Consider the following 57671-nt stretch of genomic DNA (forward strand, 5'->3'; position numbering starts at 1 on the left):
CAAATCATAACCACCAGTTGAACTGGTGGTTTGTCCTTGCCCTAAAAGGGCCTGTTACTTGCAGGCGTCTTAAGACGCACCGAAATAGACTGCCAACCGCATCTCTATTTTCCGGCTGCGCCTAAGGGCGCTTTTTATTATGCCTTCGTATTCTTGCTACCCGTGAACGGGTCTATGTACTCCTTCAATGTTAATTGATCATTTGCGATATCTTCTTGCAGTTGGTTTCGTATGTATTCTGCGATTGCCTTTTTGTTTCTGCCAACTGTATCGACATAATAGCCACGGCACCAGAAATGCCTGTTCCCATACCGATATTTCATATTCGCATGTCTGTCGAATATCATCAGTGAGCTTTTTCCCTTCAGATATCCCATCACTTGCGATACGCTGTATTTTGGCGGAATTGATATCAGCATGTGTACATGATCAGGGCACAACTCCGCTTCTATTATTTCTATGCCTTTCTGATCACACAACTGCCTAAGTATCTTGCCAATATCCTCTTTTATTTTTCCGTAGATAATTTGTCTCCTGTACTTCGGCGCAAACACTACGTGATACTGACACCGCCACTTCGAATGTGTTAAACTATTGATGTCGGTTTTGGTAATATTACCCATCGATTTATTCCTCCTTTGTTACATGAGTGCGGTTGGAAGCCTCATTCATGATATCACAGGAGGTTTTTTCTTGAAGCTAAAGCTTCTTACTCCACCGGCTTAGCCGGTGGTTTTTTTACACTAAAGATCNCAAATCATAACCACCAGTTGAACTGGTGGTTTGTCCTTGCCCTAAAAGGGCCTGTTACTTGCAGGCGTCTTAAGACGCACCGAAATAGACTGCCAACCGCATCTCTATTTTCCGGCTGCGCCTAAGGGCGCTTTTTATTATGCCTTCGTATTCTTGCTACCCGTGAACGGGTCTATGTACTCCTTCAATGTTAATTGATCATTTGCGATATCTTCTTGCAGTTGGTTTCGTATGTATTCTGCGATTGCCTTTTTGTTTCTGCCAACTGTATCGACATAATAGCCACGGCACCAGAAATGCCTGTTCCCATACCGATATTTCATATTCGCATGTCTGTCGAATATCATCAGTGAGCTTTTTCCCTTCAGATATCCCATCACTTGCGATACGCTGTATTTTGGCGGAATTGATATCAGCATGTGTACATGATCAGGGCACAACTCCGCTTCTATTATTTCTATGCCTTTCTGATCACACAACTGCCTAAGTATCTTGCCAATATCCTCTTTTATTTTTCCGTAGATAATTTGTCTCCTGTACTTCGGCGCAAACACTACGTGATACTGACACCGCCACTTCGAATGTGTTAAACTATTGATGTCGGTTTTGGTAATATTACCCATCGATTTATTCCTCCTTTGTTACATGAGTGCGGTTGGAAGCCTCATTCATGATATCACAGGAGGTTTTTTCTTGAAGCTAAAGCTTCTTACTCCACCGGCTTAGCCGGTGGTTTTTTTACACTAAAGATCACAACAAAAATTCTGCTTATGAGACCATTAAAAAGAACTATGTGAATGCAAACGGATTCATGCTGACGCTGGAAGCATTGCAATGACTGCAGACAATAAAAATAATATAGAGAAAATCAATATACGCAAGCGATGCTATTTGTCAATCAAATTGCATATTGTATTTTTGATTTATATCATGTGACGTGTCAGGGCCGGAAAGGCCTGATAAATAAGTCGTTTTGAACGAAATAGCACATTGGAGGGAATTATGGAAATCAAGGCAAAATCCATCGATCTGTCAAAGGTACAGGCAGAAGCTGAGGAGTCGTATCGCAGAGGATTCTTCTGCTGCGAAGCTGTTATGGAAGTGATCATGGACAACTTCCAGGTAGACATGCCTCATGAGATGATCAGGATGGCTTCCGGAATGGCTATCGGCGTTGGAAAGTCCGGATGCATCTGCGGAGCTCTCAACGGAGGAGTTCTGGCTATCGGAATGTTCTTCGGAAGAGACGAGCACAAGGGACCTAAGGACCCTAACGTTGTGAAGTGCATGAGCATGACAAACGAGCTTCACGACTGGTTCAGGGACAACAACACAAAGCACGCCGCATGCTGCAGAGTCCTCACCAAGGAATTCGATATGAGCGTCGGTGCTCACAAGTCTCAATGTATTTACTATACAGGCATCTGTGCAGCAAAGACAGCAGAGATCCTGGCAAGGGAGCTGGGGATCCCTACAACAGGCGAGATCACGGTGCTGAGCCACGATGATTATCTGAAGACCAGAACGGCTCCTCTGGAGGCGTAATGGATCTCATCTCCCGAGAGAGACCGGCTGAGTTCACTGCATAGAGAAAGGGTATTTTATGAAGCTTATCAAGAAGATTCCAATTCCTGTTTGCGGCGTGATCCTGGGCATGTTCGGTCTTGGCAACCTTCTCCAGTCCTATTCCGAGGGCGTGAGAATGTCATGCGGGGTCGTCGGCACCATACTGGGCGTTCTTTTCCTTATCAGCGTGTTCGCTGATTTCGGAAAGTTCAAGGAGAACATGCAGAACCCGATCATGGCCAGTGTCTTCTGCACATTTCCCATGGCACTGATGCTCTTCAGCACCTATTTCATGCCGTGGTTCGGTCCTGCAGTATCAAAGGTGATCTGGTACATCGCCATCATCCTTCACATTGTCATGATCATATACTTCACGGTGAAGTTCATCTTCAAGTTTGATCTGAAGAAGGTGTTTGCGAGCTACTACATCGTCTACGTCGGAATAGCCATGGCTTCCATGACGGCTCCTGCTTTCAACGCAACGGGTCTGGGAACGGCTGCATTCTGGTTCGGATTCGTGACGCTGATCATCCTTCTGATCATGGTGACCATCAGATACGCGAAGGTACCGGTGCCAGATCCTGCGAAGCCGCTGATCTGCATTTATTCTGCTCCAGTCAGCCTCTGCATCGCCGGATATATCCAGTCCGTGATGCCGAAGTCACTGCCATTCCTCACAGCAATGTGGGTACTGGGAACTGTGCTGTTCGTGTTCGCTTGCGTCAAGTTCGTGCAGTACATCAAGATGCCGTTCTTGCCTAGCTATGCGGCATACACATTCCCTATGGTCATCGCCGCCATCGCATCGAAGCAGCTCATGGTGTGCTCCGCTGCTATGGGAAGCCCTATGACTTTCCTGGCACCAATCGTGACCATCGAGACCATCATCGCTACGATCACAACACTCTATGCCCTGGTGCGTTACCTGGTGTTCCTATTCAGCACACCGAAGGAAGCGCCTCAGAAATAGACAGCAAAACCGCTCCATTCCAGCTCCGGATGATACCGGGACCGGATGGAGCGGTTTTGCTGTATGATAAGTTTAGATAAGTAGAAAGCTTTGTAAATCGCCGGCTCGTTTCTATTTTATGAACGAAGCGATCAGATCGCCGGTTTCTTCAGTAGAGACGCTGTCCCTTCCGGCACCCGCGATGTCCGCGGTGCGATACCCTTTTTCCAGAAAAGCCTTTACGCTGTTCTCGATGGCGTCGGCCTCCGCCGTGAGGTCGAAGGAATACCTGAGCATCATTCCTGCTGACAGGATGGTTGCGATAGGGTTCGCCTTGCCCTGGCCGGCGATGTCTGGAGCGGAACCGTGGACCGGCTCATACATGCCGAAGTTGCCGTCCGCCAGGCTGGCGGATGGGAGCATTCCTATGGAGCCTGTGATCTGGCTGGCCTCGTCAGAAAGAATGTCTCCGAACATGTTGCTGGTCACGAGGACGTCGAAGTGCTTCGGGTCCCTCACCAGCTGCATGGCGGCGTTGTCCACGTACATGTGGTCGAGCTCCACCTCGGGATATTCCGCGGAAAGCTCGGTCATCACCTTTCTCCACAGGCGGGAGCTGTCCAGGACGTTGGCCTTGTCAACGCTGGTGACTCTCTTGTTCCGCTTCATGGCGGACTCGAAGGCCTTGATGCCGATCCTGCGGATCTCGGACTCGCTGTATTCCTCCGTGTCTCTGGCCACCGTCTGGCCGTCCTGATCCACCGTCTCGTGCTTTCCAAAGTAGATGCCGCCGGTGAGCTCCCTGACGATGAGGATGTCAAGGCCTGAGCCGAGGATCTCTTTTTTGAGAGGGGAGGCGTCCGCCAGCTCGGAAAAGATCATGGCAGGGCGCAGGTTCGCGTAGAGCCCGAGGCCCTTCCGAAGGCCGAGAAGCGCTCTTTCAGGTCTCTTATCTCCCGGAACGTCGTCCCACTTAGGGCCGCCCACGGCACCCAGGAGGACAGCGTCAGCGGCCTTGCATCCGTCCAGTGTGGACTGGGGGAGGCATTCGCCGTACTCGTCTATGGCCGCGCCGCCGGCCAGATGTTTTTCGTAGTGGAACTGATGGCCGTAGACTTCGCCGACCCTGTCCAGAACTTTTATGGCCTGACCGACCACCTCAGGGCCTATTCCATCCCCGGGAACTGTTGCGATTCTGTATTCCATTATTCCATGTCCTTTCTGATGCTGTTGAGGAGACCTCCGCAGTCGATTATGTGCTTTATCGAATCGGGGAAGGCTGCAGCCTGCCAGGTCTTTCCCTGAGTTATGTCGCGGATGATCCCATGCGAAAGGTCGATCTCCACCTGGTCTCCGTCCTCTATCTCGCGGCTCGCCTCAGGGCATTCGAGGATCGGAAGTCCTATGTTGATGGAGTTCCTGTAAAAGATCCTGGCGAAGGTCTCTGCTATCACGCAGCTCACTCCCCGGCCTTTTATGGCGATAGGAGCGTGTTCTCGCGAGGAGCCACAGCCGAAGTTCTCCCCGGCAACTATGATGTCTCCCGTGTTTATTTTTTCCTTGAACTCCGGATCGTAGTCCTGCATCAGGTGAGAGGCAAGCTCGTCCGGATCCTGGGTGTTCAGGTATCTGGCGGCTATGATCAGATCTGTGTCGATGTTGTTGCCTACCTTGTGAACCTTTCCTTTTACGTCCATTCTCTGCCTCCCTTAATCATCTGCCCCGTCCGTCACAGAGTACGGAGAGGCGATCTTTCCTGCAATTGCCGATGCTGCTGCGGTCTCCGGGCTGGCCAGATAGACCTCAGACTCCACGTGGCCCATGCGGCCCACGAAGTTCCTGTTTGTGGTGGAGACACATCTCTCTCCGGCTGCCAGGATACCCATGTGCCCGCCGAGGCATGGTCCGCAGGTAGGAGGGGAGATGATGCACCCGGATTCGATGAAGTCCTCCAGGTATCCACGGCGCATGCTCTCCAGGTAGATCGCCTGGGTGGCCGGCATTATTATGGCCCGGACACCAGGAGCGACGTGGTGTCCCTTCATGATGGCGTGTGCCTTCTCCATGTCGGAGATCCTTCCGTTGGTGCAGGAGCCGATGACCACCTGGTCGATAGGGATGTCAGGGATGTCATCGAAGGTCCTGGTATTAGAAGGAAGGTGAGGGAAGGACACAGTAGGCTGGATCTCTCCCAGGTCTATGTCATAGACCGCATCGTATTCCGCATCTTCGTCCGCCTCGTATATCTTGAAGGCCCTGTCGACGCGGCCCTTCTCGTAGTCCAGAGTCACCTGATCCACAGGGAAGATGCCGTTCTTGGCACCTGCCTCGATGGCCATGTTGCATACGGTGAGCCTGTCGTCGATCGTGAGGCTGGCCACTCCCGGGCCGGCGAACTCCATGGACTTGTACAGGGCACCGTCTACTCCGATCATGCCGATGATGTGGAGGATGAGATCCTTTCCGCTGACGTGCTCTCTGAATGATCCCGTGAGGTTGAACTTAAGAGCCGAAGGGACCTTGAACCAGGCCTTTCCGGTCACCATTGCCGCGGTCACGTCGGTCGATCCTACGCCCGTGGAAAAAGCGCCCAACGCCCCGTAGGTACACGTGTGGGAATCGGCGCCGATGATCGCCTCGCCGGGAGCAACGATGCCCTTTTCCGGGAGAAGAGCGTGCTCTATCCCCACGGCTCCCACGTCGTAGTAGTTGTCTATGTCGAACCTCCTTGCGAAGGTGCGGCACTTCTGACATTGCTCAGCGCTCTTTATGTCCTTGTTAGGAGTGAAGTGGTCCATCACCAGGGAGATCCTGGACTTGTCGAATACAGAATCGAATCCGGCTTTGTCGAACTCCTTTATGGATACGGGGCCGGTGATGTCGTTGGCCAGCACCATGTCCAGATCGGCGCTCAGGAGCTCCCCGGCCTTCACCTCTGGAAGGCCGGCATGAGCTGCAAGTATCTTCTGGGTCATCGTCATTCCCATGGGGAAAATCCTCCTTTATAACATGTTTTCCGATATGTGCTGAAGTCGCTACATGAACTTGATCTTCTTGTTCATCCTGTTGATGGCGCTCACCAGGGCGTTTACGGAAGCCAGGATGATATCGGCCTGCGTGCCTACGCCCCAGTACTTGTTGCCGTCAGGGCCCTGGATGCACACATACGCAGCTGCCTTGGAGTTGGAATCGGCGCTGATGGCGTTCTCCTGGTACGTCACGAAGTCGTACTTGAACTTGTAGTCCGTGTCGTTCAGGGCGTTTCTCACCGCGTCCAGACGGCCGTTTCCTTCTCCCGTCAGATTATATACTTTGTCGTGGATGACCACTCTCATCTTCACGCTGTAAACGTTTTCTTCCTTAGTAGAGGAGAAGTGGCTGAACACCGCGTCGGTGATGTCCATCGGGTAAAAGTCGTTGATGTACTCCTTCTCGAATGCATCGTAGACCTCCTGAGGTGACAGCTCCTCGTGGCTCTTGTCGGAGATGTCCTTGATCATGTATCCGAGCTCGGCTCTCATGTCCTTAGGGATCAGGAAGCCGTAGTTCTGCTCCAGGACGTAGGCGACGCCTCCCTTTCCGGACTGGCTGTTGATCCTGATGACGTCTCCGTCATACTTCCTTCCCACGTCGTGCGGATCGATAGGAAGGTAAGGGCAGGTCCACCTGTATTCGCCCTTTTCCTCTCTGTATTTCATGCCCTTGGCGATGGCGTCCTGGTGCGACCCGGAAAAGGCGGCGAAGACGAGTTCGCCTGAGTACGGCTGGCGAGGGCCTACGGTCATGCGGGTGAACTTTTCGTACGCCTCGACGATCGAGCTCATATCCGAGAAGTCCAGCTCAGGGTCCACGCCGTGGGTGAACATGTTCATCGCTATAGTCACGATGTCCGCATTTCCTGTTCTCTCACCGTTTCCGAAGAGAGTTCCCTCGATCCTGTCGGCTCCTGCCAGCATTCCAAGCTCTGCGTCGGCCACGCCGGTCCCCCTGTCGTTGTGAGGGTGCAGTGAGATGAGCACGCTGTCCCTCTTGTGGAGAGCTCTGTCCATGTACTCCACCTGATTTGCGAAGATGTGAGGAAGGGACATCTCGACAGTGGCAGGGAGGTTGATGATGCACGGGTGATCCGGGGTAGGATCCCAGATGTCTATTACGGCGTTGCAGACCTCGGCCGCGTACTCCGGCTCCGTTCCCGTGAAGCTCTCAGGAGAGTACTCGAAGGTGAAGTCGGTCTCAGGATACTTTTCCTTATATTCGTTCATGAGAAGTGCACCGTCTATGGCGATCTGCTTGATCTCGTCCTTAGACTTCCTGAAAACCTGCTCTCTCTGAGCCTTGGATGTGGAGTTGTACAGGTGGACGATGGCCTTCTTTGCGCCTTTGAGTGCTGCAAAAGTCTTATCTATTATATGCTTCCTGGACTGGGTGAGCACCTGTACTCTCACGTCGTCAGGGATCAGATCCTGTTCGATAAGGGTGCGGAGAAATTCGAACTCCGTTTCGGATGCAGCCGGGAAGCCCACCTCGATGTCCTTGAATCCTATATCCACCAGAACCTTGAAGAAGTTCAGCTTTTCCTCAAGAGACATAGGCACCACCAGAGCCTGGTTGCCGTCCCGCAGATCCACGCTGCACCACAGAGGAGCTTTTTCAATATGATCCTTGTGCACCCACTTGTACTCGTTGACTGGCGGGTTGAAATATCCTGGGCTGTACTTTTTGTAGTTTTCCATTTTTTTACCTCCGGCATTCTGTTGCTTTAAAACCTTCTGTTAAAAATATTTGCTGTACATATAATAAGTACACTGTTGCCCGGACTCCGGAAACGGAAGGAATAAAAAAGCCCCTTCACACCTGAGAACAGGCCCTGAAGAGACGAATCTACATTAGATATCTGAATATCCAGTCAACATCCGCGGTACCACTCTTCTTGATCCGTCGTCTTTCTTATACATAAGAGAAGAGAACAGATCCACTCGATGAATGTAAGCTCAGGGGTGAGACACCGAACCGAGTCTGCATCCTTCCAGCGACCGGATGCTCTCTGTAAGACTCTGCGGACGATTTATTCCCGTCACAGCTTTGAGATATTTAGTTTGTTCAACAGAGACGGACACGTCAGATGTCATCTCTTTGAGTTCTTTAATAATTTATACGAAAACAGGTGGTGTGTCAACACGAAAATTGTGCTTATACAAAAACTTAACAAAAGTATTTGTAATAAAACACAAAAAGTCATTGACAATTTTTCGCGTGCTTATATAATTACTGTACCGCGTGAGCAAGTGTTTGCTCACCGAAAACACCTTGCATATCATAAATGGAGGAAACGGTTTATGAAGTTAACAGGATCTCAGATAGTTGCTGAGGTACTGCTGGAACACGGTGTAGATGTTGTATTCGGTTACCCGGGTGGCACAGCTCTGAATATATACGACGAGTTGTACAAGTACAGCGATCGTATCAGACACGTTCGTACGGCAGACGAGCAGGGCGCGTCATACGCGGCCGACGGATATGCCAGAGCCACAGGTAAGACCGGAGTTATGATGTCTACCAGCGGACCCGGAGCCACCAACCTGGTAACGGGCCTGGCGACCGCGTTCATGGACAGCGTACCTGTAGTAGCTATTACTTCCAACGTTCCTGACTCCCTTATAGGAAAGGATTCCTTTCAGGAGATCAGCATCACGAACGTGACGATGTCTATCACCAAGCACAATTTCTTCGTCAACAGGATCGAAGATCTTGCGGACAGCCTCAGGGATGCGTTCCGCATCGCCCAGAGCGGACGCAAGGGACCTGTGCTTGTGGACATTACAAAGGATGTTACCGCTGCTACTATAGAATATGAAAAGAAGGAACCGCTTCCTCTGAAGGCGAAGCCTGATGTGAACGAGGAGCAGGTGAGAGCGGCAGCGCAGCTGATCAACGAGGCGGAGCGTCCGGTGATCTACGCGGGAGGCGGAGTGATCTCCTCCGAGGCGGAGATACTTTTGCAGGAGCTGGCCCACAAGGCCGACATCCCTGTGGTACACACGCTCATGGCCTGCGGTGTTCTGAGCAGTGACGATCCTCTCAATCTCGGGATGATCGGAATGCATGGATCTATTGCAGCTAACAGGGCGGTGGATCACGCCGATCTGGTCATCGCTCTCGGCGCCAGATTCAGTGACAGGGTCGCCTTGAATCCTAAGAAGTTTGCCAGGAGGGCGAAGATCCTCCAGGTGGATGTGGACAGGTCAGAGGTGGACAAGAACGTCATGGTGGACATGGCAGTTATCGCCGACGACAGATCCTTCCTCGAAGCGCTCACACCGTACGTGAGGGAAGCAAAGCACGACGAATGGCATGAAAGAGTCCTGAACTGGGAGACGAAGCACAGATATCCTGAAGAGGGAGATGCGGATATGCACCCTTCCGATATCATGAGAGTCATCAGCGAGAACTGCGATCCGGATGCTTACTTCGTCACGGACGTAGGACAGCACCAGATGTGGGCGGCCCAGTATCTCAACCACAGGAAGGCCAGAAGGTTCATCACCAGCGGCGGCCTTGGTACCATGGGATACGGCTACGGTGCGGCCATAGGGACCAAGATCGGCAGGCCGGACAACCAGGTCATCATGATCACCGGAGACGGATCCTTCAATATGGATCTGAACGAGGTCATCACCGCCTGCAAGGAGAAGCTGCCTATCATCACAGTACTGGTGAACAACAGCGTTCTCGGAATGGTATACCAGTGGCAGACCATCTTCTACGACAAGCGCTATTCTACTACTCTGAACGACAACGGCATCGATTACGTCAAGGTGGCGGAGGGCTTCGGAGCAAAGGGATATAAGTGCACGACTCCGGAGGAGTTCGAGAAGGCGTTCAACGAGGCGCAGAAGGCAGACGGCCCAGTGTGGATCGAATGCATCATCTCCTCGGAGGAGAGAGTGCTCCCGATGATCCCGGGCGGCAAGTCGGTGGATGACATGATCATCAACTAAGGAGGCACGGGATGTACAGACCATTAACAAAGAATATCGTCAGCGTCCTGGTGCAGAACAAGGCCAATGTCCTTGCAAGAGTTGTGAACATGTTCGGCCAGAGGGGATTCAACATCGATTCCCTGACGGTGTCAGCCACGAACGACCCTAAGATATCCAGGATCACCATAGTATTCGACGCTACAGAGACTTCCATGCAGCAGATCATCACCCAGACGGAGAAGCTTGAGGTGGTGGAGAGCGTGACAGTCCTCAACAGGCAGAACGGACTTTACCGCGACATGCTGCTGATGAGAGTAAGCGCCGGGCCTGAAGACAGAGAGGCTATTAAAAATATCGTTGACATTTATAGAGGTAAGATCGTTGATCTTTCAAGGGACAGCCTTATAATCGAGCTGACTGGAACGCCTCAGAAAATAAATGGATTTATTGATGTTATGGAGGATTTCAGCATTGCGGAGGTATGCCGCACTGGGATCACCGCTATCGAAGTTGCCGACAATGTCGGAGAAGGAGACAGAGATGATTAAGAAGTATTACGACCAGGATTGCAATTTGGGACTGTTGGACGGAAAGACGGTCGCCATCATCGGATTCGGAAGCCAGGGCCACGCCCATGCTGAGAACCTCCATGAGAGCGGCGTCAACGTTGTAGTAGGACTGAGACCTGGTTCGAGACACGTAGCCATGGCGGAGAAGGCCGGACTTAAGGTAATGGGCATCGAGGAGGCCGCCGAGGCTGGTGATTTCGTAATGATCCTGACTCCTGACGAGCTTCAGGCACAGATCTACAAGGAGCAGGTCGCTCCGCATCTGCACGCAGGAAACGTTCTGATGTTCGCTCATGGATTCAACATCCACTTTAAGCAGATCATCCCTCCTGCTGATGTAGATGTAGTAATGGTAGCTCCTAAGGGACCTGGCCACATCGTAAGAGACATGTATACACAGGGACAGGGAGTTCCATCACTGATCGCTGTATATCAGGACGCTTCCGGCAAGGCCAAGGATTACGCTCTGGCATATGCATCCGGTATCGGCGCAGGAAGAGCAGGTATCCTGGAAACCACATTCAAGGAAGAGACAGAGACAGACCTGTTCGGCGAGCAGGCTGTTCTGTGCGGAGGTGTGTGCGAGCTGATGAAGGCCGGATTCGACACTCTGACAGAGGCTGGTTACGCTCCTGAGATGGCATACTTCGAGTGCATCCACGAGATGAAGATGATCATAGACCTGATCTACTCCAAGGGATTCGAGATGATGAGATGCTCCATCTCCAACACTGCCGAGTACGGCGACTACATCACCGGCCCTAAGGTGATCACAAAGGAGAGCAGAGAAGGCATGAAGAAGGTGCTGTCCGACATCCAGGACGGAACTTTTGCCAGCAACTTCATCCAGGAGTTCAACGCAGGCGGAAAGGCCAACTTCTATGCAATGAGAGCTAAGCAGGCCGAGCACCCTACAACTGAGGTAGGCAAGGAGCTGAGGTCCATGATGAGCTGGCTCAACGACGAGAAGGAAGTAAACTAATATTAGTTCCTTTAGATCCAATGGTCAGGGCTGTGTTTACGGTCCTGGCCTTTTCTCAGTTTTTAACAGCAATACAGACATCGTGATATCGATCAGGAGAAAGAAATGTCAATGATAAGCGATAACGTAACTAAGGGTGTGGAAAGAGCTCCTAACCGTAGCCTTTTCTACGCCATGGGATATACGAAGGAGGAGCTGGACAGGCCGCTGATCGGTGTGGTCTCAGCTCATTCTGAGATAGTTCCGGGACACATGCATCTGGACAAGATCACTGAGGCCGTCAAGGCCGGCATCAGGATGGCGGGTGGCACCCCGATAATGGTGCCGGCCATCGGAGTCTGCGACGGCATCGCCATGGGACATGTGGGAATGAAGTATTCACTTCCGAGCAGAGAACTCATAGCGGACAGCGTGGAGACAATGGCGAGGGCTCATGCTTTTGACGGCCTGGTGCTCGTACCGAATTGCGATAAGGTCGTGCCTGGCATGCTCATGGGTGCATGCCGCATAAATATTCCGACCGTTCTGTGTTCTGGCGGCCCGATGATGAGCGGACACGTGAACGGGGAAGAGGTCTCTCTTTCAAAAATGTTCGAGGCGGTAGGTGCCAGAAAAGCCGGATTCATCGATGACGATCAGCTCCGCGTCTACGAGGAGAACACCTGTCCTGGATGCGGATCGTGCTCCGGTATGTACACTGCGAACTCCATGAACTGTCTGTCCGAGGCCATCGGCATCGCTCTTCCTGGAAACGGCACCATCCCTGCCGTCCAGGGCAGGAGGATCATGCTGGCAAAGCATGCGGGCATGGCGGTCATGGATATGGTGGAAAAGGACATCAAACCAAGAGACATTATCAACGAGAAGACCGTGAGGAACGCTCTCACCTGCGACATGGCACTGGGCTGTTCCACCAACACGGTCCTTCATCTCCTCGCCATCGCCCACGAGGCGAAGGTCGATGTGGACCTCAAGATGTTCAACGAGGTAAGCGCAAAGACTCCTAACCTGTGCCACCTTGCGCCGGCGGGGGGCACTCACATGCACGACCTGGACAGAGCCGGGGGCATCCCTGCGGTAATGGCAGAGCTGAACAAGCTGGGACTTCTTGACACAACTCAGCTCAACGTCAACTGCCACACCGTTGCCGAGAACATCGCCGGAAAAGAGCCTGTGGACAGGAAGGCCATCAGGAGCGTGGAGGAGCCTTACAGCAAGACAGGTGGGCTGATGATACTCTGGGGCAACATCGCGAAGGACGGCTGCGTGGTGAAGAGGAGCGCGGTAGCTCCCGAGATGCTGGTGCACTCCGGATCTGCCAGGGTCTTCAACAGCGAGGACGAGGCGATCGACGCCATCTACAACGGCAGGATAAACAAAGGCGACGTCGTTGTGATCAGATACGAGGGACCTAAGGGTGGTCCGGGAATGAGAGAGATGCTGAATCCTACCAGCGCGCTGGCCGGGATGAAGCTGGACAAGGACGTTGCTCTGATCACAGACGGACGGTTCAGCGGCGCCAGCAGGGGAGCGGCCATCGGGCACATCTCACCTGAGGCGGCTCTTGGCGGTGCCATCGGCCTGATCAAGGAAGGAGACATCATCGATATCGATATTCCGGGAGCATCCATCAACGTGAGAGTCGATGATGCAGAGCTTGATGAGAGGCGCAAGGGCTGGGAGCCTGAGCCGCCGAAGATCACCGAGGGATGGCTCGCCCGCTACGCAAGACTCGTGGCATCCTCCTCAAAGGGAGCTATACTCGAATAAGAAGCTATGCTCGAATAAAGCTTTTTTCCAGATAAAGAAGATAAGGGAAAGAAAAAATGTTGACATTAGAAGATTTCGAAAAGGCCACCGAGACGGTCCAGAAGGTCACCCGGCCGACGCACCTGGTATACAGCGACTACTTTTCAGAGCAGAGTGGCAACAAGGTCTATCTTAAGCCGGAGAACATGCAGCTCACCGGTGCCTACAAGATAAGAGGTGCCTATTACAAGATAAGCACGCTCAGCGATGAAGAGAGAAACAAGGGGCTGATCACGGCTTCCGCAGGGAACCATGCTCAGGGTGTGGCATATGCGGCAAAGGCCTACGGCGTTCCTGCCACTATCGTGATGCCTACCACGACGCCTCTCATCAAGGTGAACAGGACCGAGAGCTATGGCGCAAAGGTGATCCTGAAGGGTGACGTGTACGACGAGGCTGCTGAATACGCTATGAAGCTCGCCGAGGAAAAGGGGATGACGTTCATCCATCCTTTTGACGACCCTGTGGTAGCCACAGGTCAGGGCACCATCGCCATGGAGATCATCAAGGATCTCCCGCTTGTTGATGCGATACTGGTACCTGTCGGCGGAGGCGGTCTGGCCACCGGTATCTCCGTGCTGGCAAAACAGCTTAAACCGAACATCAAGATCATCGCCGTCGAGCCTGCCGGGGCAAATTCGCTGCAGAGATCCTTTGAGGCCGGCAAGGTGGTGACCATGAAAGACGTGCACACCATAGCTGACGGCACCGCAGTAAAAACTCCGGGGAAAAATGTTTTTCCATATCTCCAGAAGAACATCGACGAGATAATCACCGTAGAGGACGACGAGCTCGTTGTGGCCTTCCTGGACATGGTGGAAAACCACAAGATGGTGGTGGAGAACTCCGGACTTCTGACCGTAGCGGCACTCAAGCACCTGTCTTTCAAGGACAAGAAGGTCGTCTCCATCCTGAGCGGCGGTAACATCGATATCATAACAATGTCAAACGTGGTACAGCACGGCCTGATCATGAGGGACAGGATCTTCACCGTCTCCGTGATGCTGCCAGACAAGCCGGGCGAGCTGGTCAAGGTGGCTCAGAGCGTGGCATCTTCTCAGGGCAACGTTGTGCGTCTGGAGCACAATCAGTTCGTGAGCATCGACAGGAACCACAAGGTGGAGCTGAAGCTTACCATCGAGGCTTTCGGCACAGAGCACAAGAACAAGATCATCGACGATCTGAAGTCCAAGGGCTACGACGCAAACGAAACAGACGTGATGATGTAGGTTTTGCAGTGAGGAGGCGCGTTCATGATCGATACGGTCATCTTTGACATCGGAAGGGTACTTCTGGGATTCGAATGGATGGACTATGTGCACAGGCTTTTCAACGACCCGGAGACGGAGGAAGCCGTGACGAAGGCCACATTCCGGAGCGGCATCTGGAATGAGATGGACCGAGGGATCTGGACCGAGGAAGAGGTCCTGGAAAGGTTTTACGAAAAGGATCCTGGTCACAAGGAGCAGATCTGGAAAGCTTTTGATAGCGTGGGTGACTGTGCCGAGCGTACGGACTACGCGATCCCGTGGATAGAGGAGCTGAAGACAGATGGATACAGGGTGCTGTATCTTTCGAATTACTCTGAGCATGTGAAGCGGAGAACGCTGCACGCTATGGATTTCCTGGGGCATATGGACGGCGGGATATTTTCCTACGAGGTCCATTCCATCAAGCCGGAGAAGGAGATATATGAAAAGCTCATAGAAAAATACGGCCTCGTGCCTGAGAGATGCGTCTTCATCGACGACAATAAGAAGAACATCAGCGCCGCGGAGGATATCGGCTTCAAAGCTATCGGATTTGAAAGTTACGAGCAGGCCCACGGTGAACTTATGAGCCTGCTGGACGTGTGCAGCAGAATACACAACTGACAGAGCGGATAACCGACACAAAACGAGTGGCCGTCGCATTTGAACAAAATGCGACGGCCACTCGTTTTATGAGACCTGTTTTTATGAGCGAATCAAGTCTGCGCGCCGAACGACAGCCTCTGTGAGCGGTACATTTCCAGCTAAATGATCACAGCCCTATCGAGGCGAGTATCACGAACTGTTTCGCCGTCCTCGGCGACCTGCCGTTAGACCTGATCGCAAAGGCTTCTGCTTTTCTGAAGAGCTCTTCCTCGCTGTCGTACTTCAGGCCGCGCTCGTCCGCCAGCTGTTTCACGATCTCAAGGTAGAGGTCTTTTGCAGGCTTCTGGAAGGTGATCGTGAGGCCGAACCTTGCGGAAAGGCTCATGGTCTCCTGGAGCGTGTCGTTCACGTGGAGGTCTGTGCCCGCACGGTCCTCGGCCGATTCCTTTATGAGATGCCGGCGATTGCTCGTGGCATAGATGACTATGTTGTTGCAGCGGCCCGCAACGCTTCCCTCCAGGATCCCCTTGAGTGCGGTGTAATTGTCGTCGTTCTTGTCGAATGTCAGATCGTCGATGAAAAAAATGAATTTAAGAGGGTTGTTCTGGAGCTCTTCCACTATATCGGTGATCATCGTTACACGGTTCTTGTTCATCTCGATCAGCCTGACACCCTTGTCGAAATAGGCCGCGGCGCAGGCCTTGACCGTTGATGATTTTCCAGTACCCGCATCGCCGTAGAGGAGCACGTTGCTGGCATCCCGCCCCTCGGCCAGGGCCTTGGTATTCATAAGTACCTTTGAACGCTCCAGCTCGTAGCCGTAAAGCTGGTCAAGTGTCTGATATTCCGGATCCTTGACCGGGACAAGCTTTCCGTTCTTCTCCTTGAACATGCCGTACTGGGCGAATTTGCCGAAGCCTCTGGTGAAAAGGTTTTCCAGCAGCTGGTTGTAGGTCTCGCGAATGTCCACATCTTCGGTGTCGAAGTCTGGGAGGTAAACGTCGGCGTTGATGCACCTGGCTATGTCCATGTCGGTGATCTCGCTCACATCCTGGAGCGTGTCAAGCTCTCTGTAGAGGGTCTTCACCAGGGCCTTGGAAGGAGTCATCTTCCGCAGGCGGAGCTGGATAAGAGCGTCGTCTCCGTGGAGCACGCTGTCTCTTACGAAAAGGCTGAGATTACCGCCATTGCAGTAAAGAGCCTGACAGAAGGCTCCGTACTTGCTGATCTTTTCCTCCATCGTGTCGCTGGAATCCTCCTGGATCGACTTGAGCAACGTTATGAGACTCTGGTATACAGGATCCTCCAGCAGAGTGCGCATTGCGGAGAAGCCGCAGAGGCGGCGGCAAATCTTCTTGATCTTTTCGCTGTTATACATCGTGTGACTCCTTTTATTGTTTACGCTTAAGACGTAAAACGATGAGAATGTAATTTATGTATTAAATTTAGTATTTTGTCTGAATAATCAGGTATTTTATTCAGACGATTGTATATATTCCATAACAATATAGCACTTTCTTGGTGAAATGTCACAAGAAACAGTTGCCAAATTATGTTCGGAAACAACGACAATCCTTGAAAAATAAAGCTTTTCCCGTTCTCAACGCTGTTGACACAACATAATGTGTATGTTAGAATCATCGGCGCTATAAGGATTTACCTATTGGGCGTTCAGTCCAATATTTTTTTCAGGAGGTTTTCTACATGCATACCGTACTCATGGTAATTCTGCTGTTTGCAAGCATTTTCATGATCGTCAGTATTCTGCTTCAGACCAGCAAGAGCGACGGCCTTTCCGGATCCATCGCAGGAGGCGCCGAGCAGCTTTTCGGAAAGAAGAAGAGCAACACATACGACATGATGCTCTCCAGAGTTACCACTGTAAGCTCTATTGTATATATCGTTCTGGTTTTGGCAATAGTTACAGTATTTAACTAAGTTGGCTGCAGCATTTCTCCTGAAATGCTGATGCTTCGGAAGACTGGGTGGATGTTTGTACTTTTCCCCCCGGGACTTCCTATTTTATTTTATCAATTTTTAGAAAGAACATAACTTAAAGGAGGTTTGTACCAAATGCAAACTTGGATCATCCCGGTAATTGCACTTATCGGACTGCTGGTCGCATTTGCTCTCGCTTCTTACGTGAGCAGGGCAGACGCCGGCAACGAGAGGATGCAGGAGATTTCCGGATTCATCAGAGAGGGAGCTTTCGCTTTTCTCACCAGAGAATACAAGACGATGGCCATCGTTATCGTTGCGCTTTTCCTGATCATCGGATTTGCCATCAACTGGACATCTGGAGTTCTGTATGTGTTCGGAGCGCTGCTCTCCGTACTGGCAGGATTCTTCGGAATGAACGTCGCCACAAAGGGTAACGTGAGGACAGCTAACGCTGCCATGACATCCGGAATGCCTAAGGCGCTGAAGATAGCCTTCCGCAGCGGTGCTGTAATGGGACTGTGCGTAGCAGGCCTCGGTCTCTTCGGACTCGGCGTAGTATTCGTAGTACTCGACATGGCCACCATTCAGGAGTGCGTGACGAGCTTCGGACTTGGAGCTTCCTCCATGGCGCTCTTCGGACGTGTGGGCGGCGGAATTTATACAAAGGCTGCAGACGTAGGAGCTGATCTGGTAGGTAAGGTCGAGGCGGGAATTCCTGAGGATGACCCTAGAAACCCTGCCGTTATCGCCGACAACGTTGGAGACAACGTGGGCGACGTTGCAGGAATGGGTTCCGACCTCTTCGAGTCTTATGTAGGTTCTATCATTTCCGCAGTGACATTGGCAGCGGTAGCCGTTGATGCTTCTGGCATCCAGGGGACATTCTCCGCGAGGACAGCAGCCATCTTCCCTCTGATTATCTCAGCTCTCGGGATCGTTGCTTCCGTTATCGGAGTCCTCTCTGTAAGAGGTTCCGAGAAGGTGAGCCCGGCAAAATCCATGAACGTCGGAACATACGTTGGCGGCATCATCGTGATCGTGGGTTCTCTGTTCTTCAGTAACAGAATGCTGGGATCCTATACATATGCTTATGCTATCATCGCAGGACTGATCGTAGGTATCATCATCGGTCAGCTCACAGAGATCTACACTTCTGATTCTCACAAGCACGTTAAGAGGATCGCTGAGGAGTCTCAGACCGGTTCTGCTACTACTATTATTTCCGGACTGGCTGTAGGAATGGAGTCCACTGTATGGCCTATCCTCTTCATCGGTCTGGGCATCATCATCGCATATAACTTTGCAGGACTTTACGGTATCGCTCTGGCTGCCGTCGGAATGCTTTCCAACACGGGAATGACTGTAGCCGTTGACGCTTACGGACCGGTTTCCGACAACGCCGGTGGTATCGCAGAGATGTCTGAGCTTCCTGAGAACGTAAGAAACATCACTGATACACTCGACTCCGTAGGAAATACCACAGCTGCTATTGGTAAAGGATTTGCCATCGGTTCTGCTGCACTTACAGCACTGGCCCTGTTTGCATCCTTCTCTCAGGCTGCAAAGGTGAGCACCATCAGTCTGCTGGATCCAATGGTGATCGTAGGACTGTTCATCGGAGCAATGCTGCCATTCCTGTTCTCAGCTATGACAATGAGCTCTGTAGGAAAGGCTGCCAACCAGATGATCCAGGAGGTAAGAAGACAGTTCCACGAGGACAAGGGCATCCTGGAGGGAACATCTAAGCCTGATTACAAGAGATGCGTAAGCATTTCCACAGCTGCTGCTCTTAAGGAGATGATCGCCCCTGGTCTTCTCGCTATCATCGCTCCAGTTGCAGTGGGACTGCTCCTGGGCGTAGAGGCACTGGGCGGAATGCTGGCCGGATCTCTTGCATGCGGCGTTCTCTTGGCCATCATGATGGCTAACGCCGGCGGCGCATGGGACAACGCCAAGAAGTTCATCGAGGGCGGTGCCTTCGGTGGAAAGGGCTCTGATACCCATAAGGCAGCTGTTGTAGGAGATACCGTTGGTGACCCATTCAAGGATACATCCGGTCCTTCCATCAACATCCTGATCAAGCTGATGACTATCGTTTCACTGGTATTCGCTCCGCTGTTCGTACAGTTCGGAGGCATCCTGTTCTAGTCATCAGGAGATAATGAAAAAACACGAGGCACCGCTGGATCTATATCCGGCAGTGCCTTTTTCTGATATACTCGAAAAAACAAATGTGAAAGATGAGGAGCGATCCATGAGTAAAGAAACCGAGAAGATATTTAAGGAAGTTCAAAAATATATTGATGAGAATACGGATGGTGAACCTACGGAAGAGGAACTTAATGAGTTGATCAGAAAGTTTGTTGATGACTATAATGGCCAGATCCCGGGCCCGTTAACTCCGGATAATGCGGAGGACGCTGAGGATTATCTGGAGCTGGCTTACAGTTCCGACAATGCGAAAGACGCATTGAAGTATGCAAAGCAGGCCCTGAAGCTCGATCCCTTCAATTACGATGCGGAGGCGTTGGTCATAGAGTTCAAGAGCACAGATGTTACAAAGCTCGTTCGAGATTATGAGAAGGCCGTAAAGAATGCTACAAAGCATATGGATGAAGAAGGGTACTTCGAGGAAGAGAATATCGGTGATTTCTGGGCTATCCTTGAAACAAGGCCATACATGCGGCTTCGCAGGGCATACCTCGATGCACTCGTGAACTGCCGCATGATGAGACGGGCAGAGGAGGAATGCAAGGAACTGCTGAGACTCTGCGAAAATGACAACATGGGAGTTCGGTTCGTTCTGATGCACATTTATGCGTATTTTGAAGACGAGGCTGGAGCTCTTGAACTTAGTGAGAAATACGGCGGATATGATAATACTCAGATCCTGCTGCCGATGTCCGTTATATTCTATAAGAAGGGAAACTACGTAAAGTCACGCCAGTATTTGAAAAGGCTTGTCAGCAGAAACAAGGATTTCGTCAGATTTGCTAAGATGTTAGTGGGCGACAGCTCAGATGAACTGGATGACATTGACGTGAGTTATTCATATACTCCGAATACTATTGAAGAGCTCGTAATCGAAATGCAGGATAATTTATACCTGTTCGTTGACCTGATCCCGTATTTTGACTGGGCGCTCAGGGAGGCAAAGAAGTTTAAATGAATAAAGGGATCGTCATACTGTGCGCCGCGGCTGCCCTGACGAGAAGCAGGAGAGAAAAACAATAAAACCAGACTATAAATTGCAATTCCAACTTGAACACTAGCGTAAAATTAAGCACTTTGAACTTTGACAACTGAATACACTTGATCGAGAAATTCGTCGAAGAGCTCTTCTGGTGTAAAGTATCCAAGACGTTTTCGCGGCAAAGCGTTCATCTCATCGGCAAAACTCAGTATTTGATCTGCAGAATATTTGTCGATGGACACTCCTTTCGGAATGTATCTGCGAAAGAGACGGTTGTGTCGCTCGTTCTGACCTCTTTCCCAGGATGAGTACGGATGAGCAAAGTAGACGCCTACACCCCAATCCTTTAGTTCAGAGAGCCTTTCAAATTCAGGTCCGTTATCTGCGGTGATGGTCTTGAAGATCTCTGAAAAATGTGTGTCACCATATTCTTCTCTAAGGGTCTCCATTGCAGCCATTACCGAGTCAGAGTCTTTGCCGGGAATCTTTATAGCCAGATAGAAATCAGTGACTTTTTCAACCAGAGTGAGAACCACTGATTCCTTGCCAGCTCGTTTGCCCACTACTGTGTCTATTTCCCAATGACCGCACACGATGCGCATGGATGCTTCCTCTGGACGATCATCTATGCTCTTGCCGAGGACCTTCTTGTTCTTGCGAGTATGGGCCTTCTTCGACTTGCGGGAGAGAACTTCAGGCAAGTCGAATGGTGAGAGAGGCAGATTACCGGCCCACAGCTCACGGTATAGCGTCTTTGTGCAGACGATATACTCGCTTGGAAACAGCTTCTTACGTCTGGCGTACCCTACACAGCAATCCAATGACCAGTGCTTTTCTCGCACCTGCTTGACCATCCAATCGATAAAAGGATTTTCTTCTTCTAGTTTGTGCGGCTTGTGACAGCGGGTCCGGTTAGTTTCATAATTTGCCTGCCCCCTTTTAGCTGAATACTCAGGGAACCTCCCACGATTGCCTTTGCGCTTTCCTGTACCGCGGCGCAACTCATTGAGTACAGTGGATGCAGAACAGTTTACAACTTCGGCAGTTTTGCGTAGAGACATCCCCAACTTCTTGCAGGTCTTGATGCTGCATCTGTCTTCGAATCCGAGATGCTGTCCTCTTTCTCTTTCAGGTGTGGTAGAATTGTCACGATCCATGGTGATCTCCTTTGGTGATTTTGTGTGGTGACTTAATTCTACCAAAGATAGGTCCTGTGGATCTTCTTTTATTTAGTTTTAGTGTTCAACTTCATATTACAATTAACCAATAAAACCAGACATGATCGTGTTCAGCGCTTCGGGTGAAGATCCGAGGCGTTTTTTTTGTGATCTTTAGTGTAAAAAAACCACCGGCTAAGCCGGTGGAGTAAGAAGCTTTAGCTTCAAGAAAAAACCTCCTGTGATATCATGAATGAGGCTTCCAACCGCACTCATGTAACAAAGGAGGAATAAATCGATGGGTAATATTACCAAAACCGACATCAATAGTTTAACACATTCGAAGTGGCGGTGTCAGTATCACGTAGTGTTTGCGCCGAAGTACAGGAGACAAATTATCTACGGAAAAATAAAAGAGGATATTGGCAAGATACTTAGGCAGTTGTGTGATCAGAAAGGCATAGAAATAATAGAAGCGGAGTTGTGCCCTGATCATGTACACATGCTGATATCAATTCCGCCAAAATACAGCGTATCGCAAGTGATGGGATATCTGAAGGGAAAAAGCTCACTGATGATATTCGACAGACATGCGAATATGAAATATCGGTATGGGAACAGGCATTTCTGGTGCCGTGGCTATTATGTCGATACAGTTGGCAGAAACAAAAAGGCAATCGCAGAATACATACGAAACCAACTGCAAGAAGATATCGCAAATGATCAATTAACATTGAAGGAGTACATAGACCCGTTCACGGGTAGCAAGAATACGAAGGCATAATAAAAAGCGCCCTTAGGCGCAGCCGGAAAATAGAGATGCGGTTGGCAGTCTATTTCGGTGCGTCTTAAGACGCCTGCAAGTAACAGGCCCTTTTAGGGCAAGGACAAACCACCAGTTCAACTGGTGGTTATGATTTGCGCTTTTCGTGATCTTTAGTGTAAAAAAACCACCGGCTAAGCCGGTGGAGTAAGAAGCTTTAGCTTCAAGAAAAAACCTCCTGTGATATCATGAATGAGGCTTCCAACCGCACTCATGTAACAAAGGAGGAATAAATCGATGGGTAATATTACCAAAACCGACATCAATAGTTTAACACATTCGAAGTGGCGGTGTCAGTATCACGTAGTGTTTGCGCCGAAGTACAGGAGACAAATTATCTACGGAAAAATAAAAGAGGATATTGGCAAGATACTTAGGCAGTTGTGTGATCAGAAAGGCATAGAAATAATAGAAGCGGAGTTGTGCCCTGATCATGTACACATGCTGATATCAATTCCGCCAAAATACAGCGTATCGCAAGTGATGGGATATCTGAAGGGAAAAAGCTCACTGATGATATTCGACAGACATGCGAATATGAAATATCGGTATGGGAACAGGCATTTCTGGTGCCGTGGCTATTATGTCGATACAGTTGGCAGAAACAAAAAGGCAATCGCAGAATACATACGAAACCAACTGCAAGAAGATATCGCAAATGATCAATTAACATTGAAGGAGTACATAGACCCGTTCACGGGTAGCAAGAATACGAAGGCATAATAAAAAGCGCCCTTAGGCGCAGCCGGAAAATAGAGATGCGGTTGGCAGTCTATTTCGGTGCGTCTTAAGACGCCTGCAAGTAACAGGCCCTTTTAGGGCAAGGACAAACCACCAGTTCAACTGGTGGTTATGATTTGCGCTTTTCAAATTTTTGGGGGATGGAATTGCAAGGCGCGATATGCTGAGCGATGGCACGAACTGATGCCAATGTGGAACCTTATGATGTTCTTGTCGGGATGTGAATCTGGTATCCTTTCAACTGTCATGAGGACAGGGGGCCGGAACGGACCGGCTCGAAGAAAATGATAAACAAAGGTTTCAACTGCAAATTACCAACTCAAGCTATTCAACACATTAAACAATGGGAGGAAGGAACGATGAAGAACACAGCACTGATCACAGGGTCCTACGGCGGACTGGGAAAATGCTTTGTGAAGATCCACGGAGAAAAGGGTGGAGACATGATCCTTGTGGGAAGGAGCCAGGACAAGCTGGACGCTCAGGCGAAGGAAGCTTCTGAGAAATACGAAGTGGAGATCCACACCATAGCTGTGGATCTGTCAAAGCCAGAGGCTGCCCAGACCATCTACGATACATGCAAGGCCAGCGGCTGGCTGCCTGACATCATCATCAACAACGCCGGATTCGGAGGCCAGGGAGATTTTGCCAGAGAGAGGAGATCCATGGAGCAGGACATGTCCATGATCGCTGTAAACGTAGAGACACCGACGAGAATACTGAAGCTTTTCCTGAAGGACATGATCGAGAGAGGAAGCGGAAAAGTGTTGAACGTAAGCTCCACTGCAGCGGCTATGCCGGGACCTCTTCAGGCCGTGTATTACGCGACAAAGTCCTATGTTACGAGCTGGTCCAACGCCCTGTGGAGAGAGCTCCAGGGAACGGGTGTAACAGTCACGGCACTGATGCCTGGAGCAATGCAGACTGGATTTGCCAGCACCGGCGGACTCACCGACACGAAGCTCTTCGCAAACGCCGTTGAACCATATCAGGTGGCGCTGGACGGATACAATGCCATGCTCAAGGGCGAGCTCAACTGCATCTCAGGCCTGCCGGGGATCCAGAAGCCATTCATGTCGCTGGCGCCTATGTTCCCTAAGAAGACCATGCTGAATTTCGTTTACAACCAGCAGATAGCAGGGAGCGCAAACAGGTAATTCTTTCATGCTGCCGGTCTCTGGATGGAAACTTCCGGAGGCCGGCTCTACATCAAAAGGAACTGATATGATATTCTATTTTTCAGGCACGGGTAATTCCCTTGCCGCAGCAAAGAGACTGCTCCTTCCCGGCGAACAGCTTGTGAACATGGCGGGCCGCAGGCGGTACGTGAATCCTGTTCTGAAGTGATGATGCGGGGAGCAGAATTTTAAGAGGTATTGAAATGAATCATTTTGTTGTGGATGGAAGGTACGAGGACCTTCTGAAATATTTCGGGCTTGACCCTGAGGCGGTGCTGAAGAAAGCCAGGCTGCCGGAGGATACATTCAGGCGGAAGATCGTCACCATGAAGGAGGAAGAGTACTACCGCTTCATGGAGGCAATCGGGAAACTGAGCACTGACAGCCAGCTCCCAATTAACATGTCTACGGTGAATCAGATAGAGTCATTTTCGCCGCCGATCTTTGCATCCTGGTGCAGCAGGAACGGGGAGATCTGCATAGACAGGCTGACGCGTTATAAGAAGCTCATCGGACCTATGAGGTTTCTTGTCTCCAAGGAGGAAGACCAGGAGACGATCCGGCTTGTGCCGGGAGATGAGACGCTGGAGATACCTTCTTTTCTGGTGCAGTCTGAGTTCGCTTTTCTGATCGGGATGTTCCGCAGGGCTACTCACGAGGACATCAATCCTATGAAGATCAGCATGACGGAACTTCCGAAAGACGACTCATTTGCGGATTTCGCAGGAATCGCCCCGGAACATGGAGAAGAAAACTACATCGTTTTTTCCAGAAAAGACCTGAACGAGCCGTTCATATCCTTCAATGACGCCATGTGGAGCTACTTCGAACCGGAGTTGGCAAAGAGGCTGGCTGAGGTTGAGGTTGATGACTCCGTCAGCGCCAGGGTGCGCAGCGCCCTGACTGAGCTTTTGCCGGGAGGCGCAGGAACCATCGAGGACGTGTCTGAAAAGCTCGGGATGTCACGCCGCACTCTCCAGCGGAAGCTGTCTCAGGAGGATACGACTTTTCAGAAGCAACTGAACAACACCAGGGAGATACTGGCCATACGCTACATCCGTAACACGGATATGACCACAAACGACATGGCCTATCTGCTGGGGTATGCGGAGCTGAATTCGTTCCTCAGGGCCTTTTCTGTTTGGACCGGGAAGACCATTACGGAGTACCGGAAGGAAATGGAAAAGGAAGAAGATAAGTAGCAGAGTCGGTCCGTGGTAGAATACAGGACATATAGGGCTGCCGGAAGTGATCCGGCGGCTTTTTTTTTGGACCGCGGTCACATTCAACTCTGTGGTATAGTGTAAGAAAAACCGGCGCATCGAGGCGTTTCATTCAAGACAGATCATAAGGGTGCTTTGTATGGATCAGGGTTTACAGAAAAAGAAGAAGATCATCGCAGTTGCGGCGGGCAGGGAGCCTGCGGATCTGGTGATGAAGAATGCGACTTTCGTAAATGTGTTTACGGGGAAGCTGCAGGAAGGGGACATTGCTATCACTCAGGGGGTGATCGCAGGCATCGGCAGTTCCGCGGGTGCCGGCACGACCGGAGATGCCGTCAGCTACCACGGAAGGAGAGAGATAGACATGGCAGGAAGGGTGATATGCCCTGGCCTGATAGATGCACACATTCATCTGGAGAGTTCCCTGGTGGCGCCGGTGGAATTCGCGAAAGCGGTGATCCCACACGGTACCACCGCAGTTGTCACGGATCCCCACGAGATAGCCAACGTCATGGGCACCGCCGGGATCGACTACATGATGGAAGCCACGAGGGGCCTGCCTCTTGACGTGTTTTTCATGCTCCCGTCCTGTGTTCCCGCCACGCCTATGGACGAATCGGGAGCACTGCTCAGCAGCAGTGACATCAAAAAATACTACAGAGATCCGAGAGTGCTGGGCCTGGCGGAGATGATGGACTTTTTCGGGGTGGTAAAGGAAGACGAACAGTGCCTTCTCAAGATCGACGACGCGGAGGTGTGTGGCAGGAAGATAGACGGCCATGCGCCGGGGCTTTCGGGAAAAGACCTGAACGCTTACGTCGCTGCCGGTATCTCCACCGACCACGAATGTGCGGATATTGACGAGGCCATTGCGAAGATAGAGCGGGGCCAGATGGTGATGATCCGGGAGGGCACGGCTGCTCACAACCTGGATGCGCTGATCCCGCTGCTCACCTCAGGATATGCTGACAGGTGCATGTTCTGCTCGGATGACAAACACCCGTCGGATCTCCTGCACAAAGGGCATATTGACGAGCTAATCAGGCGGTCGGTGGCCGCAGGAGCAGATCCGGTCCTCGCTATTAAGACGGGCAGCTTCAACGCAGCCAGACATTTCCAGCTAAACGACAGAGGGGCCGTCGCCCCGGGATATCTCGCAGACCTGACGGTGGTGGACGATCTTGAAGATCTCAACATAGTTCAGGTATACAAGAATGGACGGCTGGTGTTCGATGAGGCCGGCAATGATGTGAGTGGATCGATCGGCGCGGGTCAGCTGGTGGATATCGTTCCACCGGCGATCAACAAAAGCCTGGACATTGCCGCTCATGACACATTCCGAAACCACTTTTTCCTGGAAAAAGACTTCCACGACAGCGGGACGAGGGCGGTCATCGGAACGGTGGACGGAGAGATAACGACGACACGCCAGGGCTTCTCCCAGAGTATACAGGTGGATAAGGATATCCTGAAGGTGGCCGTCATCGAGAGGCATCATGGCACCGGTCACGTGGGAATCGGATATCTCAATGGATACGGGCTTCGATCCGGAGCGGTGGCCACGAGCTTTTCCCACGATTCTCACAATATCATCGTGGTGGGTACCAGCGACGGGGACATGGCACTTGCCGTCAACAGGCTCACGGAAAACCGCGGAGGCATCGTTGTGGAAAGCGGCGGAGAGATCCTGGGAGAGGTGAAGCTCGGGATCGCGGGGCTCATGTCGGACGAGTCCCTTGAGACTGTGGATCTGGAGCTTGAGACCGCAAGGACGGCTGCCAGGAGCCTCGGGGTGAACCCTGAGATCGACCCGTTCATGACCTTGAGTTTTCTCAGCCTGCCGGTGATACCGGAGCTGAGGATCACCACGAGGGGCGTTTTCGACGTAACTGAACAGAAATACATTTAACATATCATCTGAAAGAAAGAGGCGAATATCATGGATGAGAAGAACAGACAGTTCGTATATTACATTCCGACTAAAGTCTATTTCGGGCCCGACCAGATCGGCCATCTCGGCGGGGAGCTGAAAAAATGGGGCAGCAGGGTCCTCCTGTGCTACGGCGGCGGTTCCATCAAGAGGAGCGGCCTGTACGACAGGATCGTGGAGTCGGTGAAGGACAGCGGCCTCGAGCTCTTTGAGCTCGGCGGGATCGCTCCGAACCCGAGGATCGACTCCGTGCGAAAGGGTGCGGAGATCTGCCGCCGGGAAAAAATAGATGTCGTCCTTGCGGCAGGTGGCGGCTCGGTCATCGACTGCGCCAAGTTCATCGCCTCCGCCACGTTTTACGACGGCGATGCCTGGGATCTCCTGTCGAAACAGGTGAGGACCGAAAAGTGCCTGCCAGTATTCTCCGTTCTGACCGCTGCGGCCACCGGGTCCGAGATGGATGCGGGAGGTGTCATCAGCAATCCCGAGACTCAGGATAAGCTGGGGGGAGGAGCGCCGGGGATGCTTCCTAAGGTCTCATTCCTTGATCCGACCGTGACATACTCGGTCTCCCCGAAGCAGACCGCCTGCGGCAGCGCTGACATTCTCTCTCATCTCTATGAGATCTATTTCGTTCCAGAGGGCGAGAGCATGTACATGCTGGACAGATTCATGGAGGGAATGATGAGGTCCGTGATCAAATACGCGCCGATCGCCCTCAAGGAGCCGGACAACTATGAGGCCAGGGAAAACCTCATGTGGACCAGCTCCTGGGCGATCAACGGTTTTGCCGGTGCCAAGCAGCAGTGCGACTGGAGCTGCCATCCGATCGAGCACGAGGTATCGGCGATCTACGACATCACCCACGGGCTGGGGCTCGCCATCATAACACCGAGGTGGATGAGGTACATACTTGATGAGACGACGGCCCCGAAGTTCAGGGAATACGGCGTGAACGTATTCGGGCTTGATTCGTCCATGGACACCATGGAGGCCGCGGAAAAGAGCATTTCCCTGACCGAGGACTTCCTGTTCGACGCGCTCGGGATACCGTCATCTTTCTCCGAGATAGGCATCGGAGACGAGAATATCCCGGTCATGGCGGAAAAAGCCTGCGGAGGCGACGTGCTGTACGGCTACAGGCCGCTGAAAAAGGACGACATAGAGAAAATACTGAGAGCGTGCCTGTAGGCTGCAGCGCTCTTTTGAATTGAGATATCTTACTAGATGCGCCGGGAAAAGGTTCCTGCACTCTGGATGTGTCAGCGAGGGGTGACGACATGAATGAGATAAGTACGGGTATGTCAGGACGGGAGCACCAACTGCAGGCGCAGTGCCGGCAATATTATGACCTGATAGATGGAGGGATCTGTTTTGTTCTGCCGGATGAAACGGAACGGATCGTTTTTGCAAACGAGACAAATGATCAGACTTAGATACGGAAATACTAATACTTTTTTCATTGAAGGCAGTCATGGGGGCATTCTCTTCGACACCGATTATGCCGGCACGCTGCATGATTTTTATAAGGCGGTGAAGAAGGCTGAGATACAGGTCAGGGATATAAGGTTTGTCCTGGCATCTCATTATCATCCGGATCATATGGGACTGATAGGAGACCTCCAGAGACAAGGGGTACGGCTTCTATTAATGGACATACAGAAAGACTATGTCCATGCGTCGGATCACATCTTCGAAAGGGAGAAGTCACCTTTTACGCCGGTGGATGAGGACTATGCAACCGTTATATCATGCCTGGAAAGCAGGGACTTTCTTCATGAAATGGGCATTGAGGGGGAGGTCCTCCATACCCCGAGCCACAGTGAAGACAGCGTTTCACTGATACTGGACAGCGGGGAATGTTTCCTTGGAGACATCACCCCGTTTGAACTTATCGAAGGATACGAGGACAACAGGGCTCTGAAGAATGACTGGGAACTGATCAATTCATATCGGCCGAGGAAATTCTTCTACGCTCACGGACCCGAGTAAAATACTTGAGACGGCAAGAGGGATCCTGTGAAATGCAGCAAATGAGCTTTTTCGGGTGATTCTCGCTTTATGTCCTGTTCTCGGACAGGCTTTTTTCTTATTCTGTCGATGAAAGGAGGGATGCAGTTATGGATCAGATAAAAACAGGAGCTTTTCTGAAGGCATTGCGCAGGGAGAAAAACCTCACGCAGGAGGACCTGGCCGAAGAGCTTAATGTTTCTTCCAAGACTGTTTCCCGGTGGGAGACCGGGAGAAATCTGCCGGACATCAGCCTGTTGGTGTGCCTTGCAGCGTTTTACCACGTCAGCATTCCTGAGATCATCGATGGAGAAAGGAAAAGTGATGTCATGAGACAGGAAACCAGGGAGACCGCCGTCAAAATGGCGGAGTACAGCAAGAAGGAGTCTGCTGCAAAAAAACAGAAGACCGCTGGAGTTATGCTCGCGGCCTTCGGGGTGTTCATCATTATTTCAGCGTTAGGTATCTTCCCGGCGGACAGCAGCTGGGGCGGGATATATTCAATACTTGGAGGTGTGATCCTGATAGCAGGACTGGCAGTTTTACTGAGGTCAATAATGGTAAAAAGACACGTCAGGATCCTGGCATGTGTCATATGTGCAGTCATTCTCGCCGGGGCATTCGCCGTCAGCGATTACGTCGCAGTGACCCGGTTCAACCAGGTCCCGCGTTTTTCCTATGAAAAGGAATGGTCCTCGGAACACCCGGATCAGGTGATATATAAAACACTGTTTTTCACCGCGGTCCAGAAGCACCGCGACACCGTACAGGAGAAAGTTGAGATCGTAAAATGAAGGTATTGATAATTCCGGACGTCCACCTCAAGCCTTGGATGTTCAGGGACGCAGAAAGGATATTCCTGGAGAAGAAGGCAGACAGGGCGATATGTCTCGGGGATCTCCTGGATGACTGGGGATGTGAGTACGATGACCAGCTGTACTGGGACACGATGGATGCGGCCGTGGACTTTGCCACCCGCTACCCAGACACATTGTGGTGCCACGGGAACCACGACCTTGCATACGTCTGGAATACCTGGGTCTCTGGAACATCCTCGGATCCGCTTGCGAGGCAGGCGGCGGGCAATGGACTGAAGGATCTCTTCAGCGCCATTCCTGACGGTAACCTCGCATACGTCCACAGGATCGATAACGTTCTTTTTTCCCACGGGGGGATCTCCCGGAGATTCGTGAAGAAGCGGGTGGACGAAAGCCTGGAAGAGGACGTGGACGATGTCATTTCTAAGATCAACAAAATGAAGCTGGAGGACATGTGGGGAGACGATTCCCCGCTATGGCTCCGGCCCCAGAGAGAGTTCGCGCGCTACCCGGTCGAGATGTACCGGGATGACATGCTCCAGGTGGTGGGGCATTCGCCAATGAAAGAGATCACACGGGAAAACAACCTGCTGTCCTGCGATGTCTTCTCACTGGACTGGGAGCGGCAACCACTTGGGACGCAGGAGTTCTGCCTTCTGGATACTGTTACGTGGGAGTGGGAGGGAGTAGGTGACCAGGAGTCAGAAAACCAGAGTTTCGAATAGCTCCAGCAGCCTCCGGAACGTATCCTGGCCATCGAGGCAGGTGCCTTCCAGGTATCCTCTTTCATGATCCCATTCTGACAGTCCACGGTAGTAATAGAGCTTTTTGCTGTCTTCGATTATAAACGGAACCACATTCCACTTGAGGCACTCTTTCAATGCGACAAGGCGGCCGACACGCCCGTTCCCAGCCTGAAATGGGTGTATTTTTTCGAACTCCGCGTGAAATGCGATGATGTCATATATAGTGACGCTTTCTCTGGAGTTGTAGGCGCGGAGAAGATCGTTCATCTTTCCCGGGACGTCATTGGGTCTGGTGGTCTCGTGTCCACCGACAACGTTTGGCCTGCGTTTGTAGTCTCCCACAGCAAACCAGGACAGGGATGCATCCTGCGTATCGTGCTTCAGGATGTAGTGCAGTTCCTTGATGATCTCCTCGGTCAGGATATCTTCGGCATGGTCGATGCAGAAGTCAATTGCCCTGAAGTGATGTACAGTCTCCAGAATGTCATCGACAGGTATTCCGTCTTCTGCGTCAATGGTGCTGGTCTCGAAGATCAGCCTTGTCTGCTCTTCGGAAAGTGCGCTGCCCTCCATATGGTTGGAATTGTATGTCATCCTGACCTGGAGCTCGTGGTAGAGGCCTCCGGAGATCCCTGCGCTTTTCTCATCACGAAGGACCTGCAATACCGGGTTTTCTGAAATGACACGAAAAAGCTCACTGGCATCGCAGTTAAGAAAAGCTGCGATCTTGTTCAGAGTCTTCTGAGAAAGCCTTTCGCCCTTGCTGATCCTGGCAACAGTTCTTGAAGACAGCCCAAGTTCTCTGGTGAGATCGACACGGCTTTTTCCAGACTCTGCAAGCTTATTTTCCAAGCCCTCATACGAATACATGCTTCACCTCCGGACACAAATCTTTACATAATGATACCTGAAATCAGGAAAAAAGTAAAGATTTCAGCTCTTCCTGCTCCGGAAAAGTAAAGGTCTGTCGTCCTGGCATGATCTACTCCGGGTCGTGGGCCGTGTGACCGCTGGCCAGCTCGAAGTGGCACTTTACGATGCCCAGGTCTGTCTTCGAGAAAAAGCCCCTGCCGTTGACCCTTGCCGTGAGGTCTTTTCCATCCCAGGAGATCAGGAACTTCTGCTGGTTCACCGCGGTAGGGGCCAGGAGAGCGCCCTCCATGCCTGCCCTGAACCAGTCAGGCATCTCACCGGCGACCTTGCACAGCTGTTCTATCGCCTTTGTTTTACGGGTGACACCCTGGTTTTCGCCGTATCCCAGGGAGACCACGATCACCTGTTTCTCTCCGCGGTCTATTTCTGCGTGGCTCTTTCCGTGGGTCAATCCCACCCAGCAGCTGTTCAAACCGAGGCTCTGGGCCAGCAGGACGATCTTCTCACCGTAATATCCGGCCTTTTCCTCCAGGTCAGCCGACTTCTTTCCGACGATCGCCAGGTAATTCCTCACGCCGGTGAATTTTCCGTAGTGGGCCATCGCGGAATCGAAGCACTCCGGCTCGTCAAAGAAGAGCTGCATGTGGAGGCCGCTCTCACGGTTCAGCCGTGCCATCTCTGTCAGCAGCTGCTCGCGGATATCCTGAGGGATCGGCCGGTCCGTATACTGGCGCACGCTGTGGCGTTTTTTCATGAGCTCTATGATCTCTGATCTCTCCATGTTTTCGATGTTTTCCATATCTATCGTCTCCTTTATGTATCCGTTCATCTGTTTATGTGCTTGAACAAATTGTAGCAAATAAAAACGAAGATAACACATCCGTAAAGAAAGTCGAGACGGAGTCTTGCTTGAGCACCGTGATGTCTGCCTGGATACAAAGATATTGACAAAACAATATTTCGGAATAAAACGTTGACAAAACAATTTCTCGCAGGAGGGAAGAGCCGATAATGGATGGGAGATTCGAGAAGTTCACGAGCGACATTGGCAGGTTGTACCGCTGTATACAGAAGATAAAGAAGCTGGAAATGGAGGAGTTCGGACTCAAAGGCAGGACGGTGATGTGCCTTTTTTACCTCTATCAGCAGGAGGAAGGCATGACCGTTTCGGAGCTGTCCCAGAAGGCGGACGAGGACATGGCGTCTGTATCAAGGGCGGTGCAGGATCTGAGGGACCACGGTATGGCGGAGTTTGAAACGCATGGAAAAGGCAATAAATACCGTGCCAGGGTGGTACTCACGGAGAAGGGGCGGGAGACCGCAGCTTCCGTGAACAGGAAAGCCGCAAAGGCCGTAGAGACTGGAGGGTCGGAGCTGAACGAACGGGAAAGAGTCCTTTTTTACAGGATGATGGGCTCCATCGCGGAAAACCTCGAGGCATATACGGAAGAGATGGAGAGAGAAAGAGAAGGAAAGAGATCATGAACGTTTTATATAAGGCGTATTGCAGGACGTACCAGACTATACTCAGGATGGCTCTACCCGCGCTTCCGTACAGGACTCCAGAGATCCTCAGGTCTGCCGGAGAGATCCTCAGGTCTGCCGGAGAGATCCCGGGGCTGCTGGGAAAAAACGCCCCTGGCCGGGCTCTCATAGTCACCGACAGGGGGTGTGTGCAGGCGGGGCTGCTGAAGATCCTCACGGACGCCCTTAAGGAAGGAGACCAGCAGTATACCGTATTTGACGGTGTGGTCTCGAATCCCACGACAGATACTGTGGATCAGGCTCTCGGCAAGTTCACCCGGGAAAAGTGCGTTTCGCTCATCGGGCTCGGCGGAGGGTCCTCCATGGACTGCGCTAAGGCTGTAGGAGCCAGGATCGCCAGCAGATATCCATCGCGATGAAGGCAGACCGGTCTGAAAATAATGCATCGGCGGATAAAAAAACAGCGGCGGGATCTTAGTCCTTCCGCTGTTTTAAACTGCCGTAATTTCATTTCGACGGGTGGGCTCAGATCATGCCGTGCACTATTGCTCGTTCAGCGTAAGTTTTATCACGACAGGGTTGTGATCTGAGTTCCTGAAGCCGAGATCCTGGGTCTGCAGAGAGTTTACAGTGATGTTGCTGGATACGATAAAGCCGTCGATAATGTAATACTGGAAGTCCTCTGGTGATCTGGACTTTGCCGTGTCAAGGGCTTTGTCAAGAGAGCGGCAGCTCGGCGTGCCGTTGTCCATGTAGAACTGCAGGCTGTCGTTGAAGTCGCTGGTGTCGATGGCACCGGCCTTCCACATTCCGTCGAGAACCGGATACGGATTTTCCACGCTGGAAAAGATCTGGTTGAAGTCTCCGGCTGCGATGACGTAATTCCCTTTTGCCGTTTCTTTCTGAAGAATGTTCCTGAGCATCTCGGTCTGCTTTTTCTTGCCCTCGCCATTGTCGTATGCTTCGAGGTGAAGGTTCACAAGCACCAGTTCCTTGTCAGAATCCTCCAGCTTAACGCGGTTCACGGACAGACATCTCTTAAGGTTGCCGAGGCGTACCGGCCAGGAGAAGGGACAAGGGAGCTGTATCCTCGTGGCATCAGCGATACCGTAGCGGCTGAATGTCTGGATACCGCTGTTGACCTTGCCGATCATAGGCAGGGGATAAGGTATCCATGCAACCTTGAAATTCGTTGCAAATGTAGTATCGTATCCGTCAAAGGCCTTGTTCAGCATTTTCGATTCGTCAATGTAGTTTGAGCGGGTGGAATTCTGATCCACCTCCTGAAAAAATCCCACATCCGGGTCCACCGACTGGATCTCATCAGTGATGCCCTTCATGTTCTCGTTCAGGCGGTCTTTGTCCGCCGTCTTCACGGAGCTTCCGCCGTCCATGAAGAAATCAGCGTTGTCTCCCAGAGCACCGTATCCGATGTTCCAGGTCATTGCCGTGATCTGATCGCCCTCAGATATCTCCGCTGAAGATGAGCCGTTTACTTTCAAGGACTCTCTTTCCGCCGGCCTGTATTCCGTAGCGGTGAGAAAACCGAGAAAAGCAACGAAAGCTAGCGCTATACAGATAATAATTATCAGTATAACACGCAGGACCCTCTGCCAGGGCTTCAAAGGCTTCGTCGTGCCTGTCATATTAAGTTACCTCCAAACCATTATTCAAGTCGTTCATCTCCCAGTGAACGATATCATTAAGTGTAACAATGTTTTGCTATCAATACAATGAATATTCTCCAGCCGCGCTATTACGATACTGACTCGACAAAATATGATCTCTCGCGTTTCGAAACGTTTTTTTTTACAAAACAATCCGTATTTTTTGTTGATCCATCACATTTCGCGATTGAGGAAAATCGCACAACATGTTAAACTTAACAAGTTACTTTTAGAATGCATATTTGGCAAAAAATTTGCTGCAAGAAGGGAGAATCAATATGCTGGACAGATTAGAGAAGATCCGTCAGGAGGGTCTCGAGAAGATCGAAGAGGCGGCAAGCGTTGAATCGCTGCAGGAGGTCCGCCGCGAGCTCACAGGTAAGAAGGGGCAGCTAACAGATGTGCTGAAGAGCCTGAAGACGCTTGAGCCTGACATGAAGAGACAGGTTGGCATGAAGGCCAACGAGATCAAGGAGTTTTTCTCAGAAAAGATAAAGGAAAGAGAAGAGGAGATCGTTGCTTCGGAGTCCGCACTGGATGAGGAGATCGACCTTACGCTTCCTGGCAATGCTCCACAGGGCGGAGCGCTGCACCCTATAACACAGATGTGCTATGACCTGAATGACGCCTTTCTCTCCCTGGGCTTTGAGGTCTTTAGCGAGGACGACATCAGCAGTGAAAAATTTGCTTTTGATAACCTGAATTTTGCCATGGACCACCCGGCAAGGGCCACCATGGACACATACTGGATCGAAGGCACCGAGAACCTGTCAGGCAACGAGAGACTTTGCCTGAGACCGCACCTCACCGGAGGATCCGTGCGCTACCTGATGAAGCACGGCGCACCAGCGAGATTCGTGTACCCTGGCAGGGTGTTCAGAAACGAGAACACCGACGCAAGGCATGAAAGAGCTTTTTTCCAGTACGAAGCGCTTATTGTTGACAAGGACCTCAGCTTTTCCTCGGGAAAAGTAATGATCCAGACGATCCTCGAGAAGGTGTTCGGCAGGAAGATCAACGTCCGCATGAGAGAGGGCTTCTTCCCGTTCACAGAGCCGGGCTATGAGATTGACATGGAGTGTCTGGTGTGCGGCGGAAAGGGCTGCAGGGTCTGCAACGGAAACGGCTGGATCGAGGTCATGCCTGGCGGAGTCATCCATCCGAACGTACTGAGAGCTGCCGGTCTGGATCCGGATGTATATTCCGGATTCTACACGAACATCGGTCTGGACAGACTGGTCATGATGAGATACGGAGTGGACGACGTAAGGTTGTTCCACAGCGCCGATCTCAGATTCCTGAGGCAGTTCAAGTAGTGTAAGGAGGTTTGGAATAATGAAAGTATCACTGAATTGGGTCAAGAAATACGTCCAGCTTTCTGAGGATCTCACAAATGAGCAGCTGGCATACGATCTCACCATGCGCACGGTGGAGGTCGAGAACGTAGAGAGCAGCGCGGATAAATTCAAAAACATAGTAGTAGGAGTGATCAGATCCGTCGAGCCGCATCCGGATGCAGACAGGCTGAGAGTCTGCATGGTGGACGTAGGTGACGGAGAGGACAAGCAGATCGTATGCGGAGGCTCAAATCTCTACGAAGGGGAAAAAGTAGTCGTATCCAAGCCGGGTGCAATGGTGTACTGGCACGGCGAAGGCGAGCCTGTTGCCATCAAAGAGACGAAGATGAGGGGCGTAAAGTCCTACGGCATGATCTGCGGAGCAACAGAGGTCTACCTGGAGGATTACTATCCGCCGTCAGACGAGAGAGAGATCGTGGATCTCGGAGACACGGACTGCTATCCGGGTGAAAATCTTGCTGAAGTCATCGGGATGGACGACACCATCCTGGAGATCGACAACAAGTCACTGACCAACAGGCCTGACCTGTGGGGCCACTACGGTATAGCAAGAGAGCTGGCCGCCATATACAAGGTGCCGCTCAAGCCTCTTTCCCAGGAAAAGCCTGATCCTTCTCTGCCAGGCTATCAGGTGGACATCCAGGTCCCTGACAAGTGCAGACGCTTTGCCGCCATCGTCATCGATGGTGTCGACAGCAGGCCTTCTCCGAACTGGATGAAGACCGCCGTTACGAACGGAGGAATGAGACCGATCAACGCCATCGTAGATATAACCAACTACATCATGATGGCCGTAGGACAGCCTACACACGGATACGATTTTTCCCACGTTGAAGACCACATCATCGTCAGAAACGCGAAGCCGGGAGAGAAGCTGATCCTCCTGGATCAGAGCGACCTGGATCTCACCGAGAGCGATCTGGTCATCTGCGACGTGGAGGAGCCTATCAGCCTTGCGGGCATCAGGGGAGGAAGAAAGGATTCGATCCTTCCTGACACCAGAAAGATCGTCCTGGAGTTGGCCAACTTCAGCGCCGAGACCATCAGAAAGACGGGAAAGCGCTTCGACCAGAAGACCGATGCTTCCATCAGGTACGAAAAGGGCATCGACACACAGAGAGTGGATCAGGGAATTTCCCTGGCCATGGAGCTTTTCAGGGAGATCTTCCCTGAGTCCAGGATCCTGGCCTACGGAGATACATATCCGGTGAAGACGGAGCAGTCGGTGATCCAGGTGGACAGGGGACTGCTCGATCGCCGTCTCGGAAAGGTGTTCCCGGATGCCGAGATCGAGGACACACTCACCAGACTTGGATATGATGTGCAGTGGAATGAAAAGGGGTTCCTTGCGACTGCTCCAACGTGGAGATCCACGGGAGATGTGTCCATGTGGGACGACGTCATGGGAGACCTTGCGAGGATATGGTCCTTCGAGAGCTTCGAGGCTACACCTCTCCCTGTGAACTTCGAAAATGCAGTCCACCAGCCAGTTCAGGATCTTGACAGGAAGCTGAGAGAGCATCTGGCCTTCCGCTGCGGATTCAACGAGATCTTCACTTACCCATGGGTAGAGGAGAAGTACATCGACGCCGCAGGCATCGATAAGACCGATGCCGTTCGGCTGGCTACACCTCCGGCACCTGACATGGTGAACCTGAGGCAGTCCCTCGTTCCGGGCATGCTGGAATCGGTGATGAAAAACCTGAGATACTTCGAGGACTTCAAACTCTTCGAGATGGCACAGGTGTACCACAAGGGCGAGTACCACGAGAGCACCGAGGAGGAGACGCTGCCTGTACAGAAGTTGACCCTCTGCGGAGCAGTAGTAGGTAAGGATGGAAAAAATGACTTCTTCGATGCCAAGGGTGCGGTGGAGTCGCTGGCGAGGTACTGCCAGATGGAGCCGCTTACACTGAAGCAGGTTGAGAAGCCGTCCTGGGCAGATGAAAAGGTATACCTGAACATCCTCCGCGGAAAGAAAGTCATCGGAGCGCTGGGACTGGTATCCGTACAGGCTATGAACGCTGCCGGCATCAAGAGGACGAACATGGCCGTATTCGAGCTGGATGAGACGGCTCTGGAGCCTCTCGCATCCAGAGACAACAAGTTCGAGCACCTGCCTCTGTATCCTGAGGTGGATGAAGACCTGTCCATCCTGGTGGATGAGGGCATCAAGTGGGCCGACATCGCAGAGGCCATCAAGCATCACTGCAAGGACCTGAGGTTCGTCGAGGAATACAGAGGACAGCAGGTACCTGAGGGAAAGAAGTCCGTCACCCTGAGCCTGACCATTGGATCGGACAAGGGCACAATGGATTCCAAGGCGATCGACAAGAGAATGAACAAGATCATCAAGACACTGGAGAACAAGGTAGGCGCCGAGCTGAGAGAGGGCTAGGAACGAGCCGGGACCAGTCCGCTTTTACGCTTGCGGAGGGGGCTCGGAATACAAAAAAACAGAAGCGGGGCTGCTCACAAAGCAGCCCCTTTCACATATGCTGAGATATCTGCACGCAGCTTTGACATTCAGCGAAGAGCGCCTACTTCTCTTCGATGTCGCTGGACCTTGCTATGAGGAGAGAGCCTTTTTTTACAGAGACCCTGGCCGCATCTCCGGAGACCTCGTTGCTGATACCCAGCGTCGAAGCGCGCTTCATGTCAACATTGGAGAGCTGGTATTTCGCGCCTGATATGGTGACGCCCCTGGCCTCACGGTCCAGTGGCACAACACCGAAATACTGGTACCGCAGGGATTTCGGGAGGACGATCGAGCTGTTTGTGATCATGGTCAGGTAGTTCCGGTCGTCCATGAATCTCAGCTTTATCTTGTCGCTGTACTTGCTGAGGATGGAGATGTTCCCGAGCATGTGGTCCAGGCGTCCGCCTATGCCGCCGTAGCAGGTGACGTCGTCGCAGCCCATCTCCACCGCATGGTTGAGGCTTGCCTCGGCGTCGGTGATGTCCTTTTCGGCGGGGTAGGTGATGTAAAGACAGTCGAATTTCTCGTCGATGCTGGTGGAATCGAAGTCGCCGATGACTACGTCTGGAAGTATGTTGTAGCTTCTGGCGATCATCTGTCCGCCGTCGGCGCATATGATGTAGTCGGCCTCTTCTGTGAGCTGGTACAGAAGCTGGTCGGACGGGTAGTTAACATAGGATAGAATTATCAGACATTTTTTGCTCATGGTTATTGCCTCCTGATAACTGGATTATACACCACAGGGGGTTGTGCAAAAACACCGGTAGAATATAATAGTTTTCACGCTCTCATCATTTTGCTTTGTATACTTGTGAGATGTATAGGAACGATGAAAGGTCAGAGTAAGGGTATTGTTTATAGAGGGGAGTTTCGATGAGGGTTCCGTATGATAATCTGGAATACCGTCAGTTTATGGACACGACAGTCAGGAAGTGGCTGGACGAAAAGGTGGCCGAGGGCAGGGTCACAACGCCCGACGACATGGAGCTGCAGTATTTCAAGGCCGTTCAGGATGATGACGTTGAAAATAAGGGAAATATTGTTATAATACACGGGCACAGCGAGTTTTTCGGGAAGTACCACGAGGTGGCCTATGATTTCTACGACATGGGGTATTCGGTGTATTTCCTGCAGCTCAGAGGCCACGGGAAGTCCATGCACGTCTCTCACGACCCGGAGTACATCCACGTGAAAAGCTTCCTTGAATACGTCACGGACATCAAGACCTTCATGGACGAAGTGGTGCTGAAGGACGGCAATGCCGGTCCACGCATACTCTTCGCCCACTCCATGGGAGGCTGCGCCTCCGGTCTTTTCCTGGAGAGACACCCCGGATACTTCCACTACGGGATCCTGTGCTCGCCGCTGTGCAAGCTCAGCTTCCCTAAGGACCCTTACTGGAGGGGCAGGATAAAGCTCTTCTATTCGGGCGTCATGGGCTGGGAGGACGAGGCCGTGGAGGGGATGAAGCGCTTCGACGAGAAAAAGATAAGGTGCATCCCCGTGAATTTTTCGGCGGTGCGGTACGAGTATCAGTTCAGGCAGAGGGTGGAGGTGCCGGAATACCGGGCACACATGACCACCTATTCCTGGATCCGTGCGGCCTACCAGGCCAGCAGTGAGCTGATGGCGAAGTGCAGTGTGATACAGATCCCGCTGCTTCTGCTGAGCGGCACTGCGGATCACATGCTGGACCGCCAGGGACACTTCGATTTCGCCGAGAGGACCGGAAACACGAAACTGGTTGAGATAGAGAACGCCAGCCACGATATTTACTCCTGTGCGCCGGAGATACTGGAGGATTTCTGGGACGCCATAGACAGCTTCCTGGAAGAGATGGAACGCAGTTTCAACAGCGATAAGGCTAAAATTTGAGGTAAAAGATGAACAACAGATACATTGTGAGAGAGCCCAACGGACTTATACGAGTTCTGACACAAAGGCACCTGGACGGCCACATGGCCAACTATTTCCTGGGGATATTCATATTCATGCTCCTGGACGAGTGGATCCCCAACATCCTGGGAGTGTTTATCCCAAGGTCGTATTTCGACGTGCTGGGATACACCCAGAACATGCCGGCCGACGTGATACAGAACCTCCCGCGGCTGCCCTTCGTGATGCTGGTGTATGCGGTGCTCATGGGCGGCGTGCTGGTCATGGGAAGGTGTATCTACACTTTGTATTTTCTCCGCAACCGCTCGGTGTCACTGCCTTCGCTTTTTGACGGCTTTCAGTTTTATCTGAAGGCGCTTGGGCTGTACTTCATACAAGTGCTGATCATCTCGGCCATGACCATGCTCTTCATATTCCCGGGCGTGATAGCCTATTTCATGTTCAGCCAGTCGTTCTTCATACTGGCGGATGACCCTTCGAAAGGGATCTTCCAGATCCTGGCAGAGAGCCGTCTCCGCATGGCCGGCAACAAGATGAAGCTCTTTTCCTTCGACATGACATATCTGCTGCTGATAATGCTCTGTCTGATACCTTCATACGCGATTCAGTACTACAGTGGATTCGATTCTTCGACGCTTCTGTGGACGGTGATCTATCTGGTCTTAAGGCTCCCGATGGTCTACGCCATGGGACAGCTGTACCTCGGTCAGACCGTGTTTTACGAACTGCTGATCACCGGCGGATTCAGGAGGTTCGAGTACAGGGGTGAGAGCACGTTCAGGGACGCCTTCGACCAGGCCCCGAACATGTCAGGGTATCCGTTCGGCATGGGACGTCAGGACCAGGGGCAGAGTGGGTATTACGGAGGTGTGCAGAGCGATCGGAATGAGCAGAACGGACAGACAACTCAGGACGTGAACTACGAACAGCAACCGTATAGAGACACTCAGCCAGATGATAAAGCGGCCGGTAACGAGAACGCCGGGACTGAGGATACGGAAAAAACAGGATACACCGAGGCGAAGGATCCCGTATCTGCGGAGAATTCCAGTCCTGCCGACGCCGATAGCTGTGCTGACGAGTCTGTAACGGAAAACTACCAGGTGGATGAGACTGCTGATGCCGGCCAGCCGGTGGAGGATGTGGATGGAAGCGTAGATGAAGTATCTCAGGGAGACTTAGACGATCCTTTCGGCGACGAGGATGACGACGGATTCCAGAACTGACACCGTCCTCATCCCGAGAGCCTCGGCGGTCTCGCCTGTGCTGCATTCCACGATAGGCTGGTAGTAGACCTTGAGCCACTGATTTCTGACCGTCCTGTCCACATTTGCCAGCACGTGCGTCCGTATTTTCTCGTTCAGCTCCAGCTCCTCATCGTAATAGAGGAGCCGGATCCAGTTGATGCCGATTCCTTTTTCTATTGTTATTTTATCTGATCCCGCAGCCCTGCTATGAGCCCTGCCATGTCGTCAGGCAGAGGGGCCGTGATGTCCAGAATGTCCCCGGAGACCGGGTGGTGTATCACTATGCGGGTAGAGTGGAGAGCCTGCCGGTCCAGCATCCCGTCACCGGTCCCGTAGAGTGGGTCTCCCACCAGCGGGTATCCGATATGAGCCATGTGCACCCTGATCTGGTGAGTACGTCCAGTGTGAAGAGTCAGGCGTACCAGCGTGGTGTCCCGAAACCTTTCGAGAACGTGGACATCGGTGACCGCCGGCTTTCCATCAGGCAGGACTGCCCTGTGTATGTTGTCGTCCACCGGGCGGCCGATCGGAAGGTCGATGGTGAAGTCTCTCTGATCCTCAGGGATGACTCCGTGGACCACCGCCGTGTATTCCTTTATAACGTTTCTCGCCCGGAGCTGTGTGGATATCTCGTTTTGGGCGTTGGAATTCTTTGCGACTATCACGATGCCCGTGGTGTCCATGTCGATCCTGTTGGCGAAGCGTATCTTGAAGCTCTGGTGGGTGTCCTCCATGTACTTCTGGATCCCGTTTGCCAGGGTGTGATACGGATGTCCCTTTGTCGGATGGACCGTGATCCCCGGCTGCTTGTTCACTATCAGGAGATCGTCGTCCTCGAAAAGAACGCTTATCGGAATGTCCTCGGGAGGAAAATCGCTCTTTTCCTCCGGGAGCCTTATGGAAATGATGTCTCCGGGGTGGACCACTGTGTGGCCTGGGACAGGCTGCCCGTTAAGGTCGACCAGCTTGTCGAATTTCATCCTGGTCCTGAACCGGTGGGAAAATTTAAACTCCGACCGCAGGAGCTCTGCTACTCTCTTGCCGTCGTCTCCGGTGGTAACTGTGTATTTGTATTTTGCCTTGTTCATCTCGATATCTGAAGTTTCTCCTATAGAAGTTTGGACTTGAGTTTCTCCCAGTAGTTGTAGGACTCGAGCCGGATCAGATCCACCGTTATCGGTGACTGGGTTATTCGGATCTCGTGCACGTTATTGAAAACTCCGCTCAGCCCGTCGTACACCACCTCTATCTTGTCCCTCGACGTCCTCTCGCTGGCCTTGAGGGTGAGCTTCATGTCTGCAGGATAGAGTATGCTGGACCTGAAGCACCTGTAGGCGTTGGTGTTCATTGGCGCTATCGGGGTGAGCTGCAATGCGTCAAGCTCGGGTGCGGCCAGGGCGCCACCAAGCGAATAGTTGTATGCTGTGGAACCGGCAGACGTGGATACCAGAACGCCGTCGCCGCTGAAATCCTGGATGTCCGTGTCTCCCATCTGGATCGTGAAGTGGGTGAGGTGGGTGTATGGTCCCCGGAAAAGGACCTCATTCAGCCCCAGCACCGTTGTCTCACCACGGCTGGAGACGATGCAGGCGCTGACAGGGTGGAGCTTCTGTATGGTGAAGCGGTCTTCACTGATTATCCTGTGGAAGGACTTGATGTGCTGTGCCCTGAGCTCCTGAAAAAAGCCAAGGTGCCCCGTGTTTATGCCCACGATGGGCTGGCGGGGGAAGCCGCAGGCGTGGACGAAGCGGAGGAACGCGCCGTCTCCGCCGATGCACACCAGAATGTCCGCCTCGCCGTAGTTAGAGGTGACTTCGACACCCTGGGACTCCATGACATCACGAAATTTTTCCGCGGCCTCGGCAGAGGCCTTATTGTTGTTTTTGTAAATATAGACCTTGTTCAGTTCCATTTCATCTACTCCATGAGCTGATCCAGCTGGTCCACCAGGCCGCTGAACACCTTGAGCGCGGAATCCACAGGCTCTGGAGTGCTCATATCCACACCTGCGACCTTGAGAAGCTCTATCGGATAGTCGGAATCTCCGAGCGTCAGGAACCTGAGGTAGTCCTGTTTTTCCTTTTCCCCGCCCGAGAGGATGCGCTGAGAGATGGCTGTGGCCGCAGAGTACCCCGTGGCGTATTGGTAAACGTAGAAGTCCCTGTAAAAATGAGGGATCCTTGACCACTCGTATTTGATCAGGTCGCTGTGCTCCATATCCGGGCCAAAGTACTGAGTGTTCAGCTCGTCGTAGATGGTGTTGCAGGTCTCAGGTGTCAGGGAGCCGCCTTCAGATACGATCTTGTGGGTCTCCCTTTCGAATTCCGCAAACATGGTCTGGCGGAAAAGTGTGGCCTTGAATTCGTCTATGTAGAAGTTGATCAGGTATTTTTTCAGCTCAAGGTCTCCAGATGCTTCGGCCTCGCCGAGGAGATACCTGATAAGCAGGGACTCGTTGACCGTGCTTGCCACCTCTGCTGTGAAAATGGAGTGCCCGGCGTAGATGTACGGCTGGGTCTTCCGGGTGTAGTAGGAGTGCATGGAGTGCCCGCCCTCGTGGACGAGGGTGAAAATGTCGTTTAGGCGCCCCGTGAAGTTCATGAGTATATACGGGAAGCTGTCGTAGGAACCGAAAGAGTAGGCGCCAGATGTCTTTCCTTTGTTTTCGTAAACGTCCACCCAGCCTTCCTCGAGAAGACCCTTGCGCAGCGTGGTTACGTATTCTTTTCCCAGCGGCTGCAGGGCTTTGCAGGCCACGTCAACGGCCTCTTCAAAAGTGTATTCCAGCCCTGAAGGTTCGACCAGAGGGCGGTACACGTCGTACATCTCCAGCTTGTCGAGACCAAGCACCCTCTTTCGGATACACACGTAGCGGTACATGGCCGGGAGGTACTCGTGGACCGTCGAAATGAGGCCATCGTATACCCGGATCGGGATCATCTCGGGAGACATGGCCTGATCCAGAGGAGACTCATAGTGTCTGAGCCTGGAGATCACAGCGTCCTCTTTGACACTGTAGTTGTAGGCGGTGGCAATGGTGTTGTTCAGCTTGCTGTATTCGCCGTAGACCCTTTCGAATGTGTTCTTCCTGAGTGTCCTGTCCTCGTCCTCCATGAGGCGTATGAACGAGCCGTGGGTGAGCTGGTGCTTCCCACCATCGGAGTCCTCTACCGAGCCGAAGTCCATGTCGGCATCGTTGAGCATGGAAAAGATTTCTCCCGGTGCGCCGAGAGAGTCACTCAGTGCGGAGAGAATATGCTCGGATTCCTTGCCCAGCACGTGAGGCTGCTGGTGTATGATCTGCTGGAGCATGAAGCGATATGTCTCAAGAGCGGGTTCCTCGTCCACGTATTCCATGATCTGATCCGGATCTCCAGACAGGAGCTCCGGTACCATGAAGGAAAGGGCTGCGGAGATCTGTGCAGCCGCCGTCATGGCCTTCTGGTTCATCTCCAGGTATTTGCTGTTGCCGTTGTCCTCGTCCTGCTTCATGTGGGAGTAGACGATGGCGTGGGAAAGCTTCCTGGATATCCGGCACTCGGTCTCCAGGGCATCAAGGAGGCTGGAAGGGGAGTCCATGATATGGCCCTGGAAACGGCCGAAGCTCTCGCTCATCTCCAGAGCATCTTTTACATCCTGGTGCCAGGCGGCCTCATCCGGGTACATGGCCTGGATATTCCATTTATATTCACTGCTTATTTCATCTCTTTTTTTATTTCTCTGTTCATTATCTTTCTCCATTGTGCTATAATGTAGGTTACGCCAGAATACCTCTATGTATTTTATATACAGGCCTTCCGACGCCGTAATGATAACACAAATGACTTGAAAGGTGAACGCATGAGCAGAAGCGGGCTTTACGACATCGTTGACATAGACGGACCAGAGGACTTCAAATACTTCGAGAACGTGGCAGACCTCCTGGAGACTGACGAGTATATCGATGATGGTGAGCTGAGGGTGCTCCTGGCGCAGGTGGACAAGAAGGACCTGCTGGAGCTCCTGGACAGCTACTTCGATGAGGTCCAGGGGATGATACCCCAGGAGGAGACGGACTTCTTCGTGACTGTTGACACGATAAGAAGATCCATCATCGGCACAGTCACGGAGAACGCAGAAGGGGGAGACGCCGGTGCCATGACAGATGCGATCCAGACCTTCAGGAAATGGTATCTGAGGAACGACAATGTCTTTGACATGAACGACGGCTCAGAGCTTTCCGTCAGGGATGCGCTGTTCAACCTGAGGGCGGCAAAGATCACGGGAGATGACCTGAAGTACGATTTCAGGACAGCTCTCGATTACAGCGCCGACAGCTACGGAGTCCTGGTACAGGATCTGGTGCAGGAGGAGCTCGCATCCGATGACGGAGAGGGTACAGATATGGGGTATGTTCCCGACAATCCTTACTCCGGCCTTTCAGAGGATGAGATAACAGAGATGCTTGACCAGGAGGAAAGGAGATAGATGGCAGAGATCACGGTACTCGATTCAGGAGTAAGACTGATAACAGAGAAAATGGAAGGTGTGAGATCGGTGTCCGTCGGCATCTGGTGCGACACGGGATCGGTCTACGAAAAGCCTGAGGAATTCGGCATGTCTCACTACATAGAACACATGCTTTTCAAGGGCACGGAGACCAGGTCGGCGTTTCAGATCGCGGACGAGATCGACCGCATAGGCGGACAGATGAACGCCTTTACCGGAAAGGAAAACACCTGCTTTTACATAAAATCCCTTGACCGCCACTTCCGGGAGATAGCCGATGTGCTGACTGACATGATAGAGCACCCGGCCTTCGATCCACAGGAGATGGAGAGAGAAAAACAGGTGGTCATTGAGGAGATCAACATGAACGCCGACGACCCTGATGACGTTGCTCTGGACTCGCTGGAATCCATGATGAGCAGGGGGTCCGGCCTGGCACATCCGGTGCTTGGGTACAAGGACACGGTGTCATCGTTCACGAGAGCCATGGTGACGGACTACTATTACAGCCACTACACGACCGACGCCATCGTGGTCTCGGTAGCCGGATCCTTCGACTACCAGGAGGTGAAGGATTACTTTTCCGGGAAGTTCGCGGGACTCGGGAAAAAGAGAGACGTTGAACAGTCTCAGGCCGTGGAGAACCCGGGCGAGAGCGTCACAGTGGTGAAGGACATCGATCAGGCCCACCTGGCCATGGGCGTGAAAGCGATCCCAGTCACAGATGACAGGAGATATGCCCTGTCGATACTCAGCAGCGTCATGGGAGGCGGGATGTCGTCCCGGCTTTTCCAGTCAGTGAGGGAGAAGAAGGGCCTCGCCTATTCCGTATACACGATGACGGGATACTACCGGGAGACCGGCATGTTCGTGATCGCCGCCGGCGTGGGGAAGGACAGGGTCGACGAGGCTTTGGGCGCCATCCGCGAGGAGCTGGACAAGCTCAGGAACGGAGAGGTCACACAGGATGAGCTGGACAGCTCGAGAGAGCAGCTGAAGTCCATGTTCATCTTCGGCCAGGAGAGCGTTCAGACGCGTATGATCAGCAACGGCAGGGACGTCCTGGCCAGGGGGTACTGTCCGTCACAGGACGAGATCCTGTCCCGTTTCGACGATGTGACGCTGAAAGACCTGGAAGAGGTCAAGACTCTCATATGCGATCTGGATCAGTACGGTATTGTAAACGTCACGGGAAAGGCTGAATAGTCACATGAAGATCAAGATGATATCCAAGAGCGGTGTGATCCCTGAATACAAGACGGAAGGAGCTTCCGGCATGGACATCAGGGCGTACCTGGACGGTCCGCTGGTGATGCATCCGATGGAGAGGATGCTGGTGCCTACGGGACTTTTCATAGAGCTCCCTCCGGGGTACGAAGCCCAGACCAGGGCGAGATCCGGACTTGCCGTGAAATACGGCATAGGTCTTGTGAACGGCATCGGGACCATCGATTCGGACTACAGAGGAGAGCTTAAGGTGCCGCTGATCAACTGGGGCAGCGAGGACTTCGTGATAAACAACGGAGACAGGATCGCACAGATGGTCATCGCAAAATACGAAAAGGTGGAGATAGAGCTTACGGACTCCCTTGAAGAGACGGAAAGGGGAACCGGCGGTTTCGGCCACACCGGGATATAGGAAAAGTTTGTAACAACTTCAGGATGCGCAGCGGAGGGGGCCATGCAGTTCAGGACAGATCTTGAAAAAAACGAATATCTTAGACTGGATCCCAGGGCATGCAAGGCGGCGGATTCCCGCGGAAGGAAGGATCCGGAGGAGAAGTGCCAGTTTCGCACGGATTTTCAGCGGGACAGGGACAGGATCGTCCACTCCAAGGCCTTCAGGAGGCTGATGCACAAGACGCAGGTATTCCTGTCGCCGGAGGGGGATCACTACAGGACCAGGCTCACCCACACCCTCGAGGTGGCGCAGGTGGCAAGGACGATCGCCAGGATTCTGAACTACAACGAGGATCTGACCGAGGCCATCGCCCTCGGCCACGACCTCGGGCATACGCCCTTCGGCCACAGCGGTGAAGCCGTGCTGAACAGGATATACCCCGGTGGTTTCAAGCACAACGAACAGAGCCTCAGGGTGGTGGACAGGCTGGAGGAGACCTCGAAGCGGACCGGACTCAACCTCACCGAAGAGGTGAGGAACGGGATCCTGTGCCACAGCGGAGACCTCAAGGCCTTTACTCTTGAGGGGCAGATCGTTGGCATAAGCGACAGGATCGCATATATCAACCACGACATCGACGATGCCATAAGAGGCGGCGTTCTCAGCCCGGAGGACCTTCCGGCAGAGGAGATAAGAGTGCTTGGTAGCACGCACAGCAGCAGGATAAACAACCTTATACGCGACCTCGCCGAGAACAGCAGCGGCAGGGATGAGATCCGGCAGAGCCCTGAGTTCAGGGAGGCCCTGATGGATCTTCGCCGGTTCATGTTCAGGAACGTCTACAACAGTCAGAAGGTCAAGGACGTGGAGGATCTGGAAAAGGTGGAGAGGATAGTCGAGTCTCTTTACGGATACTATCTCGATCGCCCGGAGGAGATGCCTGAGTTCTACTTCAGGATAGCTGAAGACGACGGACCGGCAGCTGCCGCCAGAGACTACGTCTCCGGAATGACGGATCACTTCGCGTCGGCGCTGTACGGAGTGCTTTTCGAAGGGAAAATGCCTGAGCAAAGGGGCGTGATCTGATGACCCTGAACAACGATTTCGTAGACGAGCTGAAGATGCGGATAAATATAGTCGACGTCATAGGAAGGGACGTGGATCTGAAAAAGGCCGGCTCCGGATATAAGGGGCTCTGTCCTTTCCACAACGAGAAGACACCGAGCTTTTCCGTCAACGAGAAGGATCAGTATTTCCACTGCTTCGGCTGCCACGCTAAGGGCGACGTGATCACCTATGTGATGAAAAAACAGGGACTCACGTTCATGGAGGCCGTGGAGAAACTGGCGGACGAATACGGCATCAAGATGCCGGAGCGTACCGGGCGAAGAGAGGACTTCAGCCGCTTTTACAACATAAACAAGATGGCGGCGAGATACTTTTTCCACGAGCTCACAGCGAGGCCGAACATGGGCCTCAAATACCTGCGGGACAGGCAGGTGAAGGACAGCACAATAGCGAAGTTCGGACTCGGGTACAGCAGTTCTTCGTACGAGGGCCTCTACGAGCATCTGAAGTCTCAGGGTGTGTCCGATGAGGACATGCTGCGCCTCGGCCTTGTGAAGCAGGGAAAAAGAGGACCTTATGACAAGTACCGCAGCCGCGTTATGTTCCCGATCTTCGATACCACGGGACGGGTCATAGGCTTCGGCGGAAGGAAGATAAACAACGACGACAGGGGACCGAAATACCTGAATTCCTCGGAGAGCGAGATCTTTCTGAAGAAGAACAATCTTTTCGGCCTGAACATTACCAAGTCCGACATAAGCAGGGCAGATCAGGTGCTCATAGTCGAGGGATACATGGACATGATCTCCCTCTGGCAGAACGGAGTCACCAACGTGGTAGCCTCGCTTGGGACTGCACTTACAGAAAACCAAGTTAGATTGGTGACAAGATTTACAAAAAACGTGATCCTGTCGTATGATTCTGATGAGGCCGGGATCAGGGCTGCCCTGAGAGGTATAGAGGTTTTCGATGGATCCGGGGCCAACGTTCGGATACTCCAGGTCACCGGCGGTAAGGATCCGGACGAATACGTGAAGAAATACGGCGGAAAGGCGTTTCAGAAGCTCGTTCAGGATGCCCTTCCCGCCGCTGAATTCAGATTCAAGGCCATGGTCAGAGGCAGGGACCTCACCGACGAGAGGCAGCTTCTGAGCTACATCAGGGACATCATCCCTTTCATGAGGAAGATGGATCCGCTGGAACAGGAGATATACATCAAGAAACTGCACCGCGACTACGGCATCGGTGAGATGGCGCTTCAGTCGCAGCTCAGGCTTCCAGAGGATGCCGGAAGCCCGAAATACGACAGGCGCCGGGAGCACATAAACGTGATCCAGAAGGAACCCGATGACAGGAAGCTGCGGCTCGAGCTCTCTCTGGCATCCTTGATGATGTCGAACCGCAGGTACATTAACAGAGCCCGTGAGGACGGGATAACATTCGAGACCGCTCTCGGCAGCAGGGTGGTCGCCGAGACAGAAAAGCTGGCAGAGACCTGGGGAGATGGAAGAGTCATCACCCTGGACGACATCTGCTCCAGGCTCGACCCGGATGAGGAGAGCCGCGTAAGGAAGTTGATCAGGCCGGTCGGCCCGGAAGAGGAAGAATACTATCTGCAATGCAGGGCGGAATACCAGCTCGACAAGCTGGATGAAAAGCGCGCCGAATACCAACACAGGATAGTTGACCTCGAGATGGGCGGATCGGATGAGGATAAAGAAGAAATTGAAGCACTCGCCCGCGCTGTCGTGGAGATAGACGGGGAGAAGAACAGAATCAGGGGGAGTTTGAATGCCTAAGAAGAAATCAGCAAGCACGAATATTGAAGACAAGATCAAGAAAATCGAATCTGACAGAGAGCTTGATTCTGATGAAAAGGAAAAACTGATAAAGCAGGAAAAGACCCTGGAGATGAGGGACAGGTACGTTGCCGACCTGGTGGAGGCCGCCAGGAAGTCCAACAATGTCATCACCACAGGTGAGGTTGGAGACTATCTGTCCGACCTCAAGCTCTCCGTAGAGGAGATCGAAGGTGCCTACGACATGCTTGAGAAGGAAGGGGTCACCATCGTCAACAACAGAGACGAGGTTCCGGACCTCGATGAGGAGGACGGAGTGGTGCTGGACGAGAACGGTGGCATCGACGTAGAGAAGACCGTTCCGAAGAGCGTTCCTACTGACGACCCGGTGAGGATGTACCTCAAGGAGATCGGTAAAGTTCCCCTGCTCACGGCTGAGGAAGAGCGCGAGCTCGCCATCCGCATGCAGAACGGAGACGAGGAGGCCAAGAACAAGCTGTGCGAGTCCAACCTCAGGCTGGTGGTAAGCATAGCCAAGAGATACCTGAACAGAGGACTCACGTTCCTCGACCTCATTCAGGAAGGAAATCTCGGACTCATCAAGGCAGTGGACAAGTTCGACTACACAAAGGGATTCAAGTTCTCCACCTATGCAACATGGTGGATAAGACAGGCGATCACCAGGTCCATCGCCGACCAGGCCAGGACGATCAGGATCCCTGTCCACATGGTGGAGACGATCAACAAGCTCATCAGGATACAGAGGCAGCTGCTCCAGGAGCTGGGCCGCGAGCCTACCGCCGAGGAGATCGCCAAGGAGATGGGCATAACCGTGGAAAAGGTGAGAGAGATCAAGAAGATATCCCAGGATCCTGTTTCCCTGGAGACGCCTATCGGTGAGGAGGAGGATTCCCACCTCGGAGACTTCATCCCTGACGACGACGTTCCGGCGCCTGTGGACGCTGCGGCGTACTCAATGCTGAAGGAACAGCTCATGGAGGTGCTGGACACCCTTTCGGAGAGGGAGAAGAAGGTCCTCATGCTCAGATTTGGCCTCGAGGACGGCAGGCCGAGGACTCTCGAGGAAGTTGGAAAAGAGTTCAACGTCACCCGCGAGAGGATCAGGCAGATCGAGGCAAAGGCCCTGAGGAAGCTGAGACATCCGTCCAGGAGCAAGAAGCTGAGAGACTATCTGGAGTAGCCCATGAAGCTCAGCCCCAGATTGTTAGCGATGTATGGCCAGATAGGAAAGGGTGAACGGGTCGCCGACATAGGCACTGACCACGCTTACATCCCGATCCTGCTGATGAAAAACGGAATATCACCTATGGTGATCATGTCTGACATCAGCGCTGGCTCCATGAAAAAAGCAAAAGGCAATTGCATTGAACAGGGGTTTGATTTTCCAGCCCCCTGTTTCAGAGTTGGAGACGGCCTTTCCACCATCCTTCCGGGAGAGGTGGACACGGTCGTTATCGGAGGCCTCGGAGGCCGTACCATAGCAGGCATCCTGGCCGCCGACCAGAAGAGGACGAACTCCTTCAGGAAACTCGTGCTCCAGCCGAGGAACAACAGCGGAGAGCTCAGGCTCTATCTCCATCTGACCGGGTGGAGGATCGCACGGGAAACGCTCGCTCCGGAGGGCAAGTTCATCTGTGAGATAATAACGGCCCTTGCACCGGAAAAAGGAAATGAGTTTTTTCCGGAGTTTTCCGGGGAGGATGGACTGGTGCGGCTCCTCGAAGAGGGGAGAAACTGCCGCTGGCGGTACCCCGAGTCTTTTCGGGAGCTTCCGCCGGACCAGAAAAGGCTTTTACAAAAAAGGCTCGACTGGAAATTCGAAAGCATCCGCCAGGAGATAGAGAACCTCGGGAGGAGCACGGGAGATTGGAATGACAGAATAGCAGAGCTGGAAGAGGAAAGAGAGTATCTCACATGGATAGGGGAAAACTTAACGTGATACAGGTCGCCGTGATGTACATCGGAGTCATCATGGGTGCCGGTTTTGCGTCGGGAAGAGAGACATGGCAGTTCTTTGGTGTGTTCGGAAAGGACGGCATAAAGGGGATCCTGCTGGCGACCGTTTGTTTCGTGGTCTTCGGACACATGATCAGCTACATCGCCATCAGCAAGGACACACAGGAACTGGGGAAGGTGGTGTCGCCTTTCAACAGCAAGGTAGTGGACGACGTCATCGGATGGGTCCTTGCCATAATATACTATTCCATGATAATCGCCATGTCCGCTGCCGGAGGCTCTCTCCTCGAATACCAGTTCGGAGTGAACAAGATAGTCGGCGGGACGATCATTGTCGTTCTTACCGTCGCTACCGCCGCAGGAGACTTCCAGAGGATCTCCGGTGTTTTCAGGACTCTGATCCCCATCACGTTTACTGTGGTGATGATAGCCATAGTCATGGTGCTCATGAAGGGGCAGGACCAGAGCGGCCCGGTATCCGGATACCAGCCAGGGTCCATGACACCGACTCCGTGGATCGCAGCGCTGGTGTTTGTATCTTACGATTGCCTGGGCATGATAACCATGGCCGCAGCTACCGCGATACGGGCGAAAAACAGAAAGACTGCTTTTGCAGGATCTCTTCTTGGGACCCTGCTCCTTGGTGTTCTGACCCTGTCGCTCCTCCTCGTGATACTCACGGATATGAACCTGGCCAGCAGGCTGGACCTGCCGATGCTGGGATACGCCATGAAGGTGTCACCGGTACTCAACGTGGTGTACGCCGTGGTGCTTTATGTTGCGGTATATTCGACTGCCGCCAGCACCTTCTACGGTTTCAGCACGAAGCTGAAGGAAGGAAAGTCCAAGATCTGGATCATGGTGGTCAGCGCCGCCATAGGTCTGGTCGTCGGACTCAGCGGATTCAAGACCATCGTCGAGATACTCTATCCGATACAGGGATACATCGGATTTGCGGTATTGCTGCTGATCGCCGTGAATTACGGCAATGAGGTCAGGAAGAACAGAAAAAAATCCCTTGCACATAGTGGTAAATAAAGGTGTTTCAGCTTGACAAAAGGCGTTTAACACTTATAATAACCTAGCGGGTAAACCAGACGATCGCGTGCAGTATGCATGAGGAAAGTCCGGGCTCCACAGGGCGAGGATGCCAGATAACGTCTGGCGTAGGTAACTATAGGGAAAGTGCAACAGAAACATTCCGCCGAAACGGGTAATGCCGTGGTAAGGTTGAAATGGTGAGGTAAGAGCTCACCGGCGCAATGGAGACATTGCGGCCGTGTAAACCCCATCCGGAGCAAGACTAAGACAGGGTTTGTAGTGCAGTGGCCCGCTGCCCCCGAGAGGTAAGTCGCTGGAGGCTGTCAGCAATGGCAGTCGTAGATGGATGATCGTTTAATACAGAACCCGGCTTACGGTTTGCCCGTTATCTATTTTTGACTTTGAAAAATTCGTAAGAGCCACATGGCCTTGCGGATTTTTATTCTATTCAAGAGGTTTTTATGAGATTAGGAATCGACGTAGGATCCACGACAGTAAAGCTGATCATACTTGATGACGACAACAACATCGTCTATTCCAGGTATGAGAGGCACATGTCCAACGTGTTCGACAAGGTGAAGGAGCTGCTGGAGGATCTGGAGAAAAAGGAAGGAGATCTCAAGGTAAAGGCTGTGATCACCGGCTCCGGTGGAATGTCCCTTGCTGATCTCTTCGGCATCAGGTTCGAGCAGGAGGTCATCTCCTGCAGCCGTGCGGTGGAGGAACTGATCCCGGAGACCGATGTTTCCATTGAGCTGGGCGGAGAGGACGCAAAGATCACTTACTACGGTTCAACCGTCGAGCAGAGGATGAACGGCACCTGCGCAGGAGGCACGGGCGCTTTCATCGACCAGATGGCAGTTCTCCTGAACACCGACGCCCAGGGCCTCAACGAGGCCGCAAAGGGTATGAAGATGATCTATCCGATCGCTTCCCGGTGCGGAGTGTTTGCCAAGACCGATATCCAGCCTCTCATCAACGACGGTGCGAGGGTGGAGGACATCGCTGCATCTGTTTTTCAGGCCGTGGCGAACCAGACCATAAGCGGGCTTGCCTGCGGACATCCGATCAAGGGGCACGTGGCATTTCTCGGTGGACCTCTCACATATCTGTCCGAGCTGAGGAAGCGTTTCATCGAGACGCTCCACCTGAAGCCGGAGGAGATCGTTTTTCCTGAAAACTCCAAGTACTTCGTCGCCATCGGCGCGGCATACCTGGCCGGAAAGGAGAAGGACTCCGACGAGGTCAGCATCTCGCAGCTCATCAAGAGGATCGAGAACGCTGATCCTGACAAGCTGTCGGGTACAAAGTACATCCAGCCTCTCTTCAAGGATGAGCAGGAGCTGCAGGAGTTCAGGGACAGGCACAGCAAGGCTAAGATCAAGCGTGGAGATATCTCGAAGGCAAAGGGACCGGTTTTCCTGGGGATCGACGCAGGCTCTACGACCACAAAGGCCACCGTCATAAACAACGACAAGGAGCTGATATTCGAGCACTACCAGAGCAACGAGGGAAATCCTCTCAAGGTCGTTAGAAATATACTTGAGGAACTGTATTCTCAGCTCCCGGAGGACGCCTATATCGGAAGGTCCGTGGCTACCGGCTACGGAGAGGGTCTCATCAAGGCAGCCTACAAGATAGACGAAGGTGAGATCGAGACCATGGCCCACTACAAGGCCGCTGAGGAGTTCCTGCCAGGAGTTACGTTCATCCTGGACATAGGCGGACAGGACATGAAGTGCATGAAGGTAAAGGACGGCGCCATCAACAGTATCATGCTGAACGAGGCATGCTCCTCTGGATGCGGTTCTTTCCTGGAGACCTATGCAAAATCCGTTGGCATGGAGGTGCCGGAGTTCGCGGAGGCGGCTCTGGAATCCAGAAGGCCTGTGGATCTGGGCACCAGGTGCACTGTGTTCATGAACTCAAAGGTAAAGCAGGCCCAGAAGGAAGGTGCCACCATCGAGGACATCTCCGCCGGACTGTCGCTTTCGGTAATAAAGAATGCCCTGTACAAGGTCATCAAGCTCAGGAATCCTAATGAGACCGGTGACAAGATCGTGGTCCAGGGAGGAACGTTCCTGAACGACGCAGTCCTGAGATCCATCGAGCTGGTCCTCGGAAAGAACGTCGTGAGGCCTGACATTTCAGGACTCATGGGCGCTTTCGGTGCATCGATAATCGCGAGGGAGAACTACGTCGAGGGCGAGCGCTCCGCTACACTCACCGCGGACAAGCTTTCTGATTTTTCCGTACACACGGAAAACGGGCGCTGCGGCAAGTGCGGAAACAACTGCATGCTGACCATATCCACCTTTTCCGACGGAAGCAGATACGTGACGGGAAACCGCTGCGAGAGAGGTGCCGGTGAAGAAAAGAAGAAGAACGACCTGCCGAATCTCTACCAGGAAAAGTACAAGCTTATTTTCGGCAGGAAGATACTCAGCCGGGACGAGGCCTGGAGAGGTGAGATTGGGATGCCCAGGGTGCTTAACATTCACGAGGACTACCCGTTTTGGAACGCCTTTTTCAACAAGCTCGGATTCAGGATCGTTCTGAGTCCGCCGAGCAGCAAGAAGATCTACGAGGAGGGGATGGACACCATCGCTTCAGATACGGCCTGCTACCCGGCGAAGCTGGTCCACGGCCACATCAAGTGGCTGGTGAACAAGGGCGTGAAGCGGATATTCTATCCGTGCATCCAGTATGAGGTGGTGGAGGACCCGACCGCTGCAAACCACTACAACTGCCCGATCGTGGCCACCTATCCTGAGGTCATCGACAAGAACATGGCCGATATTTTCTACGACAACGGCGTGGAATTCTACCATCCGTTCATCCCGTTCGACAGGGACGACCGCTTCGTGGAGGAGATGTACAAGTTCTTCAACGGCAAGCGGGAGATCGACAACGAGGCCCTTGAAAACATAAACAAGACCTACGATTTCAAGGATGACAAGAGAGATTATTCACTCATCCACAGCGGGATCACGAAAGAAGAGCTCAGGGAGGCCGTTAAGGCCGGCAGAGAGAGTTACCGGGCGTTCAAGGACAGGATGAGCCAGCTGGGGACCGAGACTCTGAAATACATGGAGGAAAACGATGTCAAGGGCATCATCCTCTCCGGCCGTCCATATCACATCGACCCGGAGATCAACCACGGCATAGATTCCGTGATCACATCTCTTGGCATGGCGGTCCTCACCGAGGATTCCGTGGCTGACAAGGTGAAGATAGCAAGGGACATCAGGGTGCTGGATCAGTGGATGTTCCACTCGCGCCTCTACAGAGCGGCGGTATTCGCAGGAGAGCGGGACGACGTTGAGCTGGTACAGCTCTTCTCCTTCGGTTGCGGTCTCGACGCCGTCACCACCGATGAGGTCAACGAGCTCCTTGACGAGAACAACAAGCTTTATACGCAGCTCAAGATAGACGAGGGCTCTAACCT

Annotated in this window: 52 protein-coding genes and 1 other RNA gene (1 of these 53 cut by a window edge); 37 read left to right on the top strand and 16 right to left on the bottom strand. The window is 52.5% G+C overall.

What is annotated here, in order from left to right; genetic code table 11:
* Window positions 1-137: 137 nt before the first annotated feature.
* On the bottom strand, window positions 138-623 hold the full coding sequence (gene tnpA / locus BQ7382_RS03335) for an IS200/IS605 family transposase (RefSeq protein ID WP_077390623.1): 486 nt from the start codon (window positions 621-623) through the stop codon (window positions 138-140).
* A gap of 267 nt (window positions 624-890) precedes the next feature.
* Entirely contained in the window at window positions 891-1376 is a 486-nt protein-coding gene (gene tnpA, locus BQ7382_RS03340) for an IS200/IS605 family transposase (protein ID WP_077390623.1), read from the bottom strand.
* Window positions 1377-1755: 379 nt separating this feature from the next.
* Here tnpA (BQ7382_RS03340) and BQ7382_RS03345 point away from each other — a divergent pair, with 379 nt between their 5' ends.
* Entirely contained in the window at window positions 1756-2298 is a 543-nt protein-coding gene (locus BQ7382_RS03345) for a C-GCAxxG-C-C family protein (protein ID WP_077390735.1), read from the top strand.
* A 58-nt stretch (window positions 2299-2356) separates the two neighbouring features.
* Window positions 2357-3289, top strand: a complete 933-nt coding sequence (locus BQ7382_RS03350; protein WP_077390736.1) for a TDT family transporter — start codon at window positions 2357-2359, stop codon at window positions 3287-3289.
* Between the two features lie 111 nt (window positions 3290-3400).
* Here the strand turns inward: BQ7382_RS03350 and leuB are convergent, their stop codons facing one another.
* Genes leuB through BQ7382_RS03370 form a run of 4 tightly spaced genes read right to left on the bottom strand, consistent with a single transcriptional unit; the run spans window position 3401 to window position 8001 of the window.
* Entirely contained in the window at window positions 3401-4474 is a 1074-nt protein-coding gene (leuB, locus tag BQ7382_RS03355) for a 3-isopropylmalate dehydrogenase (RefSeq protein ID WP_077390737.1), read from the bottom strand.
* Window positions 4474-4965, bottom strand: a complete 492-nt coding sequence (locus tag BQ7382_RS03360; protein WP_077390738.1) for a 3-isopropylmalate dehydratase small subunit — start codon at window positions 4963-4965, stop codon at window positions 4474-4476. Before BQ7382_RS03360 ends, leuB begins: the two co-directional genes overlap by 1 nt.
* A 12-nt stretch (window positions 4966-4977) precedes the next feature.
* Window positions 4978-6255, bottom strand: a complete 1278-nt coding sequence (leuC, locus tag BQ7382_RS03365; protein WP_077390739.1) for a 3-isopropylmalate dehydratase large subunit — start codon at window positions 6253-6255, stop codon at window positions 4978-4980.
* A gap of 48 nt (window positions 6256-6303) precedes the next feature.
* Window positions 6304-8001 carry a 2-isopropylmalate synthase gene (locus tag BQ7382_RS03370; RefSeq protein ID WP_077390740.1) on the bottom strand — a complete coding sequence of 566 codons (1698 nt, stop codon included), beginning with the start codon at window positions 7999-8001 and terminating at the stop codon, window positions 6304-6306.
* 603 nt (window positions 8002-8604) lie between these two features.
* On the opposite strand from BQ7382_RS03370, the gene ilvB reads away from it, so the two are divergent.
* The 6 genes from ilvB (at window position 8605) to BQ7382_RS03400 (ending at window position 15482) form a co-directional block, all read left to right on the top strand.
* Complete coding sequence (ilvB, locus tag BQ7382_RS03375) at window positions 8605-10266, top strand: biosynthetic-type acetolactate synthase large subunit (protein WP_077390741.1); 1662 nt, start codon at window positions 8605-8607, stop codon at window positions 10264-10266.
* 11 nt (window positions 10267-10277) lie between these two features.
* On the top strand, window positions 10278-10796 hold the full coding sequence (gene ilvN / locus BQ7382_RS03380; protein WP_077390742.1) for an acetolactate synthase small subunit: 519 nt from the start codon (window positions 10278-10280) through the stop codon (window positions 10794-10796).
* On the top strand, window positions 10789-11799 hold the full coding sequence (gene ilvC, locus BQ7382_RS03385) for a ketol-acid reductoisomerase (RefSeq protein WP_077390743.1): 1011 nt from the start codon (window positions 10789-10791) through the stop codon (window positions 11797-11799). Before ilvN ends, ilvC begins: the two co-directional genes overlap by 8 nt.
* A gap of 111 nt (window positions 11800-11910) precedes the next feature.
* The gene (ilvD, locus tag BQ7382_RS03390; protein WP_077391209.1) at window positions 11911-13569 is read left to right on the top strand and encodes a dihydroxy-acid dehydratase; all 1659 of its coding nucleotides are present in this window, start codon (window positions 11911-11913) and stop codon (window positions 13567-13569) included.
* A 56-nt stretch (window positions 13570-13625) separates the two neighbouring features.
* A complete protein-coding gene (ilvA, locus tag BQ7382_RS03395) occupies window positions 13626-14837 on the top strand; it encodes a threonine ammonia-lyase (protein ID WP_077390744.1) in 1212 nt (403 codons plus the stop codon).
* Window positions 14838-14861: 24 nt separating this feature from the next.
* Window positions 14862-15482, top strand: a complete 621-nt coding sequence (locus BQ7382_RS03400) for an HAD family hydrolase (RefSeq protein WP_077390745.1) — start codon at window positions 14862-14864, stop codon at window positions 15480-15482.
* Between the two features lie 148 nt (window positions 15483-15630).
* Here the strand turns inward: BQ7382_RS03400 and BQ7382_RS03405 are convergent, their stop codons facing one another.
* Window positions 15631-16842 carry an ATP-binding protein gene (locus tag BQ7382_RS03405; protein WP_077390746.1) on the bottom strand — a complete coding sequence of 404 codons (1212 nt, stop codon included), beginning with the start codon at window positions 16840-16842 and terminating at the stop codon, window positions 15631-15633.
* A gap of 326 nt (window positions 16843-17168) precedes the next feature.
* Here BQ7382_RS03405 and secG point away from each other — a divergent pair, with 326 nt between their 5' ends.
* From secG to BQ7382_RS03420, 3 genes are all read left to right on the top strand, one after another.
* The gene (gene secG, locus BQ7382_RS03410) at window positions 17169-17402 is read left to right on the top strand and encodes a preprotein translocase subunit SecG (protein ID WP_077390747.1); all 234 of its coding nucleotides are present in this window, start codon (window positions 17169-17171) and stop codon (window positions 17400-17402) included.
* Window positions 17403-17537: 135 nt separating this feature from the next.
* Window positions 17538-19553: a sodium-translocating pyrophosphatase gene (locus BQ7382_RS03415; protein ID WP_077390748.1), complete on the top strand. Its 2016-nt coding sequence runs from the start codon at window positions 17538-17540 to the stop codon at window positions 19551-19553.
* A gap of 13 nt (window positions 19554-19566) precedes the next feature.
* The gene (locus BQ7382_RS03420; protein WP_077390749.1) at window positions 19567-20574 is read left to right on the top strand and encodes a tetratricopeptide repeat protein; all 1008 of its coding nucleotides are present in this window, start codon (window positions 19567-19569) and stop codon (window positions 20572-20574) included.
* Between the two features lie 110 nt (window positions 20575-20684).
* On the opposite strand, the gene BQ7382_RS03425 is transcribed toward BQ7382_RS03420, so the two are convergent.
* On the bottom strand, window positions 20685-21755 hold the full coding sequence (locus BQ7382_RS03425) for an IS30 family transposase (protein ID WP_077389574.1): 1071 nt from the start codon (window positions 21753-21755) through the stop codon (window positions 20685-20687).
* 298 nt (window positions 21756-22053) lie between these two features.
* Between BQ7382_RS03425 and tnpA (BQ7382_RS03430) the strand changes: the two genes are divergently transcribed.
* From tnpA (BQ7382_RS03430) to BQ7382_RS03475, 10 genes are all read left to right on the top strand, one after another.
* Window positions 22054-22539, top strand: coding sequence for an IS200/IS605 family transposase (gene tnpA, locus BQ7382_RS03430; protein WP_077390623.1), 486 nt, complete (start codon window positions 22054-22056; stop codon window positions 22537-22539).
* A gap of 276 nt (window positions 22540-22815) precedes the next feature.
* Window positions 22816-23301, top strand: a complete 486-nt coding sequence (tnpA, locus tag BQ7382_RS03435) for an IS200/IS605 family transposase (protein WP_077390623.1) — start codon at window positions 22816-22818, stop codon at window positions 23299-23301.
* Window positions 23302-23678: 377 nt separating this feature from the next.
* Window positions 23679-24476: an SDR family NAD(P)-dependent oxidoreductase gene (locus tag BQ7382_RS03440; RefSeq protein ID WP_077390750.1), complete on the top strand. Its 798-nt coding sequence runs from the start codon at window positions 23679-23681 to the stop codon at window positions 24474-24476.
* A 67-nt stretch (window positions 24477-24543) separates the two neighbouring features.
* Window positions 24544-24666 (top strand): hypothetical protein, encoded by a 123-nt coding sequence (locus BQ7382_RS09715; RefSeq protein WP_268874715.1) that lies wholly within the window; start codon window positions 24544-24546, stop codon window positions 24664-24666.
* Between the two features lie 34 nt (window positions 24667-24700).
* On the top strand, window positions 24701-25699 hold the full coding sequence (locus BQ7382_RS03450; protein ID WP_077390752.1) for an AraC family transcriptional regulator: 999 nt from the start codon (window positions 24701-24703) through the stop codon (window positions 25697-25699).
* 160 nt (window positions 25700-25859) lie between these two features.
* On the top strand, window positions 25860-27629 hold the full coding sequence (ade, locus tag BQ7382_RS03455; RefSeq protein ID WP_077390753.1) for an adenine deaminase: 1770 nt from the start codon (window positions 25860-25862) through the stop codon (window positions 27627-27629).
* 30 nt (window positions 27630-27659) lie between these two features.
* Window positions 27660-28841: an iron-containing alcohol dehydrogenase gene (locus BQ7382_RS03460; RefSeq protein ID WP_077390754.1), complete on the top strand. Its 1182-nt coding sequence runs from the start codon at window positions 27660-27662 to the stop codon at window positions 28839-28841.
* Between the two features lie 231 nt (window positions 28842-29072).
* Window positions 29073-29642, top strand: a complete 570-nt coding sequence (locus BQ7382_RS03465; RefSeq protein ID WP_159437214.1) for an MBL fold metallo-hydrolase — start codon at window positions 29073-29075, stop codon at window positions 29640-29642.
* Between the two features lie 128 nt (window positions 29643-29770).
* Window positions 29771-30454 carry a helix-turn-helix domain-containing protein gene (locus tag BQ7382_RS03470; protein ID WP_077390756.1) on the top strand — a complete coding sequence of 228 codons (684 nt, stop codon included), beginning with the start codon at window positions 29771-29773 and terminating at the stop codon, window positions 30452-30454.
* Window positions 30451-31203: a metallophosphoesterase gene (locus BQ7382_RS03475; RefSeq protein ID WP_077390757.1), complete on the top strand. Its 753-nt coding sequence runs from the start codon at window positions 30451-30453 to the stop codon at window positions 31201-31203. Before BQ7382_RS03470 ends, BQ7382_RS03475 begins: the two co-directional genes overlap by 4 nt.
* Here the strand turns inward: BQ7382_RS03475 and BQ7382_RS03480 are convergent.
* Both BQ7382_RS03480 and BQ7382_RS03485 read right to left on the bottom strand, forming a co-directional pair.
* Window positions 31180-32094: a Fic family protein gene (locus tag BQ7382_RS03480; protein ID WP_077390758.1), complete on the bottom strand. Its 915-nt coding sequence runs from the start codon at window positions 32092-32094 to the stop codon at window positions 31180-31182. The genes BQ7382_RS03475 and BQ7382_RS03480 overlap by 24 nt on opposite strands.
* Window positions 32095-32206: 112 nt before the next feature.
* Entirely contained in the window at window positions 32207-32896 is a 690-nt protein-coding gene (locus tag BQ7382_RS03485; RefSeq protein WP_235847930.1) for a nitroreductase family protein, read from the bottom strand.
* A 212-nt stretch (window positions 32897-33108) separates the two neighbouring features.
* Here BQ7382_RS03485 and BQ7382_RS03490 point away from each other — a divergent pair, with 212 nt between their 5' ends.
* Window positions 33109-33582: a MarR family winged helix-turn-helix transcriptional regulator gene (locus tag BQ7382_RS03490; RefSeq protein ID WP_077390759.1), complete on the top strand. Its 474-nt coding sequence runs from the start codon at window positions 33109-33111 to the stop codon at window positions 33580-33582.
* Window positions 33579-34001, top strand: a complete 423-nt coding sequence (locus BQ7382_RS03495; RefSeq protein WP_077390760.1) for an iron-containing alcohol dehydrogenase — start codon at window positions 33579-33581, stop codon at window positions 33999-34001. The genes BQ7382_RS03490 and BQ7382_RS03495 overlap by 4 nt, the downstream gene beginning before the upstream one ends.
* 123 nt (window positions 34002-34124) lie before the next feature.
* Here the strand turns inward: BQ7382_RS03495 and BQ7382_RS03500 are convergent, their stop codons facing one another.
* Window positions 34125-35228, bottom strand: a complete 1104-nt coding sequence (locus BQ7382_RS03500) for an endonuclease/exonuclease/phosphatase family protein (protein ID WP_077390761.1) — start codon at window positions 35226-35228, stop codon at window positions 34125-34127.
* A 299-nt stretch (window positions 35229-35527) separates the two neighbouring features.
* Here BQ7382_RS03500 and BQ7382_RS03505 point away from each other — a divergent pair, with 299 nt between their 5' ends.
* Complete coding sequence (locus tag BQ7382_RS03505; protein WP_077390762.1) at window positions 35528-36565, top strand: phenylalanine--tRNA ligase subunit alpha; 1038 nt, start codon at window positions 35528-35530, stop codon at window positions 36563-36565.
* Window positions 36566-36584: 19 nt separating this feature from the next.
* Window positions 36585-39005 (top strand): phenylalanine--tRNA ligase subunit beta, encoded by a 2421-nt coding sequence (gene pheT / locus BQ7382_RS03510; RefSeq protein WP_077390763.1) that lies wholly within the window; start codon window positions 36585-36587, stop codon window positions 39003-39005.
* Window positions 39006-39147: 142 nt separating this feature from the next.
* Here the strand turns inward: pheT and BQ7382_RS03515 are convergent, their stop codons facing one another.
* Window positions 39148-39792, bottom strand: a complete 645-nt coding sequence (locus BQ7382_RS03515) for a thiamine diphosphokinase (protein WP_077390764.1) — start codon at window positions 39790-39792, stop codon at window positions 39148-39150.
* 167 nt (window positions 39793-39959) lie between these two features.
* On the opposite strand from BQ7382_RS03515, the gene BQ7382_RS03520 reads away from it, so the two are divergent.
* Together BQ7382_RS03520 and BQ7382_RS03525 are read left to right on the top strand one after the other, a co-directional pair.
* The gene (locus BQ7382_RS03520) at window positions 39960-40961 is read left to right on the top strand and encodes an alpha/beta fold hydrolase (RefSeq protein ID WP_077390765.1); all 1002 of its coding nucleotides are present in this window, start codon (window positions 39960-39962) and stop codon (window positions 40959-40961) included.
* Window positions 40962-40969: 8 nt separating this feature from the next.
* On the top strand, window positions 40970-42208 hold the full coding sequence (locus BQ7382_RS03525; protein ID WP_077390766.1) for a DUF975 family protein: 1239 nt from the start codon (window positions 40970-40972) through the stop codon (window positions 42206-42208).
* On the opposite strand, the gene BQ7382_RS09445 is transcribed toward BQ7382_RS03525, so the two are convergent.
* The 4 genes from BQ7382_RS09445 to pepF all read right to left on the bottom strand — a co-directional run bounded on the left by BQ7382_RS09445 (window position 42161) and on the right by pepF (window position 45970).
* Complete coding sequence (locus BQ7382_RS09445) at window positions 42161-42322, bottom strand: EAL domain-containing protein (protein WP_144082077.1); 162 nt, start codon at window positions 42320-42322, stop codon at window positions 42161-42163. The genes BQ7382_RS03525 and BQ7382_RS09445 overlap by 48 nt on opposite strands.
* Window positions 42323-42408: 86 nt before the next feature.
* Window positions 42409-43317 carry an RluA family pseudouridine synthase gene (locus BQ7382_RS03530; RefSeq protein WP_077390767.1) on the bottom strand — a complete coding sequence of 303 codons (909 nt, stop codon included), beginning with the start codon at window positions 43315-43317 and terminating at the stop codon, window positions 42409-42411.
* 20 nt (window positions 43318-43337) lie between these two features.
* Window positions 43338-44141 carry an NAD(+)/NADH kinase gene (locus BQ7382_RS03535; protein ID WP_077390768.1) on the bottom strand — a complete coding sequence of 268 codons (804 nt, stop codon included), beginning with the start codon at window positions 44139-44141 and terminating at the stop codon, window positions 43338-43340.
* 5 nt (window positions 44142-44146) lie between these two features.
* On the bottom strand, window positions 44147-45970 hold the full coding sequence (pepF, locus tag BQ7382_RS03540) for an oligoendopeptidase F (protein WP_077390769.1): 1824 nt from the start codon (window positions 45968-45970) through the stop codon (window positions 44147-44149).
* Window positions 45971-46069: 99 nt separating this feature from the next.
* Between pepF and BQ7382_RS03545 the strand changes: the two genes are divergently transcribed.
* The 10 genes from BQ7382_RS03545 to BQ7382_RS03590 form a co-directional block, all read left to right on the top strand.
* Complete coding sequence (locus tag BQ7382_RS03545) at window positions 46070-46696, top strand: hypothetical protein (protein ID WP_077390770.1); 627 nt, start codon at window positions 46070-46072, stop codon at window positions 46694-46696.
* Complete coding sequence (locus BQ7382_RS03550) at window positions 46697-47923, top strand: M16 family metallopeptidase (RefSeq protein ID WP_077390771.1); 1227 nt, start codon at window positions 46697-46699, stop codon at window positions 47921-47923. It abuts the gene before it with no gap.
* A 4-nt stretch (window positions 47924-47927) separates the two neighbouring features.
* Entirely contained in the window at window positions 47928-48356 is a 429-nt protein-coding gene (dut, locus tag BQ7382_RS03555) for a dUTP diphosphatase (RefSeq protein WP_077390772.1), read from the top strand.
* A 42-nt stretch (window positions 48357-48398) separates the two neighbouring features.
* Window positions 48399-49424, top strand: a complete 1026-nt coding sequence (locus BQ7382_RS03560; RefSeq protein WP_077390773.1) for a deoxyguanosinetriphosphate triphosphohydrolase — start codon at window positions 48399-48401, stop codon at window positions 49422-49424.
* Window positions 49424-51205, top strand: coding sequence for a DNA primase (dnaG, locus tag BQ7382_RS03565; protein WP_077390774.1), 1782 nt, complete (start codon window positions 49424-49426; stop codon window positions 51203-51205). Before BQ7382_RS03560 ends, dnaG begins: the two co-directional genes overlap by 1 nt.
* The gene (rpoD, locus tag BQ7382_RS03570) at window positions 51198-52406 is read left to right on the top strand and encodes an RNA polymerase sigma factor RpoD (RefSeq protein ID WP_077390775.1); all 1209 of its coding nucleotides are present in this window, start codon (window positions 51198-51200) and stop codon (window positions 52404-52406) included. The genes dnaG and rpoD overlap by 8 nt, the downstream gene beginning before the upstream one ends.
* 3 nt (window positions 52407-52409) lie before the next feature.
* Window positions 52410-53165, top strand: coding sequence for a tRNA (adenine(22)-N(1))-methyltransferase (locus tag BQ7382_RS03575; protein ID WP_077390776.1), 756 nt, complete (start codon window positions 52410-52412; stop codon window positions 53163-53165).
* Window positions 53141-54220 (top strand): YkvI family membrane protein, encoded by a 1080-nt coding sequence (locus BQ7382_RS03580; protein WP_077390777.1) that lies wholly within the window; start codon window positions 53141-53143, stop codon window positions 54218-54220. The genes BQ7382_RS03575 and BQ7382_RS03580 overlap by 25 nt, the downstream gene beginning before the upstream one ends.
* Window positions 54221-54267: 47 nt before the next feature.
* Window positions 54268-54612, top strand: an RNA gene (gene rnpB, locus BQ7382_RS03585) — RNase P RNA component class A.
* Between the two features lie 72 nt (window positions 54613-54684).
* A protein-coding gene (locus tag BQ7382_RS03590; protein WP_077390778.1) for a 2-hydroxyacyl-CoA dehydratase crosses the window boundary here: on the top strand, window positions 54685-57671 show its 5' portion. 1387 nt of this gene lie beyond the right edge of the window; the window shows 2987 of its 4374 coding nt (coding positions 1-2987); the start codon lies at window positions 54685-54687; its stop codon lies off the right edge, out of view.

Source organism: Mobilibacterium timonense, assembly GCF_900155555.1.
GTDB lineage: Bacteria > Bacillota > Clostridia > Peptostreptococcales > Anaerovoracaceae > Allobaileyella > Allobaileyella timonense.

Bases quoted from the DNA above. Each gene is read 5' to 3' on its own strand.
- tnpA (WP_077390623.1), bottom strand. From the start codon at position 623: ATGGGTAATATTACCAAAACCGACATCAATAGTTTAACACATTCGAAG.
- tnpA (WP_077390623.1), bottom strand. From the start codon at position 1,376: ATGGGTAATATTACCAAAACCGACATCAATAGTTTAACACATTCGAAG.
- BQ7382_RS03345 (WP_077390735.1), top strand. From the start codon at position 1,756: ATGGAAATCAAGGCAAAATCCATCGATCTGTCAAAGGTACAGGCAGAA.
- BQ7382_RS03350 (WP_077390736.1), top strand. From the start codon at position 2,357: ATGAAGCTTATCAAGAAGATTCCAATTCCTGTTTGCGGCGTGATCCTG.
- leuB (WP_077390737.1), bottom strand. From the start codon at position 4,474: ATGGAATACAGAATCGCAACAGTTCCCGGGGATGGAATAGGCCCTGAG.
- BQ7382_RS03360 (WP_077390738.1), bottom strand. From the start codon at position 4,965: ATGGACGTAAAAGGAAAGGTTCACAAGGTAGGCAACAACATCGACACA.
- leuC (WP_077390739.1), bottom strand. From the start codon at position 6,255: ATGGGAATGACGATGACCCAGAAGATACTTGCAGCTCATGCCGGCCTT.
- BQ7382_RS03370 (WP_077390740.1), bottom strand. From the start codon at position 8,001: ATGGAAAACTACAAAAAGTACAGCCCAGGATATTTCAACCCGCCAGTC.
- ilvB (WP_077390741.1), top strand. From the start codon at position 8,605: ATGAAGTTAACAGGATCTCAGATAGTTGCTGAGGTACTGCTGGAACAC.
- ilvN (WP_077390742.1), top strand. From the start codon at position 10,278: ATGTACAGACCATTAACAAAGAATATCGTCAGCGTCCTGGTGCAGAAC.
- ilvC (WP_077390743.1), top strand. From the start codon at position 10,789: ATGATTAAGAAGTATTACGACCAGGATTGCAATTTGGGACTGTTGGAC.
- ilvD (WP_077391209.1), top strand. From the start codon at position 11,911: ATGATAAGCGATAACGTAACTAAGGGTGTGGAAAGAGCTCCTAACCGT.
- ilvA (WP_077390744.1), top strand. From the start codon at position 13,626: ATGTTGACATTAGAAGATTTCGAAAAGGCCACCGAGACGGTCCAGAAG.
- BQ7382_RS03400 (WP_077390745.1), top strand. From the start codon at position 14,862: ATGATCGATACGGTCATCTTTGACATCGGAAGGGTACTTCTGGGATTC.
- BQ7382_RS03405 (WP_077390746.1), bottom strand. From the start codon at position 16,842: ATGTATAACAGCGAAAAGATCAAGAAGATTTGCCGCCGCCTCTGCGGC.
- secG (WP_077390747.1), top strand. From the start codon at position 17,169: ATGCATACCGTACTCATGGTAATTCTGCTGTTTGCAAGCATTTTCATG.
- BQ7382_RS03415 (WP_077390748.1), top strand. From the start codon at position 17,538: ATGCAAACTTGGATCATCCCGGTAATTGCACTTATCGGACTGCTGGTC.
- BQ7382_RS03420 (WP_077390749.1), top strand. From the start codon at position 19,567: ATGAAAAAACACGAGGCACCGCTGGATCTATATCCGGCAGTGCCTTTT.
- BQ7382_RS03425 (WP_077389574.1), bottom strand. From the start codon at position 21,755: ATGGATCGTGACAATTCTACCACACCTGAAAGAGAAAGAGGACAGCAT.
- tnpA (WP_077390623.1), top strand. From the start codon at position 22,054: ATGGGTAATATTACCAAAACCGACATCAATAGTTTAACACATTCGAAG.
- tnpA (WP_077390623.1), top strand. From the start codon at position 22,816: ATGGGTAATATTACCAAAACCGACATCAATAGTTTAACACATTCGAAG.
- BQ7382_RS03440 (WP_077390750.1), top strand. From the start codon at position 23,679: ATGAAGAACACAGCACTGATCACAGGGTCCTACGGCGGACTGGGAAAA.
- BQ7382_RS09715 (WP_268874715.1), top strand. From the start codon at position 24,544: ATGATATTCTATTTTTCAGGCACGGGTAATTCCCTTGCCGCAGCAAAG.
- BQ7382_RS03450 (WP_077390752.1), top strand. From the start codon at position 24,701: ATGAATCATTTTGTTGTGGATGGAAGGTACGAGGACCTTCTGAAATAT.
- ade (WP_077390753.1), top strand. From the start codon at position 25,860: ATGGATCAGGGTTTACAGAAAAAGAAGAAGATCATCGCAGTTGCGGCG.
- BQ7382_RS03460 (WP_077390754.1), top strand. From the start codon at position 27,660: ATGGATGAGAAGAACAGACAGTTCGTATATTACATTCCGACTAAAGTC.
- BQ7382_RS03465 (WP_159437214.1), top strand. From the start codon at position 29,073: ATGATCAGACTTAGATACGGAAATACTAATACTTTTTTCATTGAAGGC.
- BQ7382_RS03470 (WP_077390756.1), top strand. From the start codon at position 29,771: ATGGATCAGATAAAAACAGGAGCTTTTCTGAAGGCATTGCGCAGGGAG.
- BQ7382_RS03475 (WP_077390757.1), top strand. From the start codon at position 30,451: ATGAAGGTATTGATAATTCCGGACGTCCACCTCAAGCCTTGGATGTTC.
- BQ7382_RS03480 (WP_077390758.1), bottom strand. From the start codon at position 32,094: ATGTATTCGTATGAGGGCTTGGAAAATAAGCTTGCAGAGTCTGGAAAA.
- BQ7382_RS03485 (WP_235847930.1), bottom strand. From the start codon at position 32,896: ATGGAAAACATCGAAAACATGGAGAGATCAGAGATCATAGAGCTCATG.
- BQ7382_RS03490 (WP_077390759.1), top strand. From the start codon at position 33,109: ATGGATGGGAGATTCGAGAAGTTCACGAGCGACATTGGCAGGTTGTAC.
- BQ7382_RS03495 (WP_077390760.1), top strand. From the start codon at position 33,579: ATGAACGTTTTATATAAGGCGTATTGCAGGACGTACCAGACTATACTC.
- BQ7382_RS03500 (WP_077390761.1), bottom strand. From the start codon at position 35,228: ATGACAGGCACGACGAAGCCTTTGAAGCCCTGGCAGAGGGTCCTGCGT.
- BQ7382_RS03505 (WP_077390762.1), top strand. From the start codon at position 35,528: ATGCTGGACAGATTAGAGAAGATCCGTCAGGAGGGTCTCGAGAAGATC.
- pheT (WP_077390763.1), top strand. From the start codon at position 36,585: ATGAAAGTATCACTGAATTGGGTCAAGAAATACGTCCAGCTTTCTGAG.
- BQ7382_RS03515 (WP_077390764.1), bottom strand. From the start codon at position 39,792: ATGAGCAAAAAATGTCTGATAATTCTATCCTATGTTAACTACCCGTCC.
- BQ7382_RS03520 (WP_077390765.1), top strand. From the start codon at position 39,960: ATGAGGGTTCCGTATGATAATCTGGAATACCGTCAGTTTATGGACACG.
- BQ7382_RS03525 (WP_077390766.1), top strand. From the start codon at position 40,970: ATGAACAACAGATACATTGTGAGAGAGCCCAACGGACTTATACGAGTT.
- BQ7382_RS03530 (WP_077390767.1), bottom strand. From the start codon at position 43,317: ATGAACAAGGCAAAATACAAATACACAGTTACCACCGGAGACGACGGC.
- BQ7382_RS03535 (WP_077390768.1), bottom strand. From the start codon at position 44,141: ATGGAACTGAACAAGGTCTATATTTACAAAAACAACAATAAGGCCTCT.
- pepF (WP_077390769.1), bottom strand. From the start codon at position 45,970: ATGGAGAAAGATAATGAACAGAGAAATAAAAAAAGAGATGAAATAAGC.
- BQ7382_RS03545 (WP_077390770.1), top strand. From the start codon at position 46,070: ATGAGCAGAAGCGGGCTTTACGACATCGTTGACATAGACGGACCAGAG.
- BQ7382_RS03550 (WP_077390771.1), top strand. From the start codon at position 46,697: ATGGCAGAGATCACGGTACTCGATTCAGGAGTAAGACTGATAACAGAG.
- dut (WP_077390772.1), top strand. From the start codon at position 47,928: ATGAAGATCAAGATGATATCCAAGAGCGGTGTGATCCCTGAATACAAG.
- BQ7382_RS03560 (WP_077390773.1), top strand. From the start codon at position 48,399: ATGCAGTTCAGGACAGATCTTGAAAAAAACGAATATCTTAGACTGGAT.
- dnaG (WP_077390774.1), top strand. From the start codon at position 49,424: ATGACCCTGAACAACGATTTCGTAGACGAGCTGAAGATGCGGATAAAT.
- rpoD (WP_077390775.1), top strand. From the start codon at position 51,198: ATGCCTAAGAAGAAATCAGCAAGCACGAATATTGAAGACAAGATCAAG.
- BQ7382_RS03575 (WP_077390776.1), top strand. From the start codon at position 52,410: ATGAAGCTCAGCCCCAGATTGTTAGCGATGTATGGCCAGATAGGAAAG.
- BQ7382_RS03580 (WP_077390777.1), top strand. From the start codon at position 53,141: ATGGATAGGGGAAAACTTAACGTGATACAGGTCGCCGTGATGTACATC.